Source organism: Sphingomonas sandaracina, assembly GCF_036663695.1.
GTDB lineage: Bacteria > Pseudomonadota > Alphaproteobacteria > Sphingomonadales > Sphingomonadaceae > Sphingomonas.
This window is the reverse complement of sequence record NZ_JAXOJK010000003.1, coordinates 620,861-676,693: the sequence shown is the minus strand read 5'-3', so window position 1 is coordinate 676,693 and position 55,833 is coordinate 620,861. Positions and strand designations below refer to the sequence as shown.

General features: G+C 66.3%; 52 protein-coding genes (2 of these 52 only partly in view). 18 read left to right on the top strand and 34 right to left on the bottom strand.

Annotated elements, in window-relative coordinates:
• Positions 1-102, top strand: the end of a protein-coding gene (gene pdeM / locus U1707_RS12585) for a ligase-associated DNA damage response endonuclease PdeM (RefSeq protein WP_332800391.1). Its footprint begins 561 nt before the window's first position; only the last 102 of its 663 coding nucleotides appear in the window; its start codon lies off the left edge, out of view; it ends in the stop codon at positions 100-102.
• Positions 103-258: 156 nt separating this feature from the next.
• Here the strand turns inward: pdeM and msrA are convergent, their stop codons facing one another.
• The 4 genes from msrA to pabB form a co-directional block, all read right to left on the bottom strand.
• On the bottom strand, positions 259-918 hold the full coding sequence (msrA, locus tag U1707_RS12580; protein WP_332800390.1) for a peptide-methionine (S)-S-oxide reductase MsrA: 660 nt from the start codon (positions 916-918) through the stop codon (positions 259-261).
• Between the two features lie 49 nt (positions 919-967).
• Positions 968-1,117 (bottom strand): hypothetical protein, encoded by a 150-nt coding sequence (locus U1707_RS12575; protein WP_332800389.1) that lies wholly within the window; start codon positions 1,115-1,117, stop codon positions 968-970.
• A 210-nt stretch (positions 1,118-1,327) separates the two neighbouring features.
• The gene (locus U1707_RS12570; protein WP_332800388.1) at positions 1,328-2,527 is read right to left on the bottom strand and encodes a pyridoxal phosphate-dependent aminotransferase; all 1,200 of its coding nucleotides are present in this window, start codon (positions 2,525-2,527) and stop codon (positions 1,328-1,330) included.
• A 50-nt stretch (positions 2,528-2,577) separates the two neighbouring features.
• Positions 2,578-4,350, bottom strand: coding sequence for an aminodeoxychorismate synthase component I (pabB, locus tag U1707_RS12565; protein ID WP_332800506.1), 1,773 nt, complete (start codon positions 4,348-4,350; stop codon positions 2,578-2,580).
• Between the two features lie 80 nt (positions 4,351-4,430).
• On the opposite strand from pabB, the gene U1707_RS12560 reads away from it, so the two are divergent.
• The gene (locus U1707_RS12560; RefSeq protein WP_332800387.1) at positions 4,431-5,099 is read left to right on the top strand and encodes an MBL fold metallo-hydrolase; all 669 of its coding nucleotides are present in this window, start codon (positions 4,431-4,433) and stop codon (positions 5,097-5,099) included.
• 253 nt (positions 5,100-5,352) lie between these two features.
• Here U1707_RS12560 and U1707_RS12555 read toward each other — a convergent pair whose 3' ends face one another.
• Complete coding sequence (locus U1707_RS12555) at positions 5,353-6,978, bottom strand: M28 family metallopeptidase (RefSeq protein ID WP_332800386.1); 1,626 nt, start codon at positions 6,976-6,978, stop codon at positions 5,353-5,355.
• The gene (locus tag U1707_RS12550; protein WP_332800385.1) at positions 6,975-7,418 is read right to left on the bottom strand and encodes an MAPEG family protein; all 444 of its coding nucleotides are present in this window, start codon (positions 7,416-7,418) and stop codon (positions 6,975-6,977) included. Before U1707_RS12550 ends, U1707_RS12555 begins: the two co-directional genes overlap by 4 nt.
• Positions 7,419-7,643: 225 nt before the next feature.
• Between U1707_RS12550 and rpmF the strand changes: the two genes are divergently transcribed.
• From rpmF to U1707_RS12525, 5 genes are all read left to right on the top strand, one after another.
• Positions 7,644-7,823: a 50S ribosomal protein L32 gene (rpmF, locus tag U1707_RS12545; protein WP_128455117.1), complete on the top strand. Its 180-nt coding sequence runs from the start codon at positions 7,644-7,646 to the stop codon at positions 7,821-7,823.
• A 35-nt stretch (positions 7,824-7,858) separates the two neighbouring features.
• Positions 7,859-8,887, top strand: coding sequence for a phosphate acyltransferase PlsX (plsX, locus tag U1707_RS12540; protein WP_332800384.1), 1,029 nt, complete (start codon positions 7,859-7,861; stop codon positions 8,885-8,887).
• Positions 8,884-9,852 (top strand): beta-ketoacyl-ACP synthase III, encoded by a 969-nt coding sequence (locus tag U1707_RS12535; protein WP_332800383.1) that lies wholly within the window; start codon positions 8,884-8,886, stop codon positions 9,850-9,852. Before plsX ends, U1707_RS12535 begins: the two co-directional genes overlap by 4 nt.
• A gap of 99 nt (positions 9,853-9,951) precedes the next feature.
• The gene (locus U1707_RS12530) at positions 9,952-10,248 is read left to right on the top strand and encodes an integration host factor subunit alpha (RefSeq protein ID WP_056054848.1); all 297 of its coding nucleotides are present in this window, start codon (positions 9,952-9,954) and stop codon (positions 10,246-10,248) included.
• An 8-nt stretch (positions 10,249-10,256) separates the two neighbouring features.
• The gene (locus tag U1707_RS12525) at positions 10,257-10,643 is read left to right on the top strand and encodes a MerR family transcriptional regulator (protein WP_332800382.1); all 387 of its coding nucleotides are present in this window, start codon (positions 10,257-10,259) and stop codon (positions 10,641-10,643) included.
• Positions 10,644-10,746: 103 nt separating this feature from the next.
• On the opposite strand, the gene U1707_RS12520 is transcribed toward U1707_RS12525, so the two are convergent.
• From U1707_RS12520 to rpmI, 7 genes are all read right to left on the bottom strand, one after another.
• Entirely contained in the window at positions 10,747-12,315 is a 1,569-nt protein-coding gene (locus tag U1707_RS12520; protein ID WP_332800381.1) for a peptide chain release factor 3, read from the bottom strand.
• Between the two features lie 359 nt (positions 12,316-12,674).
• Positions 12,675-13,556: an aldose 1-epimerase family protein gene (locus U1707_RS12515; protein ID WP_332800380.1), complete on the bottom strand. Its 882-nt coding sequence runs from the start codon at positions 13,554-13,556 to the stop codon at positions 12,675-12,677.
• Between the two features lie 184 nt (positions 13,557-13,740).
• On the bottom strand, positions 13,741-16,155 hold the full coding sequence (gene pheT, locus U1707_RS12510; protein WP_332800379.1) for a phenylalanine--tRNA ligase subunit beta: 2,415 nt from the start codon (positions 16,153-16,155) through the stop codon (positions 13,741-13,743).
• On the bottom strand, positions 16,152-17,246 hold the full coding sequence (gene pheS, locus U1707_RS12505; RefSeq protein WP_181321194.1) for a phenylalanine--tRNA ligase subunit alpha: 1,095 nt from the start codon (positions 17,244-17,246) through the stop codon (positions 16,152-16,154). The genes pheT and pheS overlap by 4 nt, the downstream gene beginning before the upstream one ends.
• A 22-nt stretch (positions 17,247-17,268) precedes the next feature.
• Positions 17,269-17,598: a GIY-YIG nuclease family protein gene (locus tag U1707_RS12500; RefSeq protein WP_332800378.1), complete on the bottom strand. Its 330-nt coding sequence runs from the start codon at positions 17,596-17,598 to the stop codon at positions 17,269-17,271.
• Between the two features lie 263 nt (positions 17,599-17,861).
• Positions 17,862-18,227 carry a 50S ribosomal protein L20 gene (gene rplT, locus U1707_RS12495; protein ID WP_056054375.1) on the bottom strand — a complete coding sequence of 122 codons (366 nt, stop codon included), beginning with the start codon at positions 18,225-18,227 and terminating at the stop codon, positions 17,862-17,864.
• Between the two features lie 19 nt (positions 18,228-18,246).
• Positions 18,247-18,450 (bottom strand): 50S ribosomal protein L35, encoded by a 204-nt coding sequence (rpmI, locus tag U1707_RS12490; protein WP_031395289.1) that lies wholly within the window; start codon positions 18,448-18,450, stop codon positions 18,247-18,249.
• A gap of 170 nt (positions 18,451-18,620) precedes the next feature.
• On the opposite strand from rpmI, the gene U1707_RS12485 reads away from it, so the two are divergent.
• On the top strand, positions 18,621-20,780 hold the full coding sequence (locus U1707_RS12485) for an AsmA family protein (protein WP_332800377.1): 2,160 nt from the start codon (positions 18,621-18,623) through the stop codon (positions 20,778-20,780).
• A 309-nt stretch (positions 20,781-21,089) separates the two neighbouring features.
• Here the strand turns inward: U1707_RS12485 and U1707_RS12480 are convergent, their stop codons facing one another.
• Positions 21,090-21,920 (bottom strand): inositol monophosphatase family protein, encoded by an 831-nt coding sequence (locus tag U1707_RS12480; protein ID WP_332800376.1) that lies wholly within the window; start codon positions 21,918-21,920, stop codon positions 21,090-21,092.
• A 90-nt stretch (positions 21,921-22,010) separates the two neighbouring features.
• On the opposite strand from U1707_RS12480, the gene U1707_RS12475 reads away from it, so the two are divergent.
• Both U1707_RS12475 and U1707_RS12470 read left to right on the top strand, forming a co-directional pair.
• Positions 22,011-22,547: a peroxiredoxin gene (locus tag U1707_RS12475; RefSeq protein WP_332800375.1), complete on the top strand. Its 537-nt coding sequence runs from the start codon at positions 22,011-22,013 to the stop codon at positions 22,545-22,547.
• Between the two features lie 68 nt (positions 22,548-22,615).
• Positions 22,616-23,671 (top strand): GGDEF domain-containing protein, encoded by a 1,056-nt coding sequence (locus U1707_RS12470; RefSeq protein ID WP_332800374.1) that lies wholly within the window; start codon positions 22,616-22,618, stop codon positions 23,669-23,671.
• A 340-nt stretch (positions 23,672-24,011) separates the two neighbouring features.
• On the opposite strand, the gene U1707_RS12465 is transcribed toward U1707_RS12470, so the two are convergent.
• Positions 24,012-24,641 (bottom strand): YbhB/YbcL family Raf kinase inhibitor-like protein, encoded by a 630-nt coding sequence (locus U1707_RS12465; protein WP_332800373.1) that lies wholly within the window; start codon positions 24,639-24,641, stop codon positions 24,012-24,014.
• A 4-nt stretch (positions 24,642-24,645) separates the two neighbouring features.
• Positions 24,646-25,170, bottom strand: coding sequence for a hypothetical protein (locus U1707_RS12460; RefSeq protein ID WP_332800372.1), 525 nt, complete (start codon positions 25,168-25,170; stop codon positions 24,646-24,648).
• 101 nt (positions 25,171-25,271) lie between these two features.
• On the opposite strand from U1707_RS12460, the gene U1707_RS12455 reads away from it, so the two are divergent.
• Positions 25,272-25,709 carry a DUF1810 domain-containing protein gene (locus U1707_RS12455; RefSeq protein WP_443025692.1) on the top strand — a complete coding sequence of 146 codons (438 nt, stop codon included), beginning with the start codon at positions 25,272-25,274 and terminating at the stop codon, positions 25,707-25,709.
• Positions 25,710-25,775: 66 nt separating this feature from the next.
• Complete coding sequence (locus U1707_RS12450; protein WP_259466878.1) at positions 25,776-25,901, top strand: hypothetical protein; 126 nt, start codon at positions 25,776-25,778, stop codon at positions 25,899-25,901.
• A 44-nt stretch (positions 25,902-25,945) separates the two neighbouring features.
• Here U1707_RS12450 and U1707_RS12445 read toward each other — a convergent pair whose 3' ends face one another.
• From U1707_RS12445 to U1707_RS12435, 3 genes are read right to left on the bottom strand one after another with little or no spacing between them, the layout of a single operon-like run.
• A complete protein-coding gene (locus tag U1707_RS12445) occupies positions 25,946-26,587 on the bottom strand; it encodes a heme exporter protein CcmB (protein WP_332800371.1) in 642 nt (213 codons plus the stop codon).
• Positions 26,584-27,189 carry a heme ABC exporter ATP-binding protein CcmA gene (gene ccmA / locus U1707_RS12440; RefSeq protein ID WP_332800370.1) on the bottom strand — a complete coding sequence of 202 codons (606 nt, stop codon included), beginning with the start codon at positions 27,187-27,189 and terminating at the stop codon, positions 26,584-26,586. The genes U1707_RS12445 and ccmA overlap by 4 nt, the downstream gene beginning before the upstream one ends.
• The gene (locus U1707_RS12435; protein WP_332800369.1) at positions 27,186-27,635 is read right to left on the bottom strand and encodes a metallopeptidase family protein; all 450 of its coding nucleotides are present in this window, start codon (positions 27,633-27,635) and stop codon (positions 27,186-27,188) included. Before U1707_RS12435 ends, ccmA begins: the two co-directional genes overlap by 4 nt.
• A gap of 48 nt (positions 27,636-27,683) precedes the next feature.
• Here U1707_RS12435 and U1707_RS12430 point away from each other — a divergent pair, with 48 nt between their 5' ends.
• Positions 27,684-27,980 carry a 4a-hydroxytetrahydrobiopterin dehydratase gene (locus U1707_RS12430; RefSeq protein ID WP_128453864.1) on the top strand — a complete coding sequence of 99 codons (297 nt, stop codon included), beginning with the start codon at positions 27,684-27,686 and terminating at the stop codon, positions 27,978-27,980.
• A gap of 144 nt (positions 27,981-28,124) precedes the next feature.
• Here U1707_RS12430 and U1707_RS12425 read toward each other — a convergent pair whose 3' ends face one another.
• A complete protein-coding gene (locus U1707_RS12425; RefSeq protein ID WP_332800368.1) occupies positions 28,125-28,916 on the bottom strand; it encodes an SDR family oxidoreductase in 792 nt (263 codons plus the stop codon).
• A 67-nt stretch (positions 28,917-28,983) separates the two neighbouring features.
• On the opposite strand from U1707_RS12425, the gene U1707_RS12420 reads away from it, so the two are divergent.
• Together U1707_RS12420 and U1707_RS12415 are read left to right on the top strand one after the other, a co-directional pair.
• Positions 28,984-29,745, top strand: a complete 762-nt coding sequence (locus U1707_RS12420; protein ID WP_332800367.1) for an ATP-binding cassette domain-containing protein — start codon at positions 28,984-28,986, stop codon at positions 29,743-29,745.
• Positions 29,742-31,280 (top strand): ABC transporter permease/substrate-binding protein, encoded by a 1,539-nt coding sequence (locus U1707_RS12415; protein WP_332800366.1) that lies wholly within the window; start codon positions 29,742-29,744, stop codon positions 31,278-31,280. The genes U1707_RS12420 and U1707_RS12415 overlap by 4 nt, the downstream gene beginning before the upstream one ends.
• Positions 31,281-31,436: 156 nt before the next feature.
• Here U1707_RS12415 and U1707_RS12410 read toward each other — a convergent pair whose 3' ends face one another.
• On the bottom strand, positions 31,437-34,115 hold the full coding sequence (locus tag U1707_RS12410; protein WP_332800365.1) for a TonB-dependent receptor: 2,679 nt from the start codon (positions 34,113-34,115) through the stop codon (positions 31,437-31,439).
• A gap of 75 nt (positions 34,116-34,190) precedes the next feature.
• Positions 34,191-35,513, bottom strand: a complete 1,323-nt coding sequence (locus U1707_RS12405) for a sugar porter family MFS transporter (protein ID WP_332800364.1) — start codon at positions 35,511-35,513, stop codon at positions 34,191-34,193.
• Between the two features lie 267 nt (positions 35,514-35,780).
• Here U1707_RS12405 and U1707_RS12400 point away from each other — a divergent pair, with 267 nt between their 5' ends.
• Positions 35,781-36,800 carry a protein CsuE gene (locus U1707_RS12400; protein WP_332800363.1) on the top strand — a complete coding sequence of 340 codons (1,020 nt, stop codon included), beginning with the start codon at positions 35,781-35,783 and terminating at the stop codon, positions 36,798-36,800.
• Here U1707_RS12400 and U1707_RS12395 read toward each other — a convergent pair whose 3' ends face one another.
• The 10 genes from U1707_RS12395 to U1707_RS12350 all read right to left on the bottom strand — a co-directional run bounded on the left by U1707_RS12395 (position 36,801) and on the right by U1707_RS12350 (position 49,084).
• Positions 36,801-39,188: a DUF3772 domain-containing protein gene (locus tag U1707_RS12395; protein ID WP_332800362.1), complete on the bottom strand. Its 2,388-nt coding sequence runs from the start codon at positions 39,186-39,188 to the stop codon at positions 36,801-36,803.
• Between the two features lie 494 nt (positions 39,189-39,682).
• Positions 39,683-41,767 carry an ATP-binding protein gene (locus U1707_RS12390; protein WP_332800361.1) on the bottom strand — a complete coding sequence of 695 codons (2,085 nt, stop codon included), beginning with the start codon at positions 41,765-41,767 and terminating at the stop codon, positions 39,683-39,685.
• A 113-nt stretch (positions 41,768-41,880) separates the two neighbouring features.
• A complete protein-coding gene (gene bioB, locus U1707_RS12385) occupies positions 41,881-42,915 on the bottom strand; it encodes a biotin synthase BioB (RefSeq protein WP_332800504.1) in 1,035 nt (344 codons plus the stop codon).
• Between the two features lie 80 nt (positions 42,916-42,995).
• Positions 42,996-45,146 carry a methylmalonyl-CoA mutase gene (gene scpA / locus U1707_RS12380; protein WP_332800360.1) on the bottom strand — a complete coding sequence of 717 codons (2,151 nt, stop codon included), beginning with the start codon at positions 45,144-45,146 and terminating at the stop codon, positions 42,996-42,998.
• Positions 45,147-45,276: 130 nt separating this feature from the next.
• Positions 45,277-46,062 (bottom strand): enoyl-CoA hydratase-related protein, encoded by a 786-nt coding sequence (locus U1707_RS12375; protein WP_332800359.1) that lies wholly within the window; start codon positions 46,060-46,062, stop codon positions 45,277-45,279.
• Between the two features lie 10 nt (positions 46,063-46,072).
• Positions 46,073-46,498: a methylmalonyl-CoA epimerase gene (gene mce / locus U1707_RS12370; protein WP_332800358.1), complete on the bottom strand. Its 426-nt coding sequence runs from the start codon at positions 46,496-46,498 to the stop codon at positions 46,073-46,075.
• Entirely contained in the window at positions 46,495-47,001 is a 507-nt protein-coding gene (locus U1707_RS12365) for a hypothetical protein (protein ID WP_332800357.1), read from the bottom strand. Before U1707_RS12365 ends, mce begins: the two co-directional genes overlap by 4 nt.
• Complete coding sequence (locus tag U1707_RS12360; protein WP_332800356.1) at positions 46,998-47,216, bottom strand: hypothetical protein; 219 nt, start codon at positions 47,214-47,216, stop codon at positions 46,998-47,000. Before U1707_RS12360 ends, U1707_RS12365 begins: the two co-directional genes overlap by 4 nt.
• Positions 47,213-47,500 carry a hypothetical protein gene (locus tag U1707_RS12355; protein WP_332800355.1) on the bottom strand — a complete coding sequence of 96 codons (288 nt, stop codon included), beginning with the start codon at positions 47,498-47,500 and terminating at the stop codon, positions 47,213-47,215. Before U1707_RS12355 ends, U1707_RS12360 begins: the two co-directional genes overlap by 4 nt.
• A 57-nt stretch (positions 47,501-47,557) precedes the next feature.
• A complete protein-coding gene (locus U1707_RS12350; protein ID WP_332800354.1) occupies positions 47,558-49,084 on the bottom strand; it encodes an acyl-CoA carboxylase subunit beta in 1,527 nt (508 codons plus the stop codon).
• 100 nt (positions 49,085-49,184) lie between these two features.
• On the opposite strand from U1707_RS12350, the gene U1707_RS12345 reads away from it, so the two are divergent.
• Positions 49,185-50,579 carry a helix-turn-helix domain-containing protein gene (locus U1707_RS12345; protein WP_332800353.1) on the top strand — a complete coding sequence of 465 codons (1,395 nt, stop codon included), beginning with the start codon at positions 49,185-49,187 and terminating at the stop codon, positions 50,577-50,579.
• Positions 50,580-50,713: 134 nt separating this feature from the next.
• Here U1707_RS12345 and U1707_RS12340 read toward each other — a convergent pair whose 3' ends face one another.
• Positions 50,714-51,127 (bottom strand): acyl-CoA thioesterase, encoded by a 414-nt coding sequence (locus U1707_RS12340; protein WP_332800352.1) that lies wholly within the window; start codon positions 51,125-51,127, stop codon positions 50,714-50,716.
• Positions 51,128-51,306: 179 nt separating this feature from the next.
• On the opposite strand from U1707_RS12340, the gene clpB reads away from it, so the two are divergent.
• Positions 51,307-53,886, top strand: a complete 2,580-nt coding sequence (clpB, locus tag U1707_RS12335) for an ATP-dependent chaperone ClpB (RefSeq protein ID WP_332800351.1) — start codon at positions 51,307-51,309, stop codon at positions 53,884-53,886.
• 57 nt (positions 53,887-53,943) lie between these two features.
• On the opposite strand, the gene U1707_RS12330 is transcribed toward clpB, so the two are convergent.
• A protein-coding gene (locus U1707_RS12330) for a TonB-dependent receptor plug domain-containing protein (protein WP_332800350.1) crosses the window boundary here: on the bottom strand, positions 53,944-55,833 show its 3' portion. Its footprint extends 1,155 nt past the window's final position; 1,890 of the gene's 3,045 nt are visible here — the last part of the coding sequence; its start codon lies off the right edge, out of view — the gene reads right to left on this strand; its stop codon occupies positions 53,944-53,946.

Here is a 55,833-nt window from a genome sequence, read left to right as displayed (position 1 = left end):
CTGGACGTAGACCATCCGGAGATCGTCCGGGCGGTGGGGGTTGGCGCGGAGGCTATGGTGCCGGTGGCGGACCGGATGCTGCGGTTTCCGGTTGCAGCCTGACGTTTGTCGCCGCGCAAGTTGGTAAACCACCACCCCGGCGGAGGCCGGGGTCCAATTGCGGGCGGCGTATAACGGAGGTTCGTCCGCCGTTACTTTGACCTTTCCAATTGGGCCCCGGCCTTCGCCGGGGTGGTGGCAATCCGGAGAAGGTCGCCCTCAGCTAGAAATCGTCGGGAAGGCCGCGCGGAACGCGGCGAGTTTCGGTTTGTCCCACATCACGATGTACGGATGCGTCGGATTGCGATCGAAGAAATTCTGGTGGTACGCCTCGGCCGGATAGAAGGCGCCGGTCTCCAGCTTCGTCACGATCGGTCCGGAAAACGCACGCGTGGCACCGAGTTGCGCGATATACGCACGTGCCACTTGCGCCTGTGACGGCGACTGAGGGAAGATCGCCGAACGATAGCTGGTGCCGCTGTCCGGGCCCTGGCGGTTCAACGTCGTCGGATCATGCGCAATCGAAAAATACACGCGGAGCAGCGTGCCGTAGCTCACGACGCGGGGGTCGTAGGCGATCTTGATCGCCTCGGCATGCTTTGTGGTCTCGGCGGAAACCTGATCGTAGGTCGCCGTCGCCTTGGTGCCGCCGGCATAGCCCGCCGTGACGGCCTTCACGCCCTTCACATGCTCGAACACGGCTTCCATCGTCCAGAAACAGCCGCCCGCCAGTACCGCGGTCTGGAGACCCGGTGATGCGGGAAGGTCGGTCTTGACGGGAGGGATGACGACGGCGCGGGCGCCCTGCGCGGTGCCGGTGGACATGAATGCACCGGCGATACCGAGGGCAACGAGCGTGGCGAGGATCGGCTTTTTCATGTGTAGATACATGGGGTTGCCACTCTACTTCGCCAAGCCGTCGTCGCGGTTATCGCGCGGGGGCGGAGACGGTGTGCTCGAAATGACTGGCGAAGGTCTGACGCGCCTCCGCGGGCTGCAGGGCCAGTAAGCCGATGGCGCCAAGGACGAAACCGCCGCTGAACTGCCAGAAGAAACTCGACTTTACGATACTGCGCATGATGCGATCCCAATGAAACCAGATGATGGCGCCAACCGGATAGGTCAGCGTCAGCTACGTACCGGCATGTCGTAGAGATGCCGGCTAACCACAATGTCGTTTTTAGAAACTCTCGATTAACGCGCCGTGGCCGATGCGTTCATCGTACAGCAGGCATGCCCCGGCAGGGTTGCCGGAGAATGTCGCCGCGTGTCCCGGATGTTGCCGGCGTTATTTCAGCGCGGCGCACGCCGTCTGGATCCGCGTGCAAGCCTCGCGCAGCAACGCGTCGGACGTCGCATAGCTAATCCGGAACGCCGGCGAGAGGCCGAACGCGGCGCCCTGCACGACAGCCACCTTGGCGTCGTCGAGGAGATAGCCGACCATCGCCTCGTCGGTGTCGATCAGGCGGCCGTTCGGCGTCGTCTTGCCGATCAGCTCGGCGAACGAGGGGTAGACGTAGAACGCCCCCTCCGGCGTCGGGCAGTGCATGCCGTCGATCTCGTTGAGCATCGACACGACCAGGTCGCGGCGCCCCTGGAACGCCGTGTTGCGCTTGGCGAGGAACGACTGGTCGCCGTTCAGCGCCGCCACCGCCGCCGCCTGCGCGATCGAGCACGGGTTCGAGGTCGACTGCGACTGGAGCTTGGCCATCGCCTTGATCAGCCACGCCGCGCCGCCCGCATACCCGATCCGCCAGCCGGTCATCGCATAGGCCTTCGAACAGCCGTTGACGGTCAGCGTGCGCTCGAACAGCTCGGGGCAGGCTTCCGCGATCGTCGCGAACTTGAAACCGTCATAGACGATGTGCTCGTACATATCGTCCGCGAAGATCCACACATGCGGATGCCTGGCCAGCACCGCGCCGAGCGCCTTCAGCTCGTCGATCGTGTAGCCGGCGCCGGTCGGGTTCGACGGCGAGTTGAGGATCACCCACTTGGTCTTCGGCGTGATCGCCGCGTCGAGCGCGGCGGGATCGAGCTTGTAGCCGACCTCAGGGCCCGCCTTGACGATGACGGGCACGCCGCCCGCGAACTGGACGACGTCGGGATAGCTGACCCAATAGGGCGCAGGGATGACGACCTCGTCGCCCGGATCGATCGTCGCGACCATCGCGTTGAACAAGGTGTGCTTGCCGCCGACGTTCACGCTGATCTGGTCGGTGGTGTAGGTGAGGCCGTTGTCGCGCGCGAACTTGGCGACGATCGCCTGCTTCAGCTCGATCGTGCCGTCGACGTTGGTGTATTTGGTCTTGCCGTCGCGGATCGCCTGGATCGCGGCCTCTTTCACGAAGTCCGGCGTGTCGAAATCGGGTTCACCCGCACCGAGGCCGATCACGTCGACGCCTGCGCGCTTCAGTTCGAGAACGCGCGACGTGATCGCGAGCGTCGGCGAGGGGCTGATGCGGCCGAGCGCGGCGGATGCGTGCATGGTGTAACCTTTGCGGTTGTCCGCGAACGTCGCCGCGGAAATCGCGCGGGCTATACGCCGTGGCTGCCCGATTTCGCAACCGCAACGATGGCCGGAATCAGCCCACGAACCGCATTTCCGACATAGAACCCACCTGCGAGGTCGGCACGGGTGACAGGCGCTTCGGTCGCCTGACCCGATTCGAGCAGCTCGGCGCGGAGTATGCCCGGCAACAGGCCCGAAAACTGGCTGCGCCGTAGCGGCGGCGTCACGAGGCCCCCGCCGCGCGGCACGAACAGCGACGTGAAGCTGCCTTCGGTCAGGAACCCGTCGGCATCCTCGAACACGACTTCGAACGTGCCAGCCGCCTTGCGCGCTTCGTCGTAGAAGCCGCGTGCACTCGTCTTGTGGCACAGGCGGAAGTCGGTGGCGGGCACTGGCAGCGGCACGATCGCGACGCTCGCTTGCGCTGGCGATTGTGGGAGCGGCGCCGCTTCGATCGCGATCGCGCCGGACGGGCTGAGCAGCAGGCGGACTCGCCGAGGCCCACGCAACCGGAACGTCGCTGCCTGGAGCTCGTTGCGCGCGGTGTGCCGGTCGAAGGTGAAGCCAAGGGCTTCGGCGCTCGCCTTCATTCGCGCGAGATGCGCTTCGAGGCGGGCCAAGCCGTCGTCGGGATCGAACGCCATCGTCTCTATGAGGTCGAAGCGGCGCTGGCCGGCAGTGACGAACGCGCCCTTGGCGTGGCATTCGTCCCATTCCGCGTCGCCGACGCTGTCCGCGACGATGCCCGAACCGAGACTCATCGTCGCCGCGCCGTCCTCGATCGCGATCGTGCGGATCGCCACGTTGAAGATCGCATCGCCGTTCGCGTCGAGGCGACCGATCGCGCCGGTGTAGATGCCGCGGGTGCGCGCCTGCTCGACCTCGGCGATGACCTCCATCGCGCGTTGTTTCGGCGCGCCGGTGATCGAGCCGCACGGGAACAGCGCGGCGAGCGCGTCGACCGCGTCGCAATGGGGCTTGAGCGTCGCGGTGACGGTCGAGGTCATCTGGTGGACGGTCGGATACGTCTCGACGGTGAACAGATCGGGGACGGCGACGTGGGTTGCGACGCGCGACAAGTCGTTGCGCATCAGGTCGACGATCATCAGGTTTTCGGCGCGCTGCTTCGGGTCCGACGCGAGGTCTTCAGCGATTGCGCGGTCGGCGTCGGGCGTCTCGCCTCGCGGCGCGGTGCCCTTCATCGGGCGGCAGGTGAGCGTGGCGCCGTCGAGCCCGAAGAAGAGTTCGGGGGAGAGCGACAGGAAGCGTGTCTCGCCGGTGTCGATCAGCGCGCCATAGCCCGCCCCCGCCTGGCGCCGCAGCCGGGCGTAGAGCGCGAGGGGGTCGCCGACGAACGGTACGGTGGCGGCGAAGGTCAGGTTGGCCTGATAGATGTCGCCCGCGGCGATCAGGCCGAGCACCCGCGCAAGGCGCGTGTCGTAGGTCTCCCGGTCGATCAGCGGTCGTGGCGCACCGGTCCACACCCCCGCGGGGTCGGGGAGCAAGGCGGCAACGTCTTCGGGCGCGATCGTCTGGTACTCGGCGAACAGGCCGAACCACAACAACGGGCCTTCGCCGCGGACGTCGAGCGGCTTCGAGGCGAACGCCGCGCCCGCCTCGTAGGTAAGGTATCCGGCGGCGTGCAGCCCGGTCGCACGGGCATCCCGGAGCGCGTCGAGCGCGGGGCGGACATCGGGAATCGTATCGGCCCGGACGATCCGAACCGGGTCGCGGTACAATCGCGCCGGGGCTCCTGCCGCACGGGCATCATCGAGCAACACGTAGGGCGCGGTCCACATCGGCTTCACTGTTGCACGGGGCACGGGGTAAACCGCAAGCGGCGATTGCTCCAACCGGCGCGCTATCCTATTTCAGCGGCATGACAAATCCAGCCACTCCGCCCTTACGCGCCGCGATCGTGCCGGTGACGCCGATCCAGCAGAATTGCACGATACTCTGGTGCACCGCGACGATGAAGGCGGCGGTGATCGATCCGGGTGGCGATCTGCCGCGGATCATGGCGGCGGTCGAACAGGCCGGCGTGACGGTCGAGAAAATCCTGCTGACGCATGGGCATATCGATCATGCCGGCGGTGCCAAGCGGCTTTCGAACGATCTGGGCGTGCCGATCGAGGGCCCGCACGAGGCGGACCGGTTCTGGTTGCAGCGGCTCGACCAGGACGGGCCGAAGTACGGGATTTCCGGCGTCAATTTCGAGCCGGATCGGTGGTTGGTCGAAGGCGATACGGTGTCGGTCGGCGACCTCGTGCTCGACGTCTACGAGACCCCGGGGCATACCGAGGGGCACGTGATCTTCCACCACGCGCCGTCGAAGTTCGCGCAGGTTGGGGATGTGTTGTTCCAGGGGTCGGTCGGGCGATCCGACATGCCTGGGGGGAATCACCAGGTGCTGGTGAAGTCGATCGTCGAGAAATTGTGGCCGCTGGGGAGCGATACGAGTTTCATTCCGGGGCATGGTCCGGCGAGCACGTTTGCGCATGAGCGGGCGAACAACATGTTCGTGAGCGATCGGGCGCTGGCGGCATAGGGGTAGTTCCCGCCTTCCTGTCCCCTCGCGAACGCGGGGGTCCAGGATACCGAGCGGTAGCGCTTGTAACTCTGGGCTCCTGCCTTCGCGGGAGAACGAGAAGAAGCAACGTCACCCTCCCAATCACTCCACCCCGGCGGAGGCCGGGGCCCAGTTGGGGGACGGAGTTTGGCGTAGGCCGCGCTCTGTTACAGTGACCTTTCCAATTGGGCCCCGGCCTTCGCCGGGGTGGTTACCGGCGTGGGGGAAGGACCTACTTCCGCTCGCCCGCAGTCTCAGCCCGCACCGACTTGAACTCCGACCCGTCGCGCCATTCCGGCCACGACCGACTGTTCGCCAGCTTCGTCCCGATCGACTGGAACAGTCCGACATCCTGCGCCGCACCACGCAGATCCCAGTCCGCGGCCCAGGCGTCGCAGGTCTGGTGGTAGCATTTCATATAGCCATCGAGCCAAGCCTGCCCCGCAGTCCGGCCGCCCGTCACCAGGTCGGGGGCGCCGCTGATCGCCATCAGCAGCAACGTCGGCACGCCACGTCGCGCGACCGAGAAATGGTCGGCGCGGTAGAACAGCCCGCGTTCGGGAAGGGCTTCGGGGGTTACGACGCGGCCTTGTGCCTTCGCCGCATCGCCCAGCATGTCCTCGAGGATGTTCTGGCCAGCGCCGACGAGCATCACGTCCTTCGAGGGGCCTGCCGTCTGAAGGATGTCGAGCGTCAGGTTGGCGACCGTCTTCGCAGACGGATAGACCGGGTTCACCGCATAGGTTTCCGAGCCGAGCAGCCCCCGCTCCTCGCCGCTCCACAGCGCAAAGACGAGGCTGCGGTCGGTGCTGGGGGCCTTGGCGAAGGTGCGGGCGAGTTCGAGAACGCCGGCCACGCCGAGGCCATCGTCGTTCGCGCCAGGCCGGATCGTGCGGCCGTGCGCGTCGGGGGCGCCGATGCCGTACGCGTCCCAGTGCGCGCCGAACATCACGACCTCGTCCGCGTGCTTCGTCCCCGGCAGTTTCGCCAACACGTTCTGGCTTACGGCGGTGTCGTGTCTCACTGGCAAATCGGTGGTGAACGCCTGCTTCAGAGCCATGGGACGGAAGTCGCTCCGCCGCGCCGCCTTGCGCAACGTTGCTAGATCCAGGCCCGAGGCGGCGAACAACTGGGTCGCGGCACCGCCCTCCAGCCAGCCCTGCAGCATCACCCGCGACTCGGGGTCCTTCCGCACGATGTCATAATTCTCGCCGGCCGGTGCTGTTACCGTGCTCCAGCCGTAACCCGCGCCCGCCGTGTCGTGGACGATCAGCGCGCCAACCGCGCCACGTCGCGCGGCTTCTTCGTATTTGTATGTCCAGCGGCCGTAATAGGTCATCCGGCGATCGCCGAACTTGCCCTTCGAATCATCGCCCGCGACCGCTTCGAAATCGGGATCGTTTACGAGGAACACCGCGACCTTGCCCTTCAGGTCGAGCCCCTTGAAGTCGTCCCAGCCGCGCTCGGGTGCGCTGACGCCGTAACCTACGAACACCATCGGCGCGTTCGCGATCGCAACGCGGTCGACGCCCCGGACCGTGCTGAGATAGACGTCGCGGCCCTGCATCAGCGCGGTGTCCCCGGCGCTGACGGTGCCGGAGCCCATCCGGGTGTGGACGAGCGGCACGGGTTGCGTCCAGCTGCCGTTCGGCCCGCCGGGTTGCGCCTTCATCGCCTTGAACTGCGCGATCAGCCAGGCGATCGTCTTGGTCTCGCCGGGCGTTCCCGGTGCGCGGCCCTCGAACGAGTCGGAGGCGAGTGTCTTTACGTCGGCGGACAAACGCTCGGGCGAGACCTGCGCGACGGCAGGGGACGCGGCCAGCAGAGTGATCGCGGTGAGCAGGCGAAGCGCGCTCATGCCCGACCGCCCGACGGCACGACCTGGAAGGTCTTCGCAGCCGGCACCGTGTTGGCCTGATACGCGATTGTCAGCGCCCACCCTGCAAGCAACGCCATCAACGCCCAGGTCGCCAGCGCGCCGCCGGCCCGCGGCAGACTCGACGTCGTCTTGTCCATCCCGAACGCGTGCGCGATTCGCGAGATCACGAACACCGCGCCGGCGATCCACAGCCACAGCGTCGATCCACCGGCAAGTTCGATCAGTCCGATCAGGATCAGGATGAACGGCGCGTATTCGGTGAAGTTGGCATGCGCGCGCATCCGCGCCTGCAAGCGCTGGTTACCGTCGTCGCCGATCAGCACGCTCTCCTTCAATCGCATCGGCACGATTCGGAAGGCGAGCCACAGATTGACGATCGCCGCCGCAGCGGCGATCGTCAGCGTCACGGGTAATATCACGGCGTTGCCCCTCGTTCAGTGTCGGATCGGGTCCTGCCACTCGCGACGAATGGTTGCAACGCGGGGGCGAAAGCTTGCAACGCGGGACGAAATCGCTATAGCGCCACGCTTCGCGAGCGTCAGGCCGCATGGGTTGCTTCAGGCGGCCGGCATTCATGTCGGTTGCCGAGTTCCGTGTCCGGGCGTACTCAGAGCCCCGACCTTTAGATTGAACAAGGTGCCGAAATGGCCGTCCCCAAAAGAAAAACCTCGCCCTCCAAGCGCGGCATGCGCCGTGGCCACGACTCGCTCACGATCGCGTCGTTCCAGGAATGCCCGAACTGCGGCGAGTTGAAGCGCCCGCACAACCTCTGCGGCTCGTGCGGCCATTACAATGGTCGTGAAATCCTCTCGGTCGAGGGTTGAGGTCGCAAGCCTCTAACTTGAACGAAGGATAGCGAATGCCCGACAGCGGCTGGATCGCGGTCGATGCGATGGGTGGCGATGACGGGTTGGCAGTGATGCTCGCCGGTGTTGCCCTTGCGCGTCATCAATTCGAGGGCATGCGCTTCCTGCTGGTCGGCGATGAAGTTGCGATTCGCGAGGGGCTGAAGGCTCATCCGAACCTGTCGCAGCATTCGGAGATCGTCCACGCACCGGAAGTCGTCGGGTCGAGCGAAAAGCCGACCCAGGCGATCAGGCGCGCCAAGAAGACGTCGATGGGCATCGCGATCGACCTGGTGAAACAGGGTCGCGCCGCCGCTGCAGTGTCGTCGGGTAACACCGGCGCACTGATGGCGATGGCGAAGCTGTCGCTGCGGATGCTACCCGGAATCGACCGGCCGGCGCTCGCGGCGCGGTTGCCGACGCTCGGCGACACCGACATGGTCATGCTCGATCTCGGCGCAAACACCGAGTGCGACGCGCGTAACCTCGTCCAGTTCGCGATCATGGGCGCCGCCTATGCCCGCGCCGCACTCGACATTCCGCACCCCCGTGTCGCGCTGCTGAATATTGGCAGCGAGGACATGAAGGGTACCGACGAAATTCGCGATGCGGCGGCCCAGCTGCGTGCGACCCCGGCGGTCGACATGCAGTTCAACGGCTTCATCGAAGGCGATCGCTTGTCGCGCGGTGAAGTCGACGTGGTCGTGTGCGACGGATTCTCGGGCAATATCGCGCTGAAGACCGCCGAGGGCACCGCTCGATTCGTCGCCGACCTCCTAAAGCGCGCCTTCCGCAGTTCGGTCCGCTCGAAACTCGGCTTCCTGATCTCGCGCCCGGCGACCGAATTGCTGCGCGATCACCTCGATCCCAACAATCACAATGGCGCGGTCTTCTTGGGACTCAACGGTATCGTCGTGAAGAGCCACGGTGGCGCGACAGATCGCGGCGTCGCGACCGCGATCGGCAATGCCGCCAAGATGGTCCGCAACGATCTGATCCGGCGCATCGCCGACGATCTCGGCAACGTGGAGAAGGCGGCATGATCCGTTCGGTCGTCATCGGCACCGGTTCTGCCCTGCCCGCGCGCCGCGTTTCCAACGCCGAGCTCGCGGAGCAGGTCGACACCAGCGACGAGTGGATCGTCGAGCGCACCGGCATCCGCTTCCGTCACATCGCCGGCGAAGACGAGACGACCGCGACGCTCGCCGCCGACGCGTGCCGCGCTGCTTTGACCGCCGCCGGTATCGAGGCGCAGGACATCGATCTGATCGTGCTCGCCACCGCGACACCCGACCAGACTTTCCCCGCCAGCGCCACCAAGGTGCAGGCGATGCTCGGCATCAACGACTGCGTGGCGTTCGACGTCGCTGCGGTCTGCTCTGGCTTCCTGTATGCGGTGCAGGTCGTCGACAGCATGATCCGCAGCGATGTCGCCAAGCGTGCGCTTGTGATCGGCGCGGAGACATTCAGCCGCATCCTCGACTGGGAAGACCGGACGACCTGCGTGCTGTTTGGCGACGGTGCCGGGGCGATCGTGCTGGAGGCGCAGGACACCGCCGACGACGGCGGTCGCGGCATCCTGACGACCAAGTTGCACGCCGATGGCCGCCACAATGACCTTCTCTACGTCGACGGCGGCGTCTCGACGACCGGCACCGTCGGCAAGCTCCGCATGAAGGGCCGTGAGGTGTTCCGCCACGCGGTGACCAACCTGGCGTCGGTCATGACGGAGTCGCTGGCGCTAGCCGGGCTCGACGCGGACCAAGTCGATTGGGTCGTCCCGCATCAGGCGAACGCCCGTATTCTCGACGCGACCGCACGCAAACTCGGCCTGCCGCCGGAGAAGGTCGTGGTCACCGTCGACCAGCATGCCAACACTTCCGCAGCCTCCGTACCGCTCGCGCTGGACGTCGCGGTGCGGGACGGACGTGTCCGACAAGGGCAGATCGTCGTGCTAGAGGCGATGGGCGGCGGGTTCACCTGGGGCGCTGCGGTTATCCGCTTCTAATCTCTGACGAAACGGGTTGGGACGCTTGTAGAACAAAAGTTCTTCCGGTCGCCGACGCGCTTGTGTAGGAGGTGCGCCGAGTGTGGGAGCTTGTAGATCATGACGACGGGTACTTTGACACGAGCCGACTTGGCTGAATCCCTCCATAAGGAGGTTGGGCTATCACGCTCGGATTCCTCCAAGATCGTCGAGCAGATACTGACCGAGATGTGCGGGGCGCTGTCGCAGGGCGAGAACGTCAAGATTTCGGGGTTCGGAACGTTCGTGCTCCGCGACAAGGGCGAGCGCGTCGGTCGCAATCCCAAGACCGGCATCGAAGTGCCGATCGCGCCCCGCCGCGTGCTGACCTTCCGTGCAAGCCAGATGATGCGTGAGCGCATCGTCGAGGCAGACTGACCGACACGATGCACGATGCTGACGACGCACTGCCGAATGCCGGGGGGCAGAAGGCCAGTGCGGCGTTTCGGACGATCGGCGAACTGTCGCGCGACACCGGCTTGCCGCAACACATCCTGCGCTATTGGGAAACTCGCTTTCCCCAGCTGAAACCGCTGCAACGTGCAGGCAACCGGCGCTATTATCGCGCCGAGGATGTCGCGCTGGTTCGCCGCATCGACCAGTATCTGAACCGCGAAGGCTATACCGTCCGCGGGGTCCAGAAGTTACTGGCGACCGAGAAGGGCGCGCCCGCGATCCCCGGACCGGGCGAGATCGTCGCGCAGGCCGAGTCGTCGATAACCGCGTTGCGCGCTATCCGCGATATGCTTGCCGAGGCGCTCGCGGCGGACTGAAGCCCCGTCACCCCGGACTTGTTCCGGGGTCCACGGTGCCGCACGCTCACGTCTCTCAATTGTGAGGAACGATGCCGGAACGAGCCCGGCATGACGGGGGCGTCTACCGTTCGCGCGTGGCGGCGAAGCGGATTTTGGCGTAGCGCTCGGCGATGTAGTTCACTTCCCATGCGCTTTTGGCGAGGAAGACGGGGTTGCCGTCGCGGTCCTTGGCCATCGCGCCGCGGTTGATCTCGGCGAAAGCCTTCAGTTCCAGCGGGTCTTCCGCCGAAATCCAGCGCGCGGTCTCGTACGGCGCAGGTTCGAGCCCCGCCGCGACCTTGTATTCCGCATCGAGACGCGAGAGCAGCACTTCGAGCTGGAGCTGCCCGACCACGCCGATGATCCAGTTCGAGCCGATATCGGGATAGAAGACCTGCGTCACCCCCTCCTCGGCCATGTCGTCGAGCGCTTTGCGCAACTGCTTGGTCTTGGTGAAGTCCTTCAGCACGACGCGGCGGAGGATTTCGGGTGCGAAGTTCGGCAGGCCGGTGAAGCGGATCGCGGCCTTTTCGCTGAGCGTGTCGCCGACCCGGAGCGTGCCGTGGTTGGGAATGCCGATGATGTCGCCAGGGAACGCCTCGTCCGCCAGCTCGCGGTTCTGCGCGAAGAACAGGATCGGGGAATGGACCGCAATCGGCTTGCCGTGGCCCGTCGGGGTGAGCTTCATGCCGCGCTTGAACACGCCCGAGCAGAGCCGCATGAACGCGATCCGGTCGCGGTGGTTGGGGTCCATGTTCGCCTGCACCTTGAACACGAAGCCGGCGACTTCGGGCTCGTCCGGCGAGATGGGCGCCGGTTCGGCAGGCTGCGCGCGTGGTGGCGGGGCATAGTCGGCGAGCGCGGCGATCAGTTCGGCGACGCCGAAGTCCTTGAGGGCCGAGCCGAAATAGACCGGGGTCAGGTTGCCCGCGCGATAGGCCTCGGGGTCGAAGCTCGAATAGCCGCCCTGCGCGAGTTCGGCCTCGTCGTTCAGGCGGATCATCGCTTCGGGGCTGAGGATCTTGGCGAGTTCGGGATCGTCGATGCCGGTGAACGGGATCGCCTTGCCCATGAACTCGCGGCTGTCGCCTTCGGGGCGGCTCAGCGTGTTGGCGTAGAGATCGTAGACGCCCTCGAACTCGCCGCCCATGCCGACCGGCCAGCTCATCGGGCAGACGTCGAGCTGGAGCATCTCCGCCACCTCGTCGAGCAGCGAGAACGGATCGCGGCCCTCGCGGTCGACCTTGTTGACGAAGGTGATGATCGGCACGTTGCGCAGGCGGCAGACCTCGAACAGTTTCCGCGTCTGTGGCTCGATGCCCTTGGCGGCGTCGATCACCATCACCGCCGAGTCGACCGCGGTCAGCGTGCGGTACGTGTCTTCGGAGAAGTCTTCGTGGCCTGGCGTGTCGAGCAGGTTGAAGGTGATCCCCTGCCGCTCGAACGTCATCACCGACGAGGTGACCGAGATCCCGCGCTGTTGCTCGATCTTCATCCAGTCGGAGCGGGCGCGGCGGGTCTGGCCGCGCGCCTTCACTTCGCCGGCGAGATGGATCGCGCCGCCGAAGTAGAGGAGCTTCTCGGTCAGCGTGGTCTTGCCGGCATCGGGATGCGAGATGATCGCGAAGGTGCGGCGGGGAAATTGGGTCATGGCGTGGTCCGGGGCGCGAGTTTTTGGCTCGCTTGGAAAAAGAAGGTTAGGCCGGGTTAGGCCAAGATGCAGTCCGCGCCTGGTGCGGCGGGATGCAGTTGGAAAACGCGGCGGGCATGGCGCCGCTCTTGGCAGATGTGGGGCGTGTAGGACAGAGGGGCGTGGAGCGGAGTGCTGTCGCTTTGCTGAGGAACCCGCCTTTCCTATTCGAAGGGAACGCCGGCCTTGCCTGAAGCGGAGCGCTCTCCCCTCCCTGGAAGGGAGGGGTTGGGGGTGGGTGGGTCAGCTTTGGTCGCAGCCGTGCCGTTATGCGGACGCCAACCCACCCCCTGCCCCTCCCTTTCAGGGAGGGGAGAGCGTCAGTGCTCGGCGGCCAGCGTCACGCTCATGGTGATGCTTTTCGTGCCACCCGCAGCGATCTCGAACACGCCGGGTTTGTCGCGATAATCGCCGGTATAGCCTTCGGGGTCGGCGATCCCGTGCCAGGGCTCGACGCAGACATAGGCCGCGCCGGGCTTGGTCCAGATGCCGAGCTTGCGCGTGTCGGGGAAGGCGATCTTCAACTGCGGGCCGATCTTGGCGCCATAGGTGACGGCGTCGGAATGGATCGGGTCCCAGACCAGCGCATCCTTGGCGAACAGCTCGTCGCGCAGGGCGATGACGCGGTCCTCGACCGGCGAGGGGCGCTGGTCGACCGCGATCTGGCCGTCGGGGCTGATCGCCTTCAGCTTGCCGGGTTCGTCGGCGTCGAACGTGATGCGGTGGTCCGCGCGGGGCTCGCCGTACGGCAGCGGCCAAGCGAAGGCGGGGTGGAAGCCGAAGCTAGCCGGCATCGGCGCGTCGGTACGGTTGTGGATGTGCGCCTCGATCGCGAGCGTCGCCCCGTCGAGCGTGAAGACGATGTCGAGTGCGAACGCGAACGGGTAGGCCTTCCGGGTTTCCTCGCTGTCGGTGAGGCGGAAGGTGGCGGAGGTTTCCGACTGCGCGACGACGTCGAACGTCGAATGGCGGGCGAACCCGTGCTTCTGCATCGGGTAGGCCTGGCCGTCGAGGTGGATGACGCCTGCGTTGACGACACCAACGACGGGGAAAAGGATCGGGGCGTGACCGGTCCAGAATGCCGGGTCGGCGTTGGTCATCAACTCGCGGCCATCGGCGTCGTGGAGGTGGGTGAGCTCGGCACCGTGCGGGTTGATCTGCGCGGTGAGGTGGTCGTTGGCGATCGTGATCAGGTCGGTCATGGGGTTCCTTCCGTGAGCCTCAAACGCGCGAGCTTTGAAAACGCTCACCATACTACCCGCGCGCCACCAGCCCGGCGAAGGCCGGGGCCCAATTGGGGGACGTTGCCAACGACGCGCATCGCTCCGTTACACCGGCCTTGCCACTTGGGCCCCGGCCTTCGCCGGGGTGGTGCTTGGGGGAGCGTTATCCTCTCAGGCTCGCGCCCTGCTTGGCTGCCGCTGCTACCACCTTGTCGGCGACCGCCTTGATCTCTTCGTCGGTAAAGCTCTTCGCGGTCGGTTGCAGGACGATCTCGACGGCGACCGACTTGTGGCCGTCCTCCACCCCTGCCCCCGTAAACACGTCGAACACGCGGGCCGAGACGATCGCGACCTTGTCGGCGCCCTTGACCGCGCGGACCAGCGTGTCGGTGGCGAGCGCCGCCGGCACGAGGAACGCGAAGTCGCGGCGGACGGCTTGCAGCGCCGGCGGCGTGTAGGCCGGGCGGGTAAAACCAGACGCGCGCTTGGGCGGAATTGCGTCGAGGTAGAGTTCGACCGCGGCGACCGCGCCGTCGAGGTCGAATGCCTTCAGCACCGACGGATGGAGCATACCGAAGCTTGCCAGCACCGTCTTCGGTCCGAGGCGGAGCGTACCGGACTGGCCGGGGTGCCATGCGTCGCCGGCTTCACCCATCACTTGCAGGTTATCGACCGGCGCGCCCGAGGCGGCGAGAAGCGCCAGCGCTTCGGCCTTCGCGTCATACGCATCGAAGGTCGCCGCTTTCCCATCGCGCCAGCCGCGGGGGCGACGGTCGCCGGCGAGGACTACGCCCAGCGTCGCGCGCTCGGCGTCGGCAAGGTAGCGGCGGCCGATCTCGAACAGGCGGACGCTCTGCTGACCACGCTTGAGGTTGCGGCCGGTCGCGGCGAGCAGGCCGGGGAGCAGCGACGGACGCATGACTTTCAGGTCTTCGCTGATCGGGTTGGCGAGCGTCCACGCGCCGCCACCGAAAGGCGCGGCTTCGGCGTCGGAGAGGAAGCTCCAGGTTACCGCCTCGTCGAGCCCTCGGGCCGCCGCCGCGCGACGCGCCCTACGTTCGAGCTTCTGATCGGGCGTGGCGGTCGGCTTGGCGACGCCGGGCATCCGCGGGAGCGGCGTCGAGGGGATATTGTCGATGCCCTCGATACGGACGACCTCCTCGACGAGATCGGCGGGGCCGTCGACGTCGCGGCGCCAGGTCGGGACCGTAACCGGCCATTTGCCCTCGATCGTCGAAAACAGCGCGTCGCTGAACGCGTCGGCGGACGTGATCGCGCCGATCGTGAAGCCGAGCGACAATAATGTCCGGGCCTGGCGTTCGGGGGCGACGTGGAGGCCGCCGAGATCCGCGCTGAGGCGTGGGTCGTAATGAATCACGCGCGGTTCGAGCGGGGGTTCGCCCGAGCGCGTGACGTCGCTGGCCGTGCCGCCGCAGATGTGGAGCACGAGTGCGGTGGCGATGGCAAGGCCGTCTTCGAGGAACGCGGGGTCGACGCCGCGTTCGAAGCGGCTGCGCGCGTCGGAGGTGAGCGTGAGCTTCTGGCCGGTGCGGGCGATATGGTCGGGATCGAAATAGGCGCATTCGATCAGCACGTCGGTGGTATCCGCGGAGACGCCCGAATGCTCGCCGCCCATGATGCCGCCGATGTCGTGCACAGCGGTGTCGTCGGCGATGACGGTCATCGTCGCGTCGAGCGTGTAGGTCTTGCCGTTGAGCGCGACGACTTGCTCGCCGTCCTTGGCTTTCCGTGCGACGAGGCCGCCTGAGAGTTTGGCGCGGTCGTAGACGTGCAAGGGGCGGCCGAGGTCGATCATCAGATAGTTGGTGATGTCGACGAGCGCGGAGATCGGCTTCTGGCCGATCGCGAGCAGGCTGCGGCGCATCCACTCGGGGGACTCGCCGTTGGTCACGCCGGCGACGGTCTGGGCGAAGAGGGCAGGGCAGCCGGCGGTGTCGTCGGTGCGGACGTCGGGGCCCGCGCCCTCGCTCGTGAACGCGTCGAACATCAGCGGCGTGAGCGTGCCGAGGCCGGCGGCGGCGAGGTCTCGCGCGATGCCGCGGACGCCCATGCAGTCCTGGCGGTTGGGGGTGATCGCGACGTCGATGACCGGGTCGGTGAGGCCGGCATAGTCCGGGTACGGCGTGCCGATCGGGGCGTCTTCGGGCAGTTCGATGATGCCGTCGTGATCTTCGCCGAGTTCCAGTTCGCGGGTCGAACACATCATGCCGTTGGATTCGACGCCGCGGATGCTGGCGAGCTTTAGCGTCACGTCGAGGCCGGGGACGTAGGCGCCGGGCGCGCCGAATACGCCGACCAGGCCGGCGCGCGCGTTGGGCGCGCCGCAGACGACCTGGAGCGGACCATTACCGGCATCGACCGACAGGATCTGGAGCTTGTCGGCTTGCGGGTGGCGTTCGGCGCTGAGCACTTTGGCGATCTTGAACGCGGCCAGCTTCTCGCCGGGGTTCTCGACGCCTTCGACCTCGAGGCCGATGCGGGTCAGCGCTTCGACGATCTGGTCGAGCGTGGCGGTGGTTTCGAGGTGCTGCTTGAGCCAGCTGAGGGTGAACTTCATGCGCCGACTCCGCCGGACAAGGTGGGGACGTCGAGGCTCGAAAAGCCGTAATGCTTGAGCCAGCGGATATCGCCGTCGAAGAACGGGCGAAGGTCGTCCATGCCGTATTTGAGCATCGCGAGGCGGTCGATGCCGCAGCCGAACGCGAAGCCCTGCCATTCGTCGGGGTCGAGCCCGCAGGCTTCGATCACCTTGCGGTGGACCATGCCGGAGCCGAGGATCTCGAGCCAGCCATCGGGTTCGGCGCCGCCGACGACGCGCTTGCCCTTCACCAGCGTGTAGCCGACGTCGATCTCGACCGACGGCTCGGTGAACGGGAAGTAGCTGGGGCGCAGGCGGAGGACGATGTCGTCGCGCTCGAAGAACGCCTTCACGAACGTCTCGAGCGTCCATTTCAGGTGGCCGAGCGTGATGCCCTTGTCGATCACGAGGCCCTCGACCTGGTGGAACATCGGCGTGTGCGTCGCGTCCGAGTCCGAACGGTAGGTGCGGCCGGGGGCGATGATGCGGATCGGGGGTTTCTGCGACAACATCGTGCGGATCTGGACCGGCGAGGTGTGCGTGCGCAGCAGCGAGAAGGTCGTCTTCTCGTCGGCGGTGCCGGCAGCCTTCGCGTCGATCCCCTGCTGGAGATAGAAGGTGTCGTGCATCGCGCGCGCGGGGTGCGTCTCGGGGATGTTGAGCGCGGTGAAATTATGCCAGTCGGTCTCGATCTCGGGACCGGTCGCGACCGCGAAGCCCAAGTCGGCGAAGATCTCGGCGAGTTCGTCCATGACCTGGCTGACGGGGTGGATCGTGCCGGCGGGCGTGGCGTCCGCGGGCAGCGTCATGTCGAGCGTTTCGCTGGCGAGGCGCGCGTCGAGCGCGGCGCGTTCGAGCGTGGCTTTGCGCTCGGCGATGCCGTTGGCCACTGCCTCACGAAGCCCCTGGATCAACGGGCCTTGGACGAGGCGTTCGTCCGGCGTCATCTTGCCGAGCGTCTTGAGCAGCGCGGTGATCGTGCCCTGCTTGCCGAGAGCCTCGACCCGGCACGCATCGAGCGCGTCTAGACCGGATGCGGCGGCGATCGCCGTCAGCATGTGATCGCGCATCTGGTTCAGGTCTTGCGTCACGTCATACTCCCAGGGCGGGTTCGGTTAGGCGGGGCAGCCCGAGGCCGATACCCAGATCGTCCCAATTTTCGTTGCGCGCTTCGATCGGCTCGATCTTCCACGCTCTTCGCCATTCCTTCAGCCGCTTCTCGCGAACGATCGCGGCCTCCATCGTGTCGAACATCTCGTAATAAGCGAGACGCCTGATGCCGTACCGGCGAGTGAAGCCGGGGATCAACCCCTCTCGGTGCTGAACCAGCCGTGCGAGGAGATTCGAGGTTACGCCGATGTAGAGGGTGCCGTGGCGGCGGGAGTGGAGGATGTAGACGCAGGGCTGGAAGGTTTCGCGCATTTCGTGCTCCCCTTTGATCACCGCTTGAGCGCTCATCTCAAGAGCCCCGTCATCCCGGCGGACGCCGGGACCCACGGTAGCGGGCCGGGTTGTGGTAGCACGTTATCGCCGGGTCCGCCGTAACCATGGGTCCCGGCGTTCGCCGGGATGACGGAGGAGGGTTTGGGGACCACAGAGGTTGATATGATCACCGCGAACCCAAACGCAGAAAGGGCGTCGGTGGGTTACCACCGACGCCCTCCCGAACTCACCTCAGTCGCGGATTACGCGGCCTGGGGCAGAGCCGCTTTCACCTGTGCGACGATGGCGCTGAATGCAGCGCCCTCGTGCATGGCGATGTCGGCCAGGACCTTGCGGTCGAGTTCGATCCCTGCAAGCTTCACGCCGTGCATGAACTGCGAATACGTCAGACCCTCGGCGCGGACGCCGGCGTTGATGCGCTGAATCCAGAGGCCACGGAACGTGCGCTTCTTAACCTTGCGGTCGCGATAAGCGTACTGTCCGGCCTTCTCGACGGCCTGACGGGCGATGCGGATGGTGTTCTTGCGACGGCCATAATAGCCCTTCGCCTGAACCAAAATACGCTTGTGCTTGGCGCGGGTGGTAACACCCCGTTTTACGCGTGCCATTGTCTAATTCCTTCTCAGCTCAACGCAGGCCGTAAGGCGCCCAGGCCTTCACTGCTGCGGTGTCGGCCTTGGACAGCAGCTTGGTGCCGCGGTTCTGACGGATGTACTTGCCGTTGTGATGCGCCAGACGGTGACGCTTGCCGGCGACGCCGTGCTTGAGCAGGCCGGTGGCGGTGAGCTTGAAGCGTTTCTTGACGCCGCTCTTGGTCTTCAGCTTGGGCATTTTTATCCTTTCGGTTGACGAAGGGAAACGCTGAAACCGCCGCGGCAGCCCACACTGGCCGGGCGATTCGTCGAACGCGCATCCCTTCGAGGAAGCGGGGCGCATAGACGCATTAATTCGGCATATCAACCGTTGTGGAACTGACGCGCCTGTCGTGCGATAGGCGAATCATGGACGACAGCCCGACGCCGCCGATCGACGCCCCTTCCCCGGCCTCCCCCCCGGCCCCCGAGTCCGTCGACGCGCCCGTCGACGCGCAGAAACGTCGCAAGCGACGGATACTGCGTAACATCCTGCTCGGGATCGTCGCGCTCGTCGTCGCGATCTGGCTGGTGCTGTACATCACCAAGGGGCGCTTCCTGAAGCATCCGTTCGAGCGCGTCGTCGGGTCGCTCACGCACCGGACGCTGACAGTGCGCGGCGACTTCCAGCTGTATTTCGCTCCCTTCCGAATCAAGCTGTATGCGGAAGACTTCACGCTCTCGAACCCCGATTGGGCGAGCCGGCCGAACCTGTTCCAGGCGGACAAGCTGGACACCCGAATCGCGCCGCTATCGCTGATTTTCGGCAAGCGGCGGCTCTATTGGCTCGATCTGGTCAACGGCGCGCTCGACCTTGAGTGGAATGCCGCGCATTCGGCGAACACCTGGACGTTCAGCGAGAAGAAGGGCGGCAAGCCGCTAGAGTTTCCGCGAATCGACGTCGCGACGGTGACGGGCACGACGCTGCGCTATCTCGATCCGAGAATGCGCATATTGGCGGATCTGAAGATCGCGGACATCCGCTCGATCGATGCGACGATCGGGCGTGCGGTCGGGCTGACCGGCAAGGGCCGACTGCGCGAGACGCCGTTCACCCTGACCGCGCAACTGCTGTCGCCGGACGCAACCGCCAATCGCGGGCAGAACAAGCTCGTCGCGCGGATGCGGGCCGCGGGGAACGTAATCGACGTCGCGGGCACGCTGCCCAGCATCGCCGATGTCGAGAACGTGCCGCTTGCGGTGACCGCTCGCGGCGCCAACCTGTCGACTCTGCTCGGCGTCATCGACGTCGCGATCCCCAATACGCGAACCTACAAGCTGCGCGCGCAGCTCATCAAAAATGGCGACGAATACGACTTCACGCGCCTGCGCGGCGTCGCCGGACGGACCGACCTCGCGGGCAAGCTGACGATCATCCACGGCGATCGCATCCACCTCGATTCGGTGCTGACCACCAAGAGCCTCGACATCATCGATGCGGCCCCGTTCATCGGCTTCAACCCCGACATCGTCGAATCGCGCGGCGCGGTAGCGGCGGCTGCTGCTACGGGAGCCGCACCGCAGCGCCTACTGCCTGACGGGAAACTGCCGGTCGCGACGATGCAGATCTTCGATGCCGACCTGAAATGGACGATCGGGACGGTTAAGTCGCGCAACTTGCCGATCTCCAACGTCGATCTGACGCTCGACCTGGAGCGTGGTCGGCTGGCGCTGTCGCCACTGACCTTCTCGATGGCACGCGGCAACGTAGCCTCGGACGTGATCTTCGACACGCGTGCACGACCGAGCGCGGTCTCCTACGACATCCGCCTCGCACCGACGCCGTTGGGCCGCCTGCTCAAGGGCTATGGGCTGACTGAGGCTGGGACGACCGGGACCGTCAAGGGTCGGATCAAGCTCGACGGCCGCGGCGATTCAATCCACGATTCGCTGGCGTCTTCGCGGGGGCGGATTGCCTTCGTGCTGCCGTCGGGCGCGCTTTCGGTGCGTAACGTGCAATTGGCCGAACTCGATATCGGTACGTTCGCGCAGCGGATGTTCCAGGGCCAGCTTAACGAGCCGGTGCAGATGAACTGCGGGCTGATCGGCTTCACCGTGCGCGGCGGCGTCGCGGCGGCGGACCCGATCCTGATAGACACGCGCAAGAACGTCATCGTCGGGCGTGGCGGATTCAGCTTCCGCAACGAAGCGCTCGACCTCGCCTTCCGTGCGGATTCGAAGAAGTTCAGCCTGTTCGCGGGACAGTCGCCGATTGGCGTCGCCGGCATGTTCGCCGCGCCCAAGATGAACGTTGTGTCGAAGGATCTGCTTGCGCGGGTCGGCGGCGGGCTCGGACTCGCGCTGGTCGCAACGCCGGTCGCGGGGATCCTCGCATTCGTCGATGTCGGCGACGCGAAATCGACCGCCTGTGGTCCGGTACTGGCGGGCGCGACGGCAGCGGCGCAGCGGACGACCAAGGGCAAGGCCCGCGATGACGTCGGCCGGGGGACAACCGCAAAGGCCGAGGACGGCAAGACGTCTGCTGCGGAGAAGAAGGGGCAGAAGAAGAAGTTCCTGGGGATCTTCTGATCTGCCTCGCGGGTGAGTACGGAGCCGCATTTTTGGAGGGAAGCGGCAAAGCGGATTCCCTCGGTCACCCCGGCGAACGCCGGGGCCATGGTCGCGGTCGGGAGCGTTGGCGCACGCTCCGTGTCCATGGGTCCCGGCGTTCGCCGGGATGACCGAGGGGGAATTCTAGTGCCCTTCGTACGCTCCGAATCCGTAGTCCCGGCGTCCGCCGGGCTGACTATAACGGCTAACAGATGGGGGATGATTGGACTGGGGGCGAAGGGTTTTACCCCCTCGCGTGTCACGCGGCGTTTACGTGTCAGGCGGCGTTTAGTGGTCGTGGCCGCCGTGATCGTGCGGATCGCCCTGCAACCTGTGCATCGCTTCCAGCACGTCGTCCATGCGCGCGGGGTCACCGATCGCGAGCACATGGCCCTCGCTGTCCGCAGTCAGCGGGTCGCCGTTCCAGTCGCACATGCGGCCGCCGGCCCCCTCGACCACCGGTACCAGCGCGGCGAAATCGTACAGCTTGAGGCCGGATTCGCACACCACGTCGAGATGGCCGCTCGCGAGCAGCCCGTAATTGTAGCAGTCGCCGCCGTAGACGGGGCCTTGCCGCGGGTTACCGCCCGAAATCGCAGCGACGAGCGCGAGATAATGCGGGACGTCGACCTCGTCGAACAGATGCGGGCTGGTGGTCGCGATCGTCGAGCCGGCGAGCTCTCGGCAGGTGCGCGTCCGCACGGGCACGCCGTTCAATGTTGTCGGACGCCCCGCGATGCCGACCCAGCGTTCGCGCTGCACCGGCTGGTCGATGATCCCGAGCACCGGCCAGCCATCCTCGACAAGGGCGATCAACGTGCCAAAGATCGCGCGGCCCACCGTGAAGCTGCGCGTGCCGTCGATCGGATCGAGCACCCATTTGCGGTTGGTGACGCCCGGCTTCTCGCCATATTCCTCGCCGACGATGCCGTCGCCGGACCGTTCCGCGTCGAGTAATCGCCGCATTGCCGCCTCGGCCTCGCGGTCGGCCCGGGTAACGGGGGACTGGTCGTCCTTGATCTCGACGCCGTGCTCGTGACGGAAATAGGGTCGGATGACGTAGCCCGCCGCATCCGCGAGGCGGTGCGCGAGATCGATATCGGCTTGCGTGACTGGCATGGCCCCTGCCTATCCGCCGCAAGCGCTGCGAGCAATGGACGGATCGATCGACGCAGCGTAGGTCGTTGCAATCCAATCGGAGTATCGTTCATGCGCCTTGTCCAGACTCTCGCCGCCGCCGCCTTGCTCGCCGCAACGCCCGCCTTCGCCGCGCTGGCCCCCGGCGCCAGGGCACCGGATTTCACGACGCGCGGTGCGATCGCCGGCAAGGTGTTCACGGTGCATCTTGCCGAACAGCTGAAGAAGGGCCCGGTCGTGCTCTACTTCTTCCCCGCGGCGTACACCGGCGGCTGCAACGCCGAGGCGCATGCGTTCGCCGAGGCGATCCCTGCGTTCACCAAGGCCGGGGCGACCGTGATCGGCATGTCGGCCGACAACGTCGAGACGCTCAGCAAGTTCTCGGCCGAGAAGTGCGCCGGCAAGTTCGCAGTCGCGAGTGCCGGGCCGAACGTGGTCAAGGGCTATGACGTCGCGCTGGGCAAGCCGGTGATGGGTCGCTCCGTAACCAAGCGCACCAGCTATGTGATCGCCAAGGACGGCCGCGTCGCGTTCGTGCATGACGACATGAACCCCACCAAGCACGTCGCAACGACGTTGGCGGCTGTCGAAAAGCTAACCGGCAAATAACTGCCGTTTTGGTGACAATATGCTAACGCTTTCGGGGCTACTCCGTCGATGGGGACGCGGAGGAAGTCATGGGGGACGCGCGAGCGGCCAAGCTGGTATCGGGGGCAAACCCAAGAGGCTCGCTATACGATCGTATCGGCAGGTTCCTTGACGCGAACGGCCTGAGCCCCGATCCGGCGCACTATCGGTTCGCGTACGCCGTCCTGTCGGCACCGGACCAGCCGTTGGCTCTCGCCGTCGCCCGTCTGACCGATGGCGGCGTTCGCCTGAGCCGCAGCGATATCGAGCGACTCGGCGGACAGGTCGTCGTCGGAGAACCGACGGCGCACCGTTCCGCGTCCGGCCCGACGCAGGCCGTCGACGTATCGACCGGCGTCGACGAAGCGATATCGCTGGTGGTCGAGACGCAGCATCACGTCGACGGTTTCACCCAGATCATGCGGACGATGCAGGACGAAACGCGGGGTTTCGGGCGCGATCTCGCCAAAACTGCCGCGGCAATCAGGCAGATCGCCGAGATCGACGAGATCACGCAGATCACGACCACGATGCTCGGCCGGGTCCGCGACAGCGAAGTACGGCTTGCCGCCGCCACCGCCGAGGCGGACCTCCTACGCGCCAAGCTGGTCGAGGCGCATGACATCGCACGGCGCGATATGCTGACCGGCCTGCCTAACCGCCGCGCGTTCGAAGAAGCGTTCGCCGACCGCGATCGCGATGCCGGACCTTACTGTCTGGCGGTGTGCGACATCGACCGGTTTAAGGGCGTCAACGACCTTCACGGTCACGCGGTCGGCGACCGGGTCCTGGTCGCGATCGGGCAGGCGCTGTCCGTCGAATGTGCGCCGCATCTGGTGGTTCGTCACGGCGGCGAGGAGTTCGCGCTGCTGATCAAGGGCATCGCACTGGCGGATGCGGCAGCGATGCTCGATCGCGCCCGCGCGGCGGTGGCGGCAAAACGGTATCGCAACCGGGACACCGATGCCCCCTTGGGAAGCGTTACCTTTTCGGCAGGCATCACCGCGATCCATGCCGACGAAACGTCCGATCTCGCCTTCGCGCGGGCCGACAGGTTACTCTATACCGCCAAGGAACAAGGCCGCGATTGCATTTGCGCTGCCTGATCCCGGAAGTTGGCGTGGTTTACCCGTGTCGACTGGTGAGATTTCCTAAATCCAGGATGTGCGTTACGTAGAGCTACGCAGATTCAATGACTTATGAAACTGGCACGCCATGTGCAAATCCTTCGATATCAGACGTCGGATCGTCCGGCTCCTCTGAAAACCAAAGGAAATCATCATGTCGTTCCGTTTCGAAACCGCTCAGCGTATCGCCATCTCGTTCGTCGGCGCGCTGTTCTTTGCAGCCATCGCGGTCGGCACGGCCACGCCGATCATCCCCATCGCTTGAACTGGGTGCTCGCATCTATCGACACTAGAATGTGCGCGCCGAACGAGACGTCGTTCACGCGATCGCGCCCTCCCCAATCGGCCCGACCGGTGCTTCCTCGTCGCGCGAATAGGTCCCGATCAACAGGCCTGCTGCCAGCACATGACCGGTGATGGCCTCGATCACCGCCGTCCGTCCCGGCGTGTCACCGGGGTCGCCCGCGCCCGCATCGACCGCGAACAGCTGGAAGACGTAGCGATGCTCGCCGTGCCCGCTCGGGGGATCGGGCGGCAACCAGCCTTCGCGTAGATAGGAGTTGCGACCGACGTCGCGCCCTGCCGGATCGCTTGCGGCATCGGCGACGATCGCGCCCTCTTCGATACGTCCCGAACCGGCGTCCAGGCCCCAGACTATCGCATGGACCAGAGGCTGTGGCGCGGGAGCATCGGGATCCTCGACGATCAGCACGAGAGTCTTCGTCCCAGCCGGCGGGCCGTTCCAGACGAGCGGCGGCGACACGCCCTCGCCGTCCTGCGTGAAGCGCGGCGGCAGGCGGGATTCATGCGCGAACGCCGGGCTGGAGAGGTCCATCGACTCGAATGCCATGCCGGTATCGCCGCAGAGCTGCACGGTCGCGAGCTTGTCGTCGCCGGCGCGCAGACCGCTCATCGCCTTGCCCAGCCATGTCGGAATATGTTCGAGCATCGTCTCAACCCTCCGAAGGACAGGGGTCGGCGCGGCGCTGGGGTGCGCCGCCGGCGTACCATTCGCTCTGCGCGCCCATCGTGTCGGCGTCGTGGTAACAGACCTGGGTCTTGCTGCCCTTGGGATCGACGAGCACCGTCCAGTTGCGATCGCTGCAATTATGCTGCTCGCATCCCCAGGCGGCGATCCGCATCCCGTCACGCCGTTTGATCGTGAAGATCGGGGTCGCCGGACCGGTCCGGCCCCGGATCGTCTCGCGCATCTTCGCATCGCCGATCGCTTCGACCAAGCCGGTCGCGACTTCGGTGCGGTCGAAAAATCCGACGCCGTCGACCGCATCGTGCGGGTATTTACCGACATAGGCAGTGATCGGCGTGGTCTGCGCTTGCCCCGGGATCGGCGTCGGCGCGCGTGTCTGTGGCGGGGTGAACCCGTTCGGCGCGACACCATCGGCGGCATCGTCTTTCTTGCCGCACCCGCCCAGGAGAAGCGGCGTCACGAAAAGTGCGACCGCGATCATCGTCTTCATGGGCATTATCCTCGTTCGTTACGCACCCAACGTCCGGCACACGTGCCGGTTGCGGTGAGAGGGTGCGGTTGGGGTTGCGATCGGGGCTGGCGACGACCACCATGATCCGCATGGTACAGGATCTCGAACGCTTCGTCGCAGCGCAGGCCGACGTTTATTCACAAGCGCTTGCCGAACTGCGTGCCGGGGGGAAACGTAGCCACTGGATGTGGTTCGTTTTTCCGCAGATCGCCGGGCTTGGCCACAGCGCGATGGCGCGAACCTATGCTATTGCCTCGGCGGGCGAGGCGCGTGCCTATCTCGCGCATCCTATCCTCGGGCCTCGCCTGATCGAAGCGACGGAAACGGTAACCCGCGCACACGGCTCGGCGGAGACGATCATGGGCGGCATCGATGCCATCAAGCTGCGCTCGTCGATGACTCTGTTCGCGCGGGTCGCCGACGATCCGGCCCCGTTTCGTGCTGCGCTCGACCGGTTCTTCGGCGGGGCGGACGATCCGGCGACGGTCGCGCGTCTCGACCACGACGTATCGCGATAACACGGGCGCATATCGCCATAACCGTGTACGATAATATTGGAGCGTCCCGCTCCCCGAGGTGTGGTCATGGCCAAGAGTCAGAAGAAGTCGAACAAGGAAGTCCGCAAGCCCAAGGCCGAAAAGGCGCCGAAGGCCAACGCGTCCAACCCGACCAGCAAGGGTAAGGCCGTGGAGATGACGACGCTCAACTAAAGTTATGGGTGCGGCGCTACTCCATCGCCGCGCACATGGCGGTGCTAGTCCATTGCCGCACGTATGGCGGCGGCGGCGATGAACGGTGCGCCTGCGACCAACACCAGACTGACCGCGGCTAGCAGTTTCATCGCCCCGGCCCCGCCCGCCGGATCCAGTACGCCGGCCCCGAAGATCAGCAACGGGACGGCCAGCGGCAACATCGCCAGCCCGACGACCGCACCGCTGCCGCGCACGCCCGCCACCAGCGCGCTCGTTGCGACGGCGAGTGCGGCGAGGCCGGGCGTGCCGATCAGCAGCCCGACCTCGACGCGGATCAGCGTATCGACGGACAGGTCGAACAGGCCGGCCGCGATCACCGCCGCCAGCATCAGCGGTGGGCCGAAGCTCAGCCAGTGCGCGATCGTCTTGGCGGTTGCGACCGCCGCCATCGACAGGCCGCGGACCGCGAACTGGTCGAACATCCCCGTATCGAGGTCGGGCGCGATCAGCCGCTCGACCGGCAGCAATGCCGCCAGCAGCGCCGCCGTCCAGATCACGCCACCGCCGATCCGCGCCAACAGTGCCGCGTCCGGGCCGATCGCGAGCGGGAACAGCGTCGCCACCAGCAGAAAGAACGCGACGACCAGAACCGCCCCGCCGCTCGACACGCGGCGCCGTAGATCGCGGCAGATCAGCGCGATCATAGGGCGATCTCGGTCGCATGCGGAAGGTCGAGCGGAACATGCGTGGCGATCAGCGCGATACCTCCGCGAGCGCTGTGCTCCGCGAGCAATGCCCGCAGCCGTGCGACCGATCCGGCATCGAGCCCGTTGGCGGGTTCGTCGAGCAACCAGACCGGCGCACCGCTGGCCGCGACCCGCGCCAGAGCGGCACGGCGGCGTTGCCCGGTGGACAAGAGACGCACCGGAATATCCGACAGCGCGGCCAGATCGAGCGCGCCGATCGCCCACGCGACGCGGCCAGCCGGATCGGGCGCGGCATCGAGCATCGACCAGAACTGCAGTGCCGCGCCGAGGGTCTGGTCGGCATCCAGCGCGGTGGCCTCGGTCAGCAGGGCGACCCCTGCGTCGCAGGACACGGTTCCGTCGGACGGCGCGAGCAGGCCGGCGGCGATGCGGATCAGGCTCGACTTGCCGATCCCATTGGGTCCGGTGACCACGGCCACGTCGCCTGGCGCGAGCGCGAACGACACATCGGCGAACACCGCCCGCCCGCCGCGCACGCATGCAACCGAGTCAAAGACGAGCGTCATCGCGCGGGCCGAACCGCCGTCATGCGCGATCATGCGTCGGGATCGTCGGGAACGGAATCCTCCAGCGCGTGCATGTCGTCGTCGCTGAGACCGAAGTGATGGCCGATCTCGTGGATCGTCACATGCGCCACCAGCGCGTCGAGCCGAACGCCCGTCTCGATCCATTCCTCGAGGATCGCGCGGCGGTAGAGGACGATGCGATCGGGCATCGCGCCGGTGTCCATCGACGATTTCTCGCCGAGCGGACGGCCGTGATAGAGGCCCGACAAATCGAGCGGGTGCTCCAGTCCGAGCGCGGCCAGCGTCTCGTCGTCCGCGAATTCCTCGACCGCGAAGACGATGTCGCCGAGATGCACGGCGAACTGCGCCGGAAGTTTGGCGATCGTCGCGCGGCCGATCGCCTCGATCGCGTCGGCATCGGGCGCCGTGCGGCTGCCCGCCTCAGGCATCTTACCCGTGAATGTCGCTTGCCCGCTCATGCGCTCAGCCATACGCGGTGGCGAACGATAGCGGCAAGGGATACGCGGATGATCGAAGCGCTGAACGAAACCGAACGCGCAGAAGCGCTCGATGGCCTGGACGAGTGGGATTACGACGATGCGCGCGACGCCATCACGCGGACGATCGTGTTCGCCGATTTCGTCGAGGCGTTCGGCTTCATGGCGCAGGTGGCGCTGATCGCCGAGCGCGCGAACCATCATCCGGAATGGAAGAACGTCTGGAACCGGGTGGAAATCCTGCTGACCACGCATGACGCCGGCGGGCTGTCGCCGCGGGATATCGAGATGGCCGAAGCGATCGACGCGATCGTCGGCGACGCCTGATCTGCGGTCTCGCCCTTAGCGGGTATCTTCTGCTCCCCTCCCTGGAAGGGAGGGGTTGGGGGTGGGTCGGCCGGTTGGTCGGCGTGACGTTTCGATAACGGGCTGACCCACCCCCCGCCCCTCCCTTCCAGGGAGGGGGGACCGTCAGCCCCGCGTCATGCTGCGGCGCATCCGCTTGCGCAGCGCGCCCGGCATCCACCGCGCCGCGAACGCCATGCGGTGGGCGGTCTTGCCGACATAGGTGTGGACCTTGTCGCCGTGGACCGCCTCCCAAGCGGCTTCCGCGACCTTGTCGACGCCGGTCAGTTCTAGGCCTGCGCCGGTCACCGTATCGCGGATCGAATGGTTGGTGTTGCCGGCCGCCGAATCGAGCAGCGGCGTGTCGATGAAGCTCGGGACGATCGACCGCACCTTGATGCCGTCCGCCGCCCATTCGCCATCGAGCGCTTCGGTAATCGCGCGGATGCCGAACTTGGTCGCCGAATAGGGCGCAAGGCCCGACGAGCCATAGATCGCCGACGCCGACGCGGTGTTGAGCAGGCACGACCCCTGCGTCCGCTTCAGATACGCGTAACCGATCCGGGCCCCGTTCAACGCGCCGACCAGATTGATCGCGATCACCCGGTCGATCTCGGCAAAGTCGGTTTCGGCCAACGGTCCGCCGGATCCCACCCCGGCATTGTTGAACAACACGTCGAGCCGCCCGCCCGTGGTCGCGACGAACGCGTCGAGCGAAGCGGTCCACGCATCACGATCGCGCACGTCCATCCGGTAGGTCGTCACCATGCCGTCGGGCAGCAGCGCAGCGGTCTCCGCGAGTCCGGCGACGTTGACGTCGGCGAGCCCGACCCGCCAGCCCTTGCGCGCGAACAACAAAGCCGTGGCGCGGCCGATCCCCGATCCGCCTCCGGTGATGAAAATGCTCTGCTGCGTCATGGCACCGCTCCCCATTTGATCTTTGCCTATTTGATTTTGCGGTATGTTTCCCGCATCCTGCGCGCAGATGCCAGACAATTTGCCAGCGCTCGCTTTCGAACGCGTCACCAAGACCTATGGGTCGACGATCGCAGTCGACGACATCTCGTTAGAGATCGCGGGCGACAGTTTCGTCGCGCTGGTGGGGACGTCGGGATCGGGCAAGTCGACGTTGCTGAAGACGATCAACCGGCTGGTCGAACCGAGCGACGGTCGCGTCACGATCGACGGCGCCGACGTTGCCGCCGAGCCTGCCCCCGAGCTGCGTCGGAGGATCGGCTATGTCTTCCAGAATATCGGCCTGTTCCCGCACATGACGATCGCCGAGAATATCGCGATCGGGTTGCGGATCGCCGGACGCCGCGACGAGGCCAAGGTCGGCGAACTGCTCGATCTCGTCGACCTGCCGCGTGATATCGCCGGGCGGATGCCGGATGCGCTGTCGGGCGGCCAGCGCCAACGGGTGGGGATTGCGCGTGCGCTCGCACCGGGCGCGAAACTGCTGTTGCTGGACGAAGCATTCGGCGCGCTCGATCCGGTGACGCGCGATGCGCTGGGGACGCGAATCCGCGAGTTGCATGACCGGCTCGGGCTGACGACGATCCTGGTGACGCACGACATGGCGGAGGCGCTGTTGCTGGCGGACCGCGTGCTGGTGATGAAGGCCGGGCGGATCGTCGCGGACGCGACGCCTGCCGAACTGGTCGCGGGCCGGGGTGGCGACGATGCGCAGGCGCTGGTGCAGGTGCCGCGTGCGCAAGCCGAACGCCTGCAGGCATTAGTGGCATGAGCGCGTTTCTCGATGCGCTCGGCCGCGTGCCGCCGCTGCTGGCCGCACACGTGCTGCTGTCGGCGTCGGCGCTTTTGCTGGGGATCGCAATCAGCCTGCCGCTGGGGATCTGGTCGGCGCGCAATGCAGGCGTCGCGCGCGTGTCGCTAGGGTTTGCGAGCCTCGTCCAGACGATCCCCAGCCTTGCGTTGCTCGCGCTGTTCTACCCGCTGCTGCTGAGCCTGTCCGCGCTCGTCGGCGGCGGGATTCCTGCGCTCGGCTTCCTGCCCTCGCTGATCGCGTTGACGCTGTATGCGCTGCTGCCGATCATCCGCAATGCGGTGGCGGGCTTGCACGGCATCGACCCGGCGGTGATCCAGGCGGCGGATGCGGTCGGGATGACGCCGGCGCAGAAACTGCGGCTGGTCGAGGCGCCGCTGGTCGCGCCGGTGCTGATCGCGGGCATCCGCACCGCGGCGGTGTGGACGATCGGGGCGGCAACGTTGTCGACGACGGTCGGCCAGCCGAGCCTCGGCGACATGATCTTTGCCGGGCTCCAGACGCAGAACTGGGCGCTGGTGCTCGCCGGCTGCGTTTCGGCGGCGGCGCTGGCATTGAGCGTGGATGCGCTGATCGGCGGGATCGAATACGGCATCCGCACGCGGCGGCGCTGGCTCTGGATCGCCGGGGCGGTGGTGCTGGTCGCAGGAACGGCAGCGGCGACCGTGCCGTTGTGGCCGAAGAGTGGTGGCGACCGAACGGTCGTGGTCGGCGCGAAGAACTTCTCCGAGCAATATATCCTCGCGCGGCTGATCGGCGACCGGTTGGAGCGTGCGGGATATACCGTGCAGTACCGCGACGGGCTGGGCTCGGCCGTAGTGTTCGGGGCGCTCTCGACCGGGGATATCGACGTGTATGTCGATTACGCCGGGACGATCTGGGCGAACGAGATGAAGCGGCGCGACGTGCCCGAACGTAAGCCAATGGTTGCGGCGATCGGCGCCTGGGCCAAGCGGGAGCACGGCGTCGGGCTGGTCGGCTCTCTCGGGTTCGAAAACGCGTACGCTTTCGCGATGACGGCGGATGCGGCGAAGACGAAGGGGGTCGCGAGCCTCGACGATCTGGTGAAGGCGGCACCGGGCATGACGCTGGGCAGCGACCTGGAGTTTCTCGAGCGGCCCGAATGGGCGGCGGTGAAGCGCGCTTATCCTCTGAGGTTCGCCAAGACGACGCCGTACAGCCCGACCTTCATGTACCGCGCGCTGGAGAGCGGGAATGTCGATGTGATCTCGGCGTTTTCGTCGGACGGGCGCATTGCGGCGGATCGGCTGACCGTGCTGAGCGATCCCCGCCGCGCCATTCCCGGCTACGATGCGATCCTGATGGTCGCGCCGAAGCGGGCTGGGGATGCGAAGTTTCTCGGCGCGCTGAGGCCGCTGGTCGGGCGGATTCCGGTCGAAGCGATGCGTACGGCGAATTATCAGGTCGACCGCGATGCGGACAAGCAGACGCCCGAGGCAGCGGCGCGGTGGCTGGCGGCGAAGGTGGGGCTTTAATTTCCCTCGCCCCTCCGGGGAGAGGGAAAGATGAGCACTTGCGACGGGAGGGTGAGGGGCGGCTGGGACTGGCGTCCCGAGCCTCACGCCCCTCACCCACCCACGCGAAAGCGCGCGCGGCCCCCTCCCTCTCCCCGGCGGGGCGAGGGGTTCAGATTAGAAGAACAGTTTGCGGATGCTTAGCCGGACGGTGCGGCCGAGTGGATCGAGGTAGTCCGGCTGATAGCTGTTCGGCGTGGCGCCGGTCGCGTCGGTCACGCGCTGGCGGGTGTTGAGCACATTGTCGACCGACAGGCTCACCCGCATCCCGCGCAGCCACGGATGCGCCTTCACCCATTCGAGGCGTTGCCCCAAGTCCGCGAACAGCCGTGCGTTCGCGGTCGCGAGCCCGCCGAAGTTGAGCGTTTCGGGGGCGGCGAGCGTGCCGCCGTTGACGCGCGTGCCGCTGGCATATTGCGCCGACAGCCGGACCCCGACGCCGTTGTTGCTGTACCCGGCCTGCGCCTCCAGTTCATGGCGCGACTGGCCGCCGCTGCTGCCGATCGCATCGCCGTTCAACAGGTTCAGGCTCGGGCCGCCATCGGCGACCAGCACGCGGTCGGTGAAATGCCATGTATGGTAGAACGCGAACTGCAACCGACCGCCGGCCTGTCCGCGCCCGCCGCCACCGCCGAAGCGCCCGCCTGCTCCTCCGCCGCCACGGCCACCGCCGCCAGCGCCATCGCCGCCACGACGGGGACCATCGCCACCCGCCCCATCGGGTCGACGAAAGCCGCCCGGCGGTTGCAGGCCCTCGAAGGGATTGGGGCCGGTACCGGCGCGATACGCCTCCAGCTCGCGTTGAACCTTCGATTTCAGCGGCGCGGAGAAATTGATACCCCAGCGCAGTTCGGACCGCTCACTGCGCGCGAAATTGATCGGGCGACTATCGACTTGGAGCAGATTGCCGCTCGCATCGCGCGTGAAGCGGTCGGGAAACGCCGCCTCGATCGCCGCGGTCGCGCTGGGGAACGCCGCGATCGGATTGTCGACGCGGCTTTCGACGTAGTTCGCGGTGAAGCTCAGATCCTTCTTGCTCCACGGCTTCAGCGTCAGGCCGATCTTGCGGACGCGGTTGTTGTCCGACACGAGCCCCGGATTGCCGCCGCTGATCGTCGTCACCGTCGCGGTGGTGCCGCGGACATAGTCGAAGATGCGGACGTTGGGCGTCGTGATCGAGGGATTGCCCAGTTGCTGCGCGGTCGGTGCCTCGTCGGTATCGGTGACCGAGGCGATCAGCCGCACGCCGTCGATCGGCGACCAGTTCGCACCATAGCCGAGCGTGGTCAGCGTGCCGAGGTCCGACAGGTGATCTTCCGCCAGATTGAAGTTGGCCGACAACGTTCCGAGGAACGGCAGGACGTCCTTGCCGCGACTAGTGATCGGCACGTCGATGTTGACCTGCCCATTGACGGTATCGCGCGAGACCTGGCCGCGCTGGGTCACGCCGGCGCGGTAGGAGCGGCTGTCGAAATCCGCGGTCTGGCCGCCGAGCTTGATCGTCGTCGAGACGGCGCCCGCCGGCAGGTCGAACACCGTGCCGTTGACCACCGCGTCGATCTCGCCGGTGTTCTGCGTCGCGTAGGCGCGATTGCCGGGTGCGGCGCCGATGTCGCTGGCGGACAGCCGTGCGAACGGGTTGGCGGTGGGATCGCCGGCGTTCAGTCGCGCCTGGAACGCACTCGCGTCGACGCCCGTATCGGTGAAGGTCTGCGTATCGCTGCGATCGTAATTGCCGGTGACGTTCCAGCGCCACGTGCCGATATCGCCGTTCAGCGTGGTCCCGAGGTGCGCCGAGATCGACGAGACGCGCTGCGCGAGCGGCAGGAAACCCGTGTCGTCCAGCGCCCGGCTGACGGTCGTGCCGTCGGCCAGCGTCAACCGGGCGATCGGCAATCCATTGAGGCCACGGCTGTCGGTCGATTCGAGCCGGCCGTTGATCGTCGCGCCGACATTGCCGAAGATGTTGCGCGCGTAGACGCTGTTCGCGGTGAAGGTGCTCGTGGCGGCCTGCAGCGTGCGGTACGGGGTCGGATCAACGACCGACCCATTGGCGCCGACTGCGGTGCTGCCGGCGCCGGTCGTGGTCGGAACGATGTCGCGCTCCGCTTCGGTCAACGCAGACGACGAGGTGTATTCGGCGTGCAGGTTCACGCGGCGATCGCGGGCGATGCTGAGCAGGTCGAGCTTGCCGTCGGGCGAGTTGCTGCCGCCCTCGGTCGGCACCTTGTCGACCGCCTCGACGGTCACCGCACGGAAGCGGCGGCGCAGGACGAAGTTCACGACCTTCTGATCGGCGCGATAGCCGTATTTCAGCGCCACTTCCTCGGGCAGGATCTCGACGCGCTGGATCGCCTCGGTCGGGATGTCGCGGATCTCGGAGAAGCTGGAGATGCGGCGGCCGTTGAGCAGCACCACCGGCGCCCCGCCGCTGCCGCGTCCGCTGGTCGTCTGCGGACTGAGTTCGCTCAACAGGTCCGAGATCGAGCTGACGCCGTACGAGCGGATCTCGGACTGGCCGATCGTCTGGTCGGGCGGAATGTCGCCGATCACCGAACCGCGTAGCTTGCGCGATCCGGTGACGACGATCTCTTCCGCATCGGCTGCCTCGTCCTGTTCCGCGGCCTGCTCTGGGGTCGCGGCGGCAAGCGGCTCGCCAGCCACCTGCGCAGCGGGGGCGGTCGTGTCGGGGGCGGTCGTTTCGGGGATCGGCGCAGACTGCACAGGCGCAGGCGCCTGTTGCGCCGTGGCCAACGCGGGCATGCTCGCGGCGAGCATCAGACCCAGAATACGCATACCGTCACACCCCTCCGAACGACCGACTGATCGCGTTCTGCGCCTAGCCGTCAATTGTCGCAGGAATGTGCCGGTTCAGCGCGCGATGTGCGCGTCCATGTCTTCGAGCGGAATCCCCTTCGTCTCGGGAAAATACAGCAGCACGGTGACGAACTGCACCGCCATCATGGCGGCGAAGAACAGGAACGGCACGCCTGCCGACCACGCCGCGGCGATCGGGAAAACCTGCGCGATGACGGCGTTCCAGCCCCAATGGCTCGACGAGCCGATACTGGAACCCCGCGCGCGCACGTTCTGCGGGAAGACCTCGGAGATATACACCCAGATCACCGCGCCGGAGCCGGGTGCGAAGAACATGATGAACACGATCAGCGACGGCAGCAGCAGCCAGCTCGGCAGCACGCCGATCAACGCCAGCCCGCCGACCGACAAGGCGGCGGTCATCCCCGCCGACCCCCAGAGAAGCAATGTCCGCCGGCCGATGCGATCGATCAACACCATGCCGAGCAGCGTGAAGACCATGTTGGCGACACCGATCATGACCGCCTGCAGGTCGGGCGAGAGGCTGCCCCCCGACGCCTTGAAGATATCGTTCAGGTAATAGAGGAATGCGTTGATGCCGCTGAACTGGTTGAACATCGCCACCAGGAAGGCGAGCGTGATCGGCTTGCGATGGCGCGTCCAGGACAGCGCGGCGTCCCCTTTCGGCGCATCGAGTTCGCGCCGGGCGATATCCGGGCTCATGCCGACCATCGCCAGCACGTCCCTGGCCTCCGCATCGCGCCCCTTGGCGAGCAGCCAGCGCGGCGAATTGGGGATGCGGAACAGGAGCGCGAAAAAGACCAGCGACGGCACCGCGACGATCCCGAGCTTCCACCGCCACTCGACATCGCCGAGCCCGAGCGACCCGATGATCGCGTTCGAGACATAGGCAAGCAGGATGCCGAAGATGACCGCGAACTGGAACCCGCCGACCATCTTGCCCCGCTGTGCAGGCGGCGCCAGCTCGGCGATATAGGCCGGCGCGAGTACCGACGATCCGCCGATCGCGATGCCGTTGACGAAGCGAAAGCCGATGAAGCTGTGCCAGTTCCACGCCAGCGCGCAGCCGAGCGCGGTGACGACGTAAAGAAGCGCCAGCATCCGCAGCACGTTGCGACTGCCGTAGCGATCGCCGGGCGTGCCGACGAACAGCGCGCCGATCAGCGTACCCCACAGCGCCGACGATACCGTGAAGCCCAGCCATGCTTCGCTGAGCGCGAACCGCGCCTTCAGGGCGGCGGTGACGCCGGCGATGACCGCCGTGTCGAACCCGAACAACAGCCCGGCGAGCGCGGCGGTGGCGACGCTGGCGATCAGGACGGTATGCGGTCGGAGCGAGGATGCGTGCGCGCTCATGCGCGGCGGTGTCCGGAGGGAGCGTTGGTCATGCCCCGCCGTTTCGATCAGTTCGCCGCGTATCGCAAGATGCCAGCGCCCGGACGCGGCGCCCCGAGACTAAAGCACGCCGTTTCGACATGCGAAAACACCCGTTTCAAGTCTTTGAAATCGCATTAACGAATCCGGGTTTAGCGCTGTCCGCTCGAACAAGGCGCGAGGTACAGGGTGGACATCGACAAGGATCGCAGGCGGGCGTCGTCACGGCTCGTCAAACGCTTGGCAGGCATGCTGGCGATATGTCTCGGCATGATGGCGACGCCGGCGTTCGCCGCCTGTGCGGTCGCGGCGAACTCGACCGCCAACGTCGGGACCTTCTCGCCGGCGGCAATCTATTCGACCGCCACGGTTCCGTCGGCGATGCCGTATGTCGCGATGACAGGGTCTTTCGGGTGTAACGACACCACCCTGTTGGCGCTGCTGGCGAACGATTCCCTGGTCGCCACCGTCAAGGCAGGCACGGTCTATACGCTGAAATCGGGCACTGCGACCGCCACCTACCTGCTGGCGGCGGACCAGGGCGGCCAGTTTCAGATGGTCCCCGGCACGCCGCGGACGATCGTCAACGGCACGACATTGTCGCTGCTCACCAACGGCCGTGCCGCCGTCCCGATCTATCTGAAGGCGCGCAGCACGACCCGGTTGGCGCCCGGTATCTATACCGGCAGCTTCGAGGTGAAATGGGAATGGTCGTTCTGCACATTGGTCGGTGCCAACGCGCTCGGCATAAATGTATGCCTTTTCCGCGACAGCGGTAGTGCCAGCGGTATCGTCACTGTGACCATGACCATCGCCGAAAAGGGGGCGATCGTGACGATCACGCAACGCACCACATGGGAGGCCTCTGCGTCGACCAACAATCCGAAAGCCATTCCCGGCTCCAAATTGCGGGTCGCGATGCGGATTGAGAACCCCGACATCGTTCCGCTCGACCTCGACACGCTTGCCGTGACCCTGCCCACCCCCGACGGATTGCGTATCGCACTCGACGGCGACGGCACGGGATCGGGGCCGGTCATACGAGGCGACGATACTGCCGGCGCGACCGGGCTGAGGTTCAATTATGCCGCGCCGTCGGACGCGGGCGACGATGTCGATTTTGCCACCTTCGGCGACGTCTGGGGTTACACGCCGACCGCCGGCGACCCAACGACGCAAGGCCTGGTGACCGCGGTCCGGTTCAATCCGAAGGGGAAGATGGCCGCGGGCACCGCCTATACGATCTCGATCCCCTATTCGGTGGAATGATCAGGCTGGGTCGGGCGACTCGTCGCCCGGCCGGGCGGCGGGCACCATGCCGACCAGTTCCATCTTGGTCGCGGTCGAGCCGACTTCGATCCCCGCCTCGCGGAACTGGCGGAGCAGCGTGAACAGCAGTTCGCTGCGGATCGGATAGGCATCGCGCGGGCTCGCCACATAGGCGAAGCAGTTGAACTTGGCGCGGCCGGCGTCGATCGAGTCGATGAACACCTTGGACTCGGGATGATCGAGCACCTCGTGCTTCTCCGCGAACGCCGCCAATACCATCGTCCGCACCGCATCGAGATCCTCCTCGAGCGGCACCGAGAATTGCAGCTGGATCCGACCGATCGGTGCCGCCAGCGTCATGTTCTGGATCGTCTTGGTGATCAGCTCCGAGTTCGGCACGATCAGCGTCGAGCGGTCCGCCACCTCAATCTCGGTCGAGCGCACGTTGATCCGCTTCACGTCGCCCTCCATGTTGCCGATCCGGACGAGATCGCCGATCTTCACCGGGCGCTCGGCGAGCAGGATGAGCCCAGAGACGAAGTTCTGCGTGATCGCCTGTAGGCCGAAGCCGATGCCGACCGACAGCGCGCCGAGCACCACCGCCAGCTTCTCCATGCCGATGCCGAGCGCGCCGAGCGACCACAGCACCGCGGCGATGATACCGGCATAACGCGCGACCATCGTCACCGAATTCTGCGCCCCGGCATCCATCGCGGTGGTCGGCAGATAGCTGTTCACCAGCCAATGCTGCAGCCCGCGCATGATCGCCAGCGCGACGAACAGCACCGCGATCGAGCGTAATACGGCGCCCGGCGAGATCGTCACCTGACCGACCGTGATGCCGTTCGCGACCGCCCCGAACAGCTCGAACGCCGAGCCGACGCCGGCCCCGAACGGCGCCATCACCGCGCCGACCGCGAGCATGATCAGCAATAGCCGCAATACCGCCGACAGCAGCACGCCGATCTGGTCGACGGTCTTGTTGTCGACCCCGAAGCCGCTGTTCGCCGAGCGACCCAGGCGGTTGCCGCTCGACAGCAGCGTCCGGCACGCGTCGTCGGTAAAGGTCATCATCAGGTACAGGGTCGCGCCGACGATCGCGCCCCACAGCAGCCATGTCGCGACCTTGAGTGCGAAATTCACATAGCCGACCAGGCCGGCGACGAACGCCGCGAAGAGCACCAGCCAGACCAGCGTGGCGACGATCGCGAGCAGCGTGTTGCGCGCGGGCTTGGCCGGATCGGGCAGCGCGGCGGCGCGCAGCCGGCCCAGCGTCACCAGCATCGCGCCGAGCAGGACGATGTGCAACAGCGCGACGAGCGCGTTGGCCGCGCTCGTTGCCGGCGCGCTGACGCCGATCAGCTGGTTGGTCGCGATGAGCAGCTGCCCGCCGAAGATCAGCGCCGCCGCCATCCAGCTATACGGCCTGAGCGCGTGCGCGGCGGCATCGCCGATCGGCAGCAGCCGCCAGGTCGGCTGGCTCCGCAGCAGCAGCGCGCCACCGAGCGACGAGACGAAGGCCGCGAACCACGAGATCCCGACGAAGATCGCGCCAAACCGGCTCCATGCGGGCGACACCAGCCCGCCCCAGCGCAGCGACGCGACGATCGCGAGCGCGGCGAGCCCCGGCAGCGCGGTACCGATCACCACCAGCCACAACGCATAGGCCGAACGCCGCACGCGTCCGCCGGGTGTATGGTTGGCGGCGTAGCGCCGACCGGCGCCGTGCAGCCAACGCCGCAGCGGCACGATCAGCACCAGCGCGGCAAGGAACCCGACGAGCAGGCCGGTCCCCGTGCGGGTATCGAACCGCGCACCGAACTGACGCAGCTCGGTGTTGGCGAACCGCGTCAGCCGCGCCGTATCGCGCGGAAGATGATCGACGATCGACGCCCACAGCGTCGGCGACAGCGGCGAGCCGATGTTTTCGGACAGTTGCTGGCCGAGTTCCTCCGCCTCGGCCGCACCGATATCGTCGATCTGCTGCTTGGCCTCGATGCCGATGAGCCGCGCGCGCTTGATCGCGGAATCGATTGCCGACTGGCTCTGCGCGAGGAGCTTGCGTTGCGCGCGGATCTCGGGCGCTTCGACCACGCCGGGGGTGGCGGCACCCAGTTCGGCGACGCGCGCCTGGACCAGCGCCATCTCCGGGGTGAGCGTGCGGACCGCATCGGCGGCGGTGGTCTGCACCGCCTGGGCGCGATCGCGCAACGCCTGCCGCGCCTTGTCGTTACGCGCGGCGGGGGTGGCGTCGTCGATCGCCTGGAGCTCGGCCGACGCCTGGGTGAGGCTGGCGGCGACGGTCGCGACCCTGGGCTCGTCCTGCGCGGTGGCGGGGATCGCGGTGGCTAGGAGGATGAGCGCGGCGAGGTAACGGAGGAGGGTCATCCGGGTTGCTGTACAGCGGCGGGAGGGGAAACGGGAGGGACTTCGCTCCCTCCCACGATGCGCCAAGCGTCAGCCTCGTCGATGCGCGGAACGCTCCTTAACCGGTGCCGCCACCCCGGCGAAGGCGGGGGCCCAGTCGGAAAGGTCGTCGTAACAGCGCGGGGAGCCCGATTACGCACGTCCCCCAACTGGGCCCCGGCCTTCGCCGGGGTGGTGCACGCGTGATAGGTCCGACACAGTCAACACGCGCCGCCCCCGTGTTCTCCCGCGAAGGCGGGAGCCCAGACTGGGTCCCCGCCTTCGCGGGGAAACATAGATGCGTTCGCTCGCCTCGCGGGTACTAGAATGCGCACCTACCCCCGTTCCGTCACCCCGGCGGAGGCCGGGGCCCACCGTTCCGCATACTCAAATCTCTCGGATGTGCGGAACGGTGGATGCCGGAACGAGTCCGGCATGACGGGATGGGACAAGAGTTAGAGCTGGACAGAGCCCACTCAGTCCAGTTCGAGGATCACCTGATCCACCGCCAGGCTGTCGCCCGTCTTCGCGGCCACAGACTTCACGGTGCCCGTCTTCTCCGCGCGCAGGATGTTCTCCATCTTCATCGCCTCGACCACGGCAAGCGCCTGCCCCGCCTCGACTCTGTCACCCGCCGCGACATCCAGCCGGACCAGCAACCCCGGCATCGGGCAGATCAGAAATTTCGACAGATCGGGCGCGATCTTCTCGATCATGTGCGCGGTGTAGGGCGCGACCCGGGCGGGCAACACGCGGGCGACGTGGCTAGCGCCGCGGGTCGTGAGCTTGAAGCCGGCCCGGGCCTTGGCGATGCGGATTGTCAGGTGTTCGTCGCCGTCAGTCCCGTGACCGTCGGCGACCACCATCCGGTCGCCGGGCGTGTATTCGAGCGACAGGTCCAGCTCTTCGCCATCGACCATTATGCCGTCGGTCGAGACGGTCACCGCGTGGTCGATCGTGTCGATCGTCACCGACCAGTCGGCGGGCGGGCGCAGGCGCCTGCCGAGCTGGCCGTCGATGCGGCGCGCGCGATCTGCCTCCGCGGTGGCGGCGAAGGCTGCGACGGCGGCGAGCGTCTTCAGCAACGCGGCGTCGGCGGGCGCGCCGTGGAAGCCGTCGGGGTATTCCTCGGCGATGAAGCCGGTGGTGAGCGCGCCGGACTGGAAGCGCGGGTGCTGCATGATCGCCGAGAGGAAATCGATGTTGTTGCCGGGGCCGTCGAGTTCGAACGCGTCGAGTGCGGCGATCTGCGCGGCGATCGCGCCGTCGCGGGTGGGGGCCCAGGTGATGAGCTTGGCGATCATCGGGTCGTAGAACATGCTGACCTCGCCCCCCTCGCGCACGCCGTCGTCGACGCGGATTCGGGGTTCCGCGGACTCCGCCACCCCCTCCCCGTTCGTGCTGCGCGAAGTCGAAGCACCTCCGCTCGGGGCATGCCCTTCGACTTCGCTCAGGGCGAACGGGAGGGGCGGATTATACCGGACCAAGCGACCGATCGACGGCAGGAACCCGCGATACGGGTCCTCCGCATACACCCGATTCTCGATCGACCAGCCGTTGAGCTTCACCTCGTCCTGCCCGAACCCGAGCGGTTCCCCCGCTGCAACCCGGATCATCAGTTCGACCAGGTCGAGCCCGGTGATCTCCTCGGTCACCGGATGCTCGACCTGGAGCCGGGTGTTCATCTCGAGGAAGTAGAACCCCTCCCCCGTCGTGTCCGCACCCGACACGATCAGCTCGACCGTCCCCGCCGAGTAATAGCCGACCGCCTGCGCCAGCGCGACCGCCTGCTCGCCCATCGCCTTGCGCATCTTGGGCGTGACGAACGGTGACGGGGCCTCTTCGACCACCTTCTGGTGCCGCCGCTGGATCGAGCATTCGCGCTCGTTCAAATAGACGATGTTGCCGTGCTGGTCGCCGATCAGCTGGATCTCGATATGGCGCGGCGATTCGATGAACTTCTCGATGAACACGCGGTCGTCGCCGAAGCTGGCGAGCCCTTCCCGCTTGGTCGCCTCGAAGCCCTCGTGGACGTCCTGTTCGCTGTACGCGAGCCGCATGCCCTTGCCGCCGCCGCCGGCGCTCGCCTTCATCATCACCGGATAGCCGATGCCCGACGCGATCTCGACCGCGTGGTCGGTACTGTCGATCTCGCCGAGATAGCCCGGCACGACGTTGACGCCCGCGGCCTTGGCGAGCTTCTTAGATTCGATCTTGTCGCCCATCGCGGCGATCGCGTTGGCCGGCGGGCCGACGAAGGCGATCCCGGCCTCGGCGCAGGCCAGCGCGAAACTCTCGCGCTCGGACAGGAAACCGTAGCCGGGGTGGATGCAGTCCGCGCCGGTTTCCTTGGCCGCAAGCAGGATCAGCTCGGCCTTGAGATAGCTGTCGGCGGCGGGTGCCGGTCCGAGCCTGACGGACTCGTCGGCCATCAGCACATGGGGGCTTCGCGCGTCGGCATCGGAATAGACCGCGACGGTTTTGATGCCCATCGCCTTGGCGGTCCGCATGACGCGGCAGGCGATCTCGCCGCGATTGGCGACCAGGATTTTCTTGAACATTCTCGCTCCCCTCCCGCCTGCGGGAGGGGCCGGGGGAGGGCCTGTCCACGCGCGGATATTATGGTGCGGGAGGACAGGCCCTCCCCTAACCCCTCCCGTAAGCGGGAGGGGAACTACTCCGCGGCGGCTCGCATCGGCTCCGCGCCGACCATCGGTTTCATCCCGAGCTTCGCGAGCAACGTCGCATCCGCGCTGTCGCCGGCGTTGCCGGTGGTCAGCAGCTTGTCGCCAGTGAAGATCGAGTTCGCGCCCGCCATGAAGCAAAGCGCCTGAGTAGCCTCGGACATGCTCTCGCGCCCGGCCGACAGGCGCACCATGCTGAGCGGCATGGTGATGCGCGCGACGGCGACCGTCCGGACGAACTCGATGTCGTCGATCTGCGCCATCGGCGTGCCGGCGAGCATGTCGCCGAGCGGCGTGCCTTTTACCGGGACCAGCGCGTTGACGGGCACGCTCTCCGGATGGCGCGGCAAGGTGGCGAGTGCGTGGACGAAGCCGACTCGGTCGCTGCGCGTCTCACCCATCCCGACGATCCCGCCGCAGCAGACCGAGATCCCTGCGTCACGCACGTTCGCCAGCGTCTCGAGCCGATCGCCGAAGGTGCGCGTGGTGATGACGTTGCCGTAATTCTCGGGCGAGGTGTCGATGTTGTGGTTGTAGTAATCGAGACCCGCGTCGGCGAGCTGCTTCGCCTGATCCGCGTCGAGCATGCCGAGCGTCATGCACGTCTCAAGCCCCATTGCGCGGACGCCCTCGACCATGGCGACGACCTTCGGCATGTCGCGCGGCTTCGGGTTGCGCCACGCGGCGCCCATGCAGAAACGCTGCGAGCCGGCGGCCTTGGCCTGCGCGGCGTCGGCGAGGACAGCGTCGACGTCCATCAGCTTTTCCGCCTTCAGGCCGGAGTCGGACGAGGCGGACTGCGAGCAATAGCCGCAATCCTCGGGGCAGCCGCCGGTCTTGATCGACAACAACGTGCAGAGCTGGACTTCGCCGATCGCGTGATGCGCGCGGTGGACGGTCTGCGCGCGGTACATCAGTTCGTCGAACGGGAGGTCGAACAGCGCTGCTATTTCTGGGCGGGTCCAGTCGGTCCTCGTGCTCCTCTCCCCTTCAGGGGAGGGGCTGGGGGTGGGGGCTGTCCGCATATCCGGCGTTGCGTTCGCGGTGGAACCCCACCCCAACCCCTCCCCTGAAGGGGAGGGGCTCTTGCGGATCATGGTATCGGTCATTCTGCGGCTTCCTCTTGCGGGGCCATATTGTGGCCGAGGAGTTTCAATACGTCCTCGGCGGCCTGGATCAGGTTGGTGCCGGGGCCGAAGATCGCCTGCACCCCGGCGTCGCGCAGCGCCTGATAGTCCTGTGCGGGGATAACGCCACCCGCGATCACCTTGATATCCGCGCGGCCCGCCTCGCGCAGATAGCCGATCAGTTCGGGTATCAGCGTCTTGTGACCCGCAGCGAGGCTGGAGGCGCCGACCACGTCGACGTCCTTTTCGAGCGCGAGCGCAGCGGCTTCGGCCGGGGTCTGGAACAGCGGGCCGGGGACGATCTCGAATCCCAGGTCGCCAAACATCGACGAGACGAGGTTGGCGCCGCGATCGTGGCCGTCCTGGCCCATCTTGGCGACGAGCATGCGGGGTTTGCGGCCGAGCCGGCGTTCAGTGACCTCGACGCCGTCGGTGAGGCGGGTCCAGCGCGCGTCGTCCTCGTACGCGCCGCCGTAGATGCCGGAGACGGGGGTCGGCTGCGTCCCGTAGCGGCCGAACACGTCCTCCATCGCCGTCGAGATTTCGCCGAGCGTGGCCCGGACTCGGGCGCATTCGATGGCTAGGGCGAGGAGGTTGTCGGAGCCCTTCGCCCCTTCACGCAACGCGTCGAGCGCGGCGCGGCACGCCGTCTCGTCGCGCGTCGCCTTCACCCGCGCGATGCGTTCGATCTGGCCGGCGCGGACCGCGACGTTATCCACGTCGAGGATCTCGATCGCGTCCTGTTCGGCGAGCTTGTACTTGTTGACGCCGACGATGACGTCCTCGCCGCGATCGACTCGCGCCTGGCGGCCGGCGGCGGCTTCCTCGATCATCGCCTTGGGCCAGCCTGCCGCGACCGCCTTTGCCATGCCGCCTTCGGACTGGATCCGCTCGATCAGCGTCCAGGCGCCGTCGACCAGCGACTGCGTCAGGCTCTCGATATAATAGCTGCCGCCGAGCGGATCGACGACCTTGGTCATCCCGGTCTCTTCCTGGATCACGATCTGCGTGTTGCGCGCGATACGTGCGGAAAAGTCGGTCGGCAGCGCGATCGCCTCGTCGAGCGCGTTGGTGTGGAGCGACTGCGTGCCCCCCAGCATCGCCGCCATCGCCTCGATCGTCGTGCGCATGACGTTGTTGTACGGATCCTGCTCGGTGAGCGAGACGCCGCTCGTCTGGCAATGCGTGCGGAGCATCTTCGAGCGCTCGTCCTGCGCGCCCAATTGCGTCATCGCGCGGTGCCAGAGGACGCGGGCGGCGCGGAGCTTGGCGATCTCCATGAAGAAGTTCATGCCGATCGCGAAGAAGAAGCTGAGGCGCCCGGCGAACTTGTCGATGTCGAGCCCGGATGCGACGCCGTATTTGACGTATTCCATGCCGTCGGCGATCGTGAAGGCGAGCTCGTGGAGCTGCGTCGCTCCGGCCTCCTGCATGTGATAGCCGCTGATCGAGATGCTGTTGAACTTGGGCATCTCGCGGCTGGTGTAGCCGAAGATGTCCGAGATGATCCGCATGCTCGGCTCGGGCGGGTAGATATAGGTGTTGCGGACCATGAACTCCTTGAGGATGTCGTTCTGGATGGTCCCGTCGAGCAGTTTCCGGTCGACGCCCTGCTCCTCGCCGGCGACGATGAAGAAGGCGAGGATCGGGATCACCGCGCCGTTCATCGTCATCGAGACGGACATCTTGTCGAGCGGGATGCCGTCGAAGAGGATCTTCATGTCCTCGACCGAATCGATCGCGACGCCCGCCTTGCCGACGTCGCCGGTGACGCGGGGGTGGTCGGAGTCGTAGCCGCGGTGGGTAGCAAGATCGAACGCGACGCTCAGGCCTTTCTGGCCGGCGGCGAGGTTGCGGCGGTAGAACGCGTTCGAGGCTTCGGCGGTGGAGAAGCCAGCGTACTGGCGGATCGTCCAAGGACGGCCGGCGTACATCGACGCGCGGACGCCGCGGGTGAAGGGCGCGAAACCTGGGAGGCCGGGGTCTTCGCGCACATCTTCCGCGGTGTAGAGCGGCTTGACGTCGATGCCCTCGGGGGTTGGCCAGGTGAGGTCGGCGCCTTTGACCTCCTTGGCGGCAAGCGCCTGCCAGTCGGCGAGCGTTGGGGCGGATTCGGGCTTGTCGGTCATGCTGAAAACACCACCCCGGCGGAGGCCGGGGCCCAATTGGAAAGGTTGCTGTAACGGAGAGTAGCACCAGCCAAGGCGCCGTTGCCCAATTGGGCCCCGGCCTTCGCCGGGGTGGTGTTGAAGGCGGAGGTCACTTGCCCGTGAACACGGGCTTGCGCTTCTCCAGAAAGGCACGACCGCCCTCCATCGAATCCGCAGACCCGCGCGCGTCACGCTGGTTCGCCGCCTCGGTCTGCATCGCGGTCGCGTAATCCGTTTCGTACGCGGCGGTGATCGCCCGTCGCATCAACCCCAGCGCGACAGTCGGCATCGCTGCCAGCCGCTCGGCCAGCGCGAACGCCTCGGCGTCCAACGCGTCGCCCGCGACGACCTTGTGCACCATCCCCCAGTCGAGCGCCTTGGCAGCGGGCACCCGTTCGCCGAGCATCATCATCTCGGTCGCCCGCGCCTTGCCGATCAGCCGTGGCAACATCCACGACGCGCCACCGTCCGGCACCAGCCCGATGTTCACGAACGCCTGAAGGAAGTACGCCGTCTCGCTGGCGACGCAGAAATCGGCGGCGAGCGCGAGGCTGCAGCCGATCCCCGCCGCCGGCCCGCGTACCGCGCTGACTACCGGCACCGACAGGTCGGCGATTGCCGCCATCGTCGGATTATAACTCCCCGTCAGCGCCACGAACGTCGCCTCGCGGGGATTGTCCGAGCCCAGGGCGCCGCCGCCGACATCCGCGCCCGAGCAGAACGCACGCCCCGCGCCCGCGATCAGCACCGCCCGCACCCCGTCCAACTCGGCCAGCGTCGCGCGCAATTCCTCGAACATTGCCGGCGGTGCGGCGTTCAGCCGGTCGGGCCGGTTGAGCGTCAGCACGAGCACGTCGCCGCGCCGTTCGCTCAGAATATGCTCGTACGCGGCCATCCTATCTCTCCTAGTGCGCGCCGGTATCGTCCGGCGTCTCCATCAACTCGACCAGCATGCCGCCGAAATCCTTTGGGTGCACGAACACGATCGGCGTACCATGCGCGCCAATCCGCGGCTCGCCCAACACGGTCGCGCCCTTCGCCTTCAGATCGGCGACTGTCGCGGAGATGTCGGCGACCTCGAAACAGACATGATGCTGCCCGCCCGCCGGGTTCTTGCGCAGGAACCCGGCGATCGGCGAACTCTCGTCATAGGGCTCGATCAGCTCGATCTGCGTATTGGGCGCATCGATGAAGCACACTTTGACACCCTGCTCGGGCAGGTCGAACGGCTCGCCGATCGCGGTCGCGCCCAACAGCAAACGATACGTCTCGACCGACTTCGCGATCGACGGCGTCGCGACCCCGACATGGTTGAGACGGCCGAGGGTCACTGCGGATCCTTTGGCGGTGCCGGCGGCGCGGGAACGACGCCGAGCGTGTAGCCGCAGACGCCAAGCACCTGCCGGATCATCGCATCGCTGGTCGGCGCGACGAAGTTCGCCTGCACCGCGAAGTTCGCGCCATTGGTCGTCTCGACGCGCACCGTCTTCGACTTCACGAGGAACGTGGTCAGCTTGGTGATCGCCGCAGGATCGGCGATGTACGTACCAGTCCCCGGAAACTGCCAGTTATAGGTGAACGCCGGCCCGCCATCGAAGCGCACCGCGACCGGTTTGTCTGCGCCCGACCCAAGCGGCTGCGGCTGGATGAACTGGATCGACACGATCGGCTCGGACGCGACGTCGCATTTCACGACGAACCGCGAGAGACCGTCATTGCCAGTGACCGACGCGGAGATGCTGCGCACGCCTGCGGGATTGGTGCGATCGGCGAGCTTCCAGAGGGGCGCGGGTGCAGGCGCGGCCGCCGCCAGGAGCAGAAGGAACGCGATCATTCCTCGATCCTCCGCTGCTGTCGACTAGCCGCCATTGCCGCGCCCTCTATAACGCCCTCAAGCCGTGAAATCCGGTCGCGCAGCGATGAGATACCGTCGGCAAGACCGTCGATGTCGCCTGCCATCCGGGTCATCCGCACATCGAGTTGGTCCAGGCGTGCTTGTGTAAGGATCACCTGCCGCATCGCACCGAATATATCGCCGAACGTGCTCATGAACGCACGCCCATGTCACGGAGCAGTGCGTCGATGCGCACATGAGACGCATCCATCGTCGCGATCATCGAGTCGATCGACGCGTTCATCTTCGGAATCGCCTCGTTGACCTGCTGCACGAGCATGGCAAGCTCGGCTTCCTCGTCCGCCGTCGGCTGGCCGATATACTGGCTCGACGCCTCGCGCAGGACATGACCGACCGACTGGCCGTTGCTGCTTGCAAACGCGTCGAGCGCCGCCTTGTGGTCGGGGGTAGTCAGAAACGTCACGCGTTCGGTCTGCATGTCACGACTCCTTCGCATGACATGATAATGTGCTTGGCATCACCGAACAAGCATGACTCACAATGGGATATTGTCATGCTTCTTCCACGGATTCTCCAGCGCCTTGCCGCGGAGTTTCCGTAAGCCGAGCGCGATGCGGCGGCGGGTCGAGTGGGGCTGGATCACCTCGTCGATGAAGCCTTTCGACGCGGCGACAAACGGGTTCGCGAAGCGCGCCTCGTATTCGGCGGTGCGTTCGGCGATCTCTTCCGGCGTCTTGCCGCGGAAGATGATCTCGACCGCGCCCTTGGCCCCCATCACCGCGATCTCGGCGGTCGGCCAGGCGTAGTTGAGGTCGCCGCGCAGGTGCTTCGACGCCATCACATCGTACGCGCCGCCATAGGCCTTGCGCGTGATAACGGTGATTTTTGGCACGGTCGCCTCGGCATAGGCGAACAGCAGTTTCGCGCCGTGCTTGATGATGCCGTTATGCTCCTGCGCGGTGCCGGGGAGGAAGCCGGGGACGTCGACGAAGGTGACGATCGGGATCTCGAACGCGTCGCAGAACCGCACGAACCGCGCGGCCTTCTTCGACGAATTGATGTCGAGCACGCCAGCGAGCACCATCGGCTGGTTCGCGACGAAGCCGACCGTGCGGCCCTCGATGCGGCCGAAGCCGGTGATAATGTTGGCCGCGTGCGCCGGCTGAGTCTCGAAGAAATCGCCTTCGTCGACGGTCTTCCGGATCAGTTCGTGCATGTCGTAGGGCTGGTTTGCCGACGCCGGGATCAGCGTGTCGAGGCTCTCCTCCAGTCTGTCCCATTCGTCCGCGGTCGGGCGCTCGGGCACGCCTTCACGGTTCGACGCGGGCAGGAAATCGAAGAAGTCGCGCGCCGCGAGCAGCGCTTCGATGTCGTTCTCGAACGCGTTGTCGGCGACCGACGTCTTGGTCGTGTGCGTGACTGCGCCGCCGAGCGCCTCCTGCGTCACGACCTCGTTGGTCACCGTCTTGACCACGTCGGGGCCGGTGACGAACATGTAGCTCGAATCCTTCACCATGAAGATGAAGTCGGTCATCGCGGGGGAATAGACCGCACCGCCGGCACACGGGCCCATGATCAGCGAGAGCTGCGGCACGACGCCCGAGGCGAGCGCGTTGCGCTGGAACACTTCGGCGTAGCCACCGAGGCTGGCGACGCCTTCTTGGATGCGCGCGCCGCCGCTGTCGTTGAGGCCGATGATCGGCGCGCCGACCTTCATCGCGCTGTCCATCACCTTGCAGATCTTCTGCGCATGACGCTCGCTCAAGGAGCCGCCGAACACGGTGAAGTCCTGGCTGAAGACGAAGACGAGGCGGCCGTTGATCGTGCCCGAACCAGTGACCACGCCGTCGCCGGGGATCACCTGATCCTGCATGCCGAAATCGACGCAGTTGTGCTCGACGTACATGTCGAGCTCCTCGAACGACCCCTCGTCCAGCAGCACGTCAAGGCGCTCCCTTGCGGTGAGCTTTCCCTTGGCGTGCTGCGCTGCGATCCGCTTGAGGCCTCCGCCGACTCTGGCGGCTTCGCGGCGGCGTTCAAGCTCTTCGATCGTCGATGACATCGTCTCTCCGTCCTGCTGATTGCCTTCACAGAGCGGGATGCGATGCGCAAATGCAATGTTGCAAACTTGCCGACGTGATGTTTGCAAACTAGGCGAAGGGATGACCCTGCCCGCACGTCGCCTCTTCGTCGGACACCGCCTGCGCGACCTGCGCCGCGTGCTCGGGATCAGCCAGGCGGCGATGGCCGCGCGGATCGGCCTGTCGGTGAGTTACCTCTCGCAGATCGAGAATGGCGACCGGCCGGTGACCGAAGGCGTGCTGATCACGCTCGCGCGCGAATTTCCGGCGGATTGGGGAAGCATCGACGCGGCGGATGACACCGCGCTGCTGATCGCGACTCTGGAGGCGGTGTCGGACACGAGCGTCGAGGCGCCCGCGCTCGACGAGACGGCGGTGCGGCGCGCGGTGAAGCACCAGCCGTTGTTAGCGCAGCGGCTCGTCGCGATGCACGACGCGTATCGGCGGGCGCAGGAGCAGTTGCGTGCGCTCGACGACCGGCTCGTAGCGGGGTCGGGTGCGCCGGGATTGCTGCCGTGGGAGGACGTGCGCGACTGGTTTCATGCGGCGGGCAATTATGTCGATGCGCTCGACCGGCGGGCGGAGGAGATCGGCGAGACTTTGGGGGCGGATCGCATCGCGGCGCTGGAAGCTCGGCTGGCGGCGCGTGGCGTGTCGGTCGCGATCTCGGGCGCGCTGGCTGCACCGTTGCGCGACTATGACGGCGCGACGTTGCGGCTCGATGGGTCGCAGCCGGGGGAGACGACATTGTTCTCGCTGGCGCATCAGGTCGCGCGGCACGAGTTCGGCGACGTCATCGGCGGGATCGTCGCGGCGTCGGAAATGGCGTCTGAAACAGCGCGCGCGCTACTGACCGCGGGGCTGACCAACTACGCGGCGGGGGCGATTGTCATGCCTTATACGCGTTTCCGCACCGAGGCGCGGAGTGTGCGCCACGACATCGACCGGTTGCGGCGGATCTTCGGGACGAGTTTCGAGCAGACGTGCCACCGCTTGTCGACGCTCCAGCGACCCGGCGCGCTCGGCATCCCGTTTTTCTTCTGCCGCGTCGACATGGCGGGGAACATCACCAAGCGCCACTCCGCCACACGGTTGCAGTTCGCGCGGTTCGGGGGGGCGTGTCCGTTGTGGATCGTCCACGAGGCGGTGGCGATCCCCGACCGCATCCTGACGCAGCTGATCGAGACGACCGACGGCATTCGCTACGTCTCGATGGCGAAGGGGCTGGTCAAGCCGTCCGAGACGTACACGCGGCCGGCGCGGCGCTACGCCGTGGCGCTGGGCTGCGAGGAGGCTAACGCGTCGGAGTTCATCTATGCGGACGCGCTGGGGACGGGTGGGATCGCGACGCCGATCGGGTCTTCTTGCCGAGTGTGTTTGCGGACGGACTGCGACCAGAGGGCATTTCCGCCGGCGGCGAGTGGGATACGGGTCGATCCGGATCGGCGCGGGGCGGTGCCGTACGAGGTGGTTTAGCGGAACCTACCGCCTACCGCACCACCCCGGCGAAGGCCGGGGCCCAATTGGGGGACAGCTATAACGAGGGACCGCGAGCCGTTACTTCCGACGTTCCAATTGGGCCCCCGCCTCCGCCGGGGTGGTCGTCTCAATCAAGCCGCCGCACTATCCTTCGGAAAGAAGTGCTCGATCACGTTTTTCGTAAGCCGCGACGGTCGCAGCGTCTCCGCATCCAGGCAGCACCAGCTCGACTTCACCTCGGCGAGCACATCCTCGCCGCGCTTGATGATCGTCTCGTAGAACGCGCGCGCGCCCTGTACCTTCTGAAGCAGCACGGTGGCGATCACGTCGTCGTCGAGGAACGCCGGCTTGCGGTATGTGATCTCGTGCTTGAGCGCGACCCACAGATGTCCGGCGACCGCATCGGGTGGCGCGAACCGCTGCCAGTGATCGATCACCGCCGCCTGTACCCATTTCAGATAGTTGGCGTTGTTGACGTGACCCATGAAGTCGATGTCGGCCGGCTCTATGCCAATCGCGTAAGTATGGGGAATTGCTGTGTTCACATGCAATATATAGCACGCGGACCTTCTGATAGCGATGACGGTGAGGCTTAGACCCCGACAATAAACGCTATCCCGGCGATCTGTAGAGCGACTAGCGTGCGATAAGCGCCGCCTCTTGTGTTGCCCAAATACAACACCATCTTCCGGCCAGATACCGAACAATCCCACAGGAATTCGTCATGAACATCGACAAATTCACCGACCGCGCGAAGGGCTTTCTGCAATCCGCACAGACCGTCGCGATCCGCATGAACCATCAGCGGATCGCCCCCGAGCATCTGTTGAAGGCACTGCTGGAGGACGAGCAGGGCATGGCCGCCGGCTTGATCGGGGCGGCGGGCGGCGACGCCAAGCGCGCGACCTCGGAGACCGACCTCGCGCTCGCGAAGATCCCGGTCGTGTCGGGCTCGGGCGCGCAGACCACGCCGGGCATAGACAACGACGCGGTGCGCGTGCTCGACCAGGCCGAGCAGATCGCGACCAAGGCGGGCGACAGCTTCGTCACCGTCGAGCGGCTGCTGGTCGCGCTCGCGCTGTCCCTCAACACTGCGGCGGGCAAGGCGTTGAAGGCCGGCGGCGTGACGCCCGAGGGGCTGAACACCGCGATCAATGGCGTGCGGCAGGGCCGCACCGCCGACACCGCAGGCGCCGAGGACCGGTATGACGCGCTCAAGAAATTCGCCCGCGACCTCACCCAGGCGGCGCGCGACGGCAAGCTCGACCCCGTCATCGGCCGCGACGAGGAGATCCGGCGTACCATCCAGATCCTCGCGCGCCGGACCAAGAACAACCCCGCGCTGATCGGCGAACCCGGCGTCGGCAAGACCGCGATCGCGGAAGGGCTGGCGCTGCGGATCGCGAATGGCGACGTGCCCGATACGCTGAAGGACCGGCGGCTGATGTCGCTCGACATGGGCTCGCTGATTGCTGGCGCGAAATATCGCGGCGAGTTCGAGGAGCGGCTGAAAGGCGTGCTCGACGAGGTGAAGGCCGCCGAGGGCGACGTCATCCTGTTCATCGACGAGATGCACCAGCTGATCGGCGCGGGCAAATCCGAAGGCGCGATGGACGCGGGCAATCTGCTAAAACCCGCCCTCGCGCGCGGTGAGTTGCACTGCGTCGGCGCGACCACGCTCGACGAATACCGCAAATATGTCGAGAAGGACCCGGCGTTGCAGCGCCGGTTCCAGCCGGTGATGGTGGGCGAGCCGACGGTCGAGGACACCATCTCGATCCTGCGCGGGCTGAAGGAGAAGTACGAGCTGCATCACGGCGTGCGGATCACCGACGGCGCGATCGTCGCCGCGTCGACGCTGTCGAACCGCTACATCACCGACCGCTTCCTGCCCGACAAGGCGATCGACCTGATGGACGAGGCCGCGAGCCGCATCCGCATGGAGGTCGAATCGAAGCCCGAGGCGATCGAAAATCTCGACCGGCGGATCATCCAACTGAAGATCGAGCGCGAGGCGTTGAAGCGCGAGACCGACGACGCGTCGGTCGACCGGCTCGACACGCTTGAGGGCGAACTCGTCAACCTGGAGGAGCAGTCCGCCGAGCTGACGACGCGCTGGAAAGGCGAGAAGGACAAGATCAACGCGGAGGCACGGCTGAAGGAACAGCTCGATGCCGCGCGGCTCGAACTGGAACAGGCGCAGCGCTCGGGCGATCTCGCCAAGGCGGGCGAGCTTTCCTACGGCACGATTCCGGGGTTGCAGCGCCAGCTCGACGAGGCGGCGGGCGCAACCAAGGGCGCGATGCTTCGCGAGGAAGTGACCGCGGACGACATCGCCGGCGTCGTCAGCCGGTGGACCGGCATCCCGGTCGAGCGGATGCTGCAAGGCGAGCGCGACAAGCTGCTCGCGATGGAAGCGACGATCGGCAAGCGGGTGATCGGGCAGGCGCATGCGGTGAAGGCGGTCTCGACCGCGGTGCGCCGCGCACGTGCGGGGTTGCAGGATCCTAACCGGCCACTTGGCTCGTTCCTGTTCCTCGGGCCAACCGGCGTCGGCAAGACCGAGCTGACCAAGGCGCTCGCCGAGTTCCTGTTCGACGACCCCAGCGCGATGGTCCGCATCGACATGAGCGAGTTCATGGAGAAGCACGCGGTCGCCCGGCTGATCGGTGCGCCTCCAGGCTATGTCGGATACGAGGAGGGCGGCGTGCTGACCGAGGCGGTGCGCAGGCGTCCGTATCAGGTGATCCTGTTCGACGAGGTCGAGAAGGCGCATGGCGACGTGTTCAACGTGCTGCTCCAGGTGCTCGACGACGGCCGGCTGACCGACGGCCAGGGCCGCACGGTGGATTTCAGCAACACGCTGATCATCCTGACGTCGAACCTCGGCAGCCAGTATCTGGCGAACATGGCGGAGGGCGACGACGTCTCGTCGGTCGAGCCACAGGTGATGGAGATCGTCCGGTCGCACTTCCGCCCGGAGTTCCTCAACCGGCTCGACGAGGTGATCCTGTTCCACCGGCTCGGCCAGACGCACATGGCGCCGATCGTCGACATCCAGGTGAGCCGTGTCGACAAGCTGCTGGCGGATCGGAAGATTGTGCTGGACCTGACCGATGCCGCGAGGGCGTGGCTCGGCCGGGTCGGCTACGATCCGGTGTACGGCGCGCGGCCGTTGAAACGTGCGGTCCAGCGGTATCTGCAGGACCCGCTCGCCGACATGATCCTGCGCGGCGAGGTGAAGGACGGCGCGACCGTCAAGATCGACGAAGGCGACGGCAAGTTGGTGCTTCAGGTCGCCTGAACCACAAAAGGGCGGCGTCTTGCGACGCCGCCCTTCCTGGCAACGGGTTCGTTCAGATTAGAAGCCGAACTTTGCGCCTGCACGGAACTGACGGCCATAGATGCCCTCGCCCGCCTGCACCGGGTTATAGAGATACGCGCCATAGGTTGCCGGATCGATCGGTGGAAGATCGTTCAGGATGTTCAGCACGTTGACGTAGAAGCTGAACTTGTCGGTCACCTTGACCGTGCCGACGAGATCGGCGGTGATGTAGCCGTCCACGTTTGCGGGCAGATAATCGACTGCCAGGCCGCCATCGCCACGCACGCCGCCCTGATCTTCTGCCGACAGGTTGTAGCCTGCAACGTAGTTCACCGTGCCGCTCAGGCTGAACGCATCGCGGATTTCGATCGTGTTGGTGACGTTCGCGCGCCAGCGCGGCGTCCCCGAACCCGCGGTCAGGTTATAGTTGCCGAGCGTGCCGACATACTTTTCCTTGCGGCCGCCGGGGAAAGTCGTGCTGAGGTCAAGCAGGATGCTGCCCTCGCCCGAGATCGTGTAGCGGATGTTGTCGTTCAGATCGAACCGCGCGCTTCCGCCCATATCGATGCCCTGCGAATGGATCGTATTGGCATTCACCAGCTGCGACTGGACGAGGCCGACCCGCGGGGTAGCATTCTCGAACCCGACGCCGACCGCATCCGGGGTAACCGTGAACCCCTCGGGGATAGGCTGGCCCGAATAATAGGCTGCAAGCGCATCGCCGGCAGTCAGCGAGGTAATCGCGCCCGTCTTCTTGATATCGAAGAAGTCGACCGTGAACGAAACGTTGCGGATCGGTTCGAACACGATGCCCGCCGTAAAGCTCCGCGACTTCTCGGGCTTCAGGTCCTGGCTGGCCAGCGTCGTCTGGCCGTAGCTGCCCTGACGGATATAGGTCGGGCACGAGGCGAACGTCGCCACGGTGCAGCCATATTGCGCAAGGTAGCCATCGCTGAACAGCGTCGCGTTGTTGGTCACATAGCCGGTGGTCGGCAACGCATTGGCCTCGCCGAAGCTCGGAATGCGGAACCCGCGCGACCAGGTACCGCGGATCGCCAGCTGGCGGATCGGCGTGAACTTGGCGCCGATCTTCGGCGAGAAGTTGCTCTGGCCCGACGAATAGTGATCGTAACGACCCGACGCGTTGACGAGGAACTGATCGACGATCGGCAGCTGCAATTCGGTGAACGCCGAAGACACCGTACGGTTGCCGCTGGTCCCGAACGCGTTGATCGAGAAATACCGCTGCGTCGGCCCGTTCGTATCGGCGTTCGCCGATGGTGCATCGATCGCCTCGTAGAAGATCGATCCGCCGACAGCGAGCTGTGCAGGACCGCCCGGAAGCGTAAACAGCGACTTGGTTACCGATGCCTGCAACTGATACAGGTCCGAGCTCGAATCGTTGATGTTGTCCGGTGTCAGATAGTCGCGCGTCGCCTGCGAATTGAGCGCAGGATTGACGAAATTGTAGCTGCCGTCGTTGATCACATCAAGCAGGTGCTGGATGTAGACATACCCTTGCTGGGTACGGCGGAGATCACTGTGCATCGCAGTCGCATCGACCCGGTAATCCCAATCGCCGGCAATCGTCCCCTTAACGCCCGCTGCAGCGCGGTAGACACGGTTACGCGTGCTGTTGAAGGTGACGGTGTCAGGCAGTGAGCCGATCAACAACGCGTTCTGGCCCTGCGTCGCAAACGGGTTGTTCGGGTTGAGACGCCCGTTTGCAGCCGTGCAGGTTACGGTACCGCGCGGGCAGACATAGGCCGGCAGCGACAGCGGCGCGGAACCGGCAGCGTACTGTGCGGCAGCCGAAGATGTCGAATATTGCGGGAAGAGAATGCCGGCCGGGGCGTTGCCACGGATGACCGAGGGATCGCCGCTGTAGCTCGACGAGGATTGCTGGAAATTGACCTCGAGATACGC

What these genes read in the sequence shown, in the direction of transcription:
- msrA (WP_332800390.1), bottom strand. Translation starts at nt 918, where the DNA reads ATGAAAAAGCCGATCCTCGCCACGCTCGTTGCCCTCGGTATCGCCGGT.
- U1707_RS12575 (WP_332800389.1), bottom strand. Translation starts at nt 1,117, where the DNA reads ATGCGCAGTATCGTAAAGTCGAGTTTCTTCTGGCAGTTCAGCGGCGGT.
- U1707_RS12570 (WP_332800388.1), bottom strand. Translation starts at nt 2,527, where the DNA reads ATGCACGCATCCGCCGCGCTCGGCCGCATCAGCCCCTCGCCGACGCTC.
- pabB (WP_332800506.1), bottom strand. Translation starts at nt 4,350, where the DNA reads ATGTGGACCGCGCCCTACGTGTTGCTCGATGATGCCCGTGCGGCAGGA.
- U1707_RS12560 (WP_332800387.1), top strand. Translation starts at nt 4,431, where the DNA reads ATGACAAATCCAGCCACTCCGCCCTTACGCGCCGCGATCGTGCCGGTG.
- U1707_RS12555 (WP_332800386.1), bottom strand. Translation starts at nt 6,978, where the DNA reads ATGAGCGCGCTTCGCCTGCTCACCGCGATCACTCTGCTGGCCGCGTCC.
- rpmF (WP_128455117.1), top strand. Translation starts at nt 7,644, where the DNA reads ATGGCCGTCCCCAAAAGAAAAACCTCGCCCTCCAAGCGCGGCATGCGC.
- plsX (WP_332800384.1), top strand. Translation starts at nt 7,859, where the DNA reads ATGCCCGACAGCGGCTGGATCGCGGTCGATGCGATGGGTGGCGATGAC.
- U1707_RS12535 (WP_332800383.1), top strand. Translation starts at nt 8,884, where the DNA reads ATGATCCGTTCGGTCGTCATCGGCACCGGTTCTGCCCTGCCCGCGCGC.
- U1707_RS12530 (WP_056054848.1), top strand. Translation starts at nt 9,952, where the DNA reads ATGACGACGGGTACTTTGACACGAGCCGACTTGGCTGAATCCCTCCAT.
- U1707_RS12525 (WP_332800382.1), top strand. Translation starts at nt 10,257, where the DNA reads ATGCACGATGCTGACGACGCACTGCCGAATGCCGGGGGGCAGAAGGCC.
- U1707_RS12520 (WP_332800381.1), bottom strand. Translation starts at nt 12,315, where the DNA reads ATGACCCAATTTCCCCGCCGCACCTTCGCGATCATCTCGCATCCCGAT.
- U1707_RS12515 (WP_332800380.1), bottom strand. Translation starts at nt 13,556, where the DNA reads ATGACCGACCTGATCACGATCGCCAACGACCACCTCACCGCGCAGATC.
- pheT (WP_332800379.1), bottom strand. Translation starts at nt 16,155, where the DNA reads ATGAAGTTCACCCTCAGCTGGCTCAAGCAGCACCTCGAAACCACCGCC.
- pheS (WP_181321194.1), bottom strand. Translation starts at nt 17,246, where the DNA reads ATGCGCGATCACATGCTGACGGCGATCGCCGCCGCATCCGGTCTAGAC.
- U1707_RS12500 (WP_332800378.1), bottom strand. Translation starts at nt 17,598, where the DNA reads ATGCGCGAAACCTTCCAGCCCTGCGTCTACATCCTCCACTCCCGCCGC.
- rplT (WP_056054375.1), bottom strand. Translation starts at nt 18,227, where the DNA reads ATGGCACGCGTAAAACGGGGTGTTACCACCCGCGCCAAGCACAAGCGT.
- rpmI (WP_031395289.1), bottom strand. Translation starts at nt 18,450, where the DNA reads ATGCCCAAGCTGAAGACCAAGAGCGGCGTCAAGAAACGCTTCAAGCTC.
- U1707_RS12485 (WP_332800377.1), top strand. Translation starts at nt 18,621, where the DNA reads ATGGACGACAGCCCGACGCCGCCGATCGACGCCCCTTCCCCGGCCTCC.
- U1707_RS12480 (WP_332800376.1), bottom strand. Translation starts at nt 21,920, where the DNA reads ATGCCAGTCACGCAAGCCGATATCGATCTCGCGCACCGCCTCGCGGAT.
- U1707_RS12475 (WP_332800375.1), top strand. Translation starts at nt 22,011, where the DNA reads ATGCGCCTTGTCCAGACTCTCGCCGCCGCCGCCTTGCTCGCCGCAACG.
- U1707_RS12470 (WP_332800374.1), top strand. Translation starts at nt 22,616, where the DNA reads ATGGGGGACGCGCGAGCGGCCAAGCTGGTATCGGGGGCAAACCCAAGA.
- U1707_RS12465 (WP_332800373.1), bottom strand. Translation starts at nt 24,641, where the DNA reads ATGCTCGAACATATTCCGACATGGCTGGGCAAGGCGATGAGCGGTCTG.
- U1707_RS12460 (WP_332800372.1), bottom strand. Translation starts at nt 25,170, where the DNA reads ATGAAGACGATGATCGCGGTCGCACTTTTCGTGACGCCGCTTCTCCTG.
- U1707_RS12455 (WP_443025692.1), top strand. Translation starts at nt 25,272, where the DNA reads ATGATCCGCATGGTACAGGATCTCGAACGCTTCGTCGCAGCGCAGGCC.
- U1707_RS12450 (WP_259466878.1), top strand. Translation starts at nt 25,776, where the DNA reads ATGGCCAAGAGTCAGAAGAAGTCGAACAAGGAAGTCCGCAAGCCCAAG.
- U1707_RS12445 (WP_332800371.1), bottom strand. Translation starts at nt 26,587, where the DNA reads ATGATCGCGCTGATCTGCCGCGATCTACGGCGCCGCGTGTCGAGCGGC.
- ccmA (WP_332800370.1), bottom strand. Translation starts at nt 27,189, where the DNA reads ATGATCGCGCATGACGGCGGTTCGGCCCGCGCGATGACGCTCGTCTTT.
- U1707_RS12435 (WP_332800369.1), bottom strand. Translation starts at nt 27,635, where the DNA reads ATGAGCGGGCAAGCGACATTCACGGGTAAGATGCCTGAGGCGGGCAGC.
- U1707_RS12430 (WP_128453864.1), top strand. Translation starts at nt 27,684, where the DNA reads ATGATCGAAGCGCTGAACGAAACCGAACGCGCAGAAGCGCTCGATGGC.
- U1707_RS12425 (WP_332800368.1), bottom strand. Translation starts at nt 28,916, where the DNA reads ATGACGCAGCAGAGCATTTTCATCACCGGAGGCGGATCGGGGATCGGC.
- U1707_RS12420 (WP_332800367.1), top strand. Translation starts at nt 28,984, where the DNA reads ATGCCAGACAATTTGCCAGCGCTCGCTTTCGAACGCGTCACCAAGACC.
- U1707_RS12415 (WP_332800366.1), top strand. Translation starts at nt 29,742, where the DNA reads ATGAGCGCGTTTCTCGATGCGCTCGGCCGCGTGCCGCCGCTGCTGGCC.
- U1707_RS12410 (WP_332800365.1), bottom strand. Translation starts at nt 34,115, where the DNA reads ATGCGTATTCTGGGTCTGATGCTCGCCGCGAGCATGCCCGCGTTGGCC.
- U1707_RS12405 (WP_332800364.1), bottom strand. Translation starts at nt 35,513, where the DNA reads ATGAGCGCGCACGCATCCTCGCTCCGACCGCATACCGTCCTGATCGCC.
- U1707_RS12400 (WP_332800363.1), top strand. Translation starts at nt 35,781, where the DNA reads ATGCTGGCGATATGTCTCGGCATGATGGCGACGCCGGCGTTCGCCGCC.
- U1707_RS12395 (WP_332800362.1), bottom strand. Translation starts at nt 39,188, where the DNA reads ATGACCCTCCTCCGTTACCTCGCCGCGCTCATCCTCCTAGCCACCGCG.
- U1707_RS12390 (WP_332800361.1), bottom strand. Translation starts at nt 41,767, where the DNA reads ATGTTCAAGAAAATCCTGGTCGCCAATCGCGGCGAGATCGCCTGCCGC.
- bioB (WP_332800504.1), bottom strand. Translation starts at nt 42,915, where the DNA reads ATGCGGACAGCCCCCACCCCCAGCCCCTCCCCTGAAGGGGAGAGGAGC.
- scpA (WP_332800360.1), bottom strand. Translation starts at nt 45,146, where the DNA reads ATGACCGACAAGCCCGAATCCGCCCCAACGCTCGCCGACTGGCAGGCG.
- U1707_RS12375 (WP_332800359.1), bottom strand. Translation starts at nt 46,062, where the DNA reads ATGGCCGCGTACGAGCATATTCTGAGCGAACGGCGCGGCGACGTGCTC.
- U1707_RS12365 (WP_332800357.1), bottom strand. Translation starts at nt 47,001, where the DNA reads ATGATCGCGTTCCTTCTGCTCCTGGCGGCGGCCGCGCCTGCACCCGCG.
- U1707_RS12360 (WP_332800356.1), bottom strand. Translation starts at nt 47,216, where the DNA reads ATGAGCACGTTCGGCGATATATTCGGTGCGATGCGGCAGGTGATCCTT.
- U1707_RS12355 (WP_332800355.1), bottom strand. Translation starts at nt 47,500, where the DNA reads ATGCAGACCGAACGCGTGACGTTTCTGACTACCCCCGACCACAAGGCG.
- U1707_RS12350 (WP_332800354.1), bottom strand. Translation starts at nt 49,084, where the DNA reads ATGTCATCGACGATCGAAGAGCTTGAACGCCGCCGCGAAGCCGCCAGA.
- U1707_RS12345 (WP_332800353.1), top strand. Translation starts at nt 49,185, where the DNA reads ATGACCCTGCCCGCACGTCGCCTCTTCGTCGGACACCGCCTGCGCGAC.
- clpB (WP_332800351.1), top strand. Translation starts at nt 51,307, where the DNA reads ATGAACATCGACAAATTCACCGACCGCGCGAAGGGCTTTCTGCAATCC.